Raw genomic sequence first — 57,671 nt, forward strand, 5'->3', positions numbered from 1 at the left:
CCAGTAGTGGTTCATACAACATGGACAGTTCTTCTATCATACTGCGACGGGCTTGTATGGCGGCTTCCAGCAATTGTTCCGGTATGTCTCTTTCTTCAAACAGTTTACCGTCGTCATCGTGCCAGAGCAACGCTTTCATACGAATGAGGTCTATCACACCGGTGAAGTTGTCTTCCTGGCCAATAGGTAATTGCAACGGAATGACATTAGCGTGTAGGCGTTCCCGTATTTCATTGACTACCCGTTGGAAGTCCGCGCCCTGACGGTCCATTTTATTGATCATCACAATGCGTGGCACCCCGTAGTGATCGGCCTGGCGCCATACTGTTTCCGACTGCGGCTGTACGCCGGAGCGGGCGCAGAAGACGGCTATTGCGCCATCGAGCACGCGCAGGGAGCGTTCCACTTCAGCCGTAAAATCAACGTGGCCGGGCGTGTCAATAATATTGACCTGGTATTTGTCATCTGCATAATTCCAATAGGTGGTGATAGCAGCAGAGGAGATGGTGATGCCGCGTTTTTCTTCCTGCGGATCGGTGTCCATCATGGTATTACCGTCATCTACGTTGCCCATTCTATGTGTAAGGCCGGTGTAATACAGCATTCTTTCCGTGAGCGTTGTTTTACCGGCGTCGATATGCGCCATGATACCTATATTTCTGAATCGGGACAATTGTCTCATATAAAAATCTTCTTTAAAAAAATGGAATAAAAAAGCCTCTCATGCGGTAATGAGAGGCATTGCGTTAAGGCAACAGCATGCCAGACATTACCGGTGTGGCCGGATGTATACAGTCATTGTTGTGATCAATACTTTCATAAGGCAATGATCATTTACAGCATGTAAAATGGTTGTCGGAGCAGTACGGGGAGACAAAATAAAAAGGCCTCTTCGGATGAAGAGGCCTCCAGTATGATAATGGGAGTTATTTCATTTGATGATACCTCTTATATCCGGGTTGGATCTGCCTCCCCGTCTTGAATAAAGACAATACGGGTACTTGCAATTACCGCTCTGATAACGGAATCGTTTTTCCTGTTTGCCTGATATTTAAAGGTGTGTTTCATCTGTTTAACGCAAGTAAATTTTTGCGATGCAAATATAGTGATTTTTTTTATGCCAACAAAAAGCCATTTCAGTTGTCTTCTATTTTTACAGAAAATTCGCAGAATTGTACCGATTGTATCTGACTGGGAGGGTGTACTTTTGTCTTTCATTTCAAGATAAAATATAAACGAATGAATATTACAGATCTAACAGGCACCGTGCAGCTGGCTAATGGCGTGAAGATGCCTTATTTTGGATTGGGCGTGTGGCAGACCAATGATGGACAGGAAGTGATTGATGCCGTAACTTATGCACTGGATGCAGGTTACCGGCATATTGACACCGCAGCGATTTACGAAAATGAAGAAGGTGTAGGCACGGCTGTGGCCAATAACAAAGTTGACAGAAAAGATATTTTTATCACCAGTAAAGTATGGAATGCTGACCAGGGATATGATAAAACCCTGAGAGCATTTGATGAGTCACTGGAGAAACTGAAGACCGATTACCTGGACCTCTACCTGATACACTGGCCGGTAAAAGGACAGTATAAAGAAACCTGGCGGGCACTGGAAAAACTGTATGTGGATGGTCGTGTGAAAGCCATTGGCGTGAGCAACTTCCTGCAACACCACCTGGAAGACCTGTTCCAGGGCGCTAATGTGTTGCCTATGGTAGACCAGCTTGAGTTCCATCCGTTCCTGGTACAACCAACCCTGCTCGACTTCTGTCGTCAGCATCATATTCAATACCAGGCCTGGAGCCCGCTGATGCAGGGTAAAGTGTTTAAAGTGCCCGAATTGCAGCAGCTCGCCGAAAAGTACGGGGTGTCTATAGCGCAACTGGTACTGCGTTGGGATTTGCAGAAAGGTGTGGTGACCATCCCCAAGAGCGTTCAACAGCAACGCATCATGTCGAACGCAGAGATCTTCAATTTCGAGATCACGCCGGAAGATGTAGCTGCTATTGACGCGCTGGACCGCAGCGAAAGAGTAGGTCCTGACCCGGACAATTTTAATTTCTAGGATAAAAGCATTCGGATCATGCTTGTACCTGGCCGCCTCTTCACAGCAGAGGCGGCTTTTTATTTTTTTCTTTTAAAACATCTGATGTTTATTTAAAACATCATACCTTTGTGTTGTAATCAGTTTTTATATGGACCAGACATCGAAACTTTCCAACCGTGTTATCAACGCTATCCAGAAAGACATCTCCCAGGGTATTTATAAACCAGGGCAGAAGATACCGACAGAACCGGAACTGATGGTGCAATATGCCGTGGGGCGCTCTACCATCCGGGAGGCCGTGAAAACATTGGCCATGTCAGGGATATTGCGCGTGCAGCAAGGTTCCGGGACTTTTGTGAGTGAATCGGTGCAGACAGAATCGTTGGACCAGCGGTTACGGCGTGCTGATTTTGAAGAGATCAACCAGGTACGGCGGATGCTGGACTATGAAATTGTGAAGCTGGCAGCGCAGCATCATACCAAAGCGTCGCTGACAGAAATGAAGAAGTATCTCGACCTGCGTAAAAAAGCTATTCTCGAACAGCAGTACCACGACTGTATGGAGGCGGACATCGCTTTTCACACCACTATTGCCAAAGCCAGCGGTAATCATGTACTGGCGGACCTTTATCGCAGTTTCACCGTTGTGATACGTGACTTCTTTGCCAAACGGGACACGGAGAGCATCAGTCACTTTGCGATCAGCCATCATTTGCATGAGCAGTTGTATGAAGCCATTAAAAGCGGCAATGTGAAATTATCGCGGCAGGCCATGGAAGATATACTTGACAACAATTACTAAACTTTCCGAAAGATGAACATACTTATTTTCAGCCTGATACTCCTCGCGGGCGCTTATGTAGCGGGCCTTTTAGGCTCGTTGACAGGACTGGGCGGTGGCGTGGTAGTGATTCCCTTGCTGACGCTGGTCTTCCATGTGGATATCCGTTATGCCATCGGGGCGGCGTTGCTGGCTTCCATCGCTAATTCATCCGGCGCGGCATCGGCTTACATCAAAGAAGGAATTACCAACGTACGACTGGGCATGTTCCTGGAGATCGCTACTACGCTGGGAGCGGTAGGTGGGGCGTTGATAGCTGTTTTTACGCCTACCAATACCATTGCGATACTCTTTGGCGTTGTGCTGATTTTTTCCGCACTGATGACAGTCCGCAAAAAACATGAGCATGCCTTGCAGGAAGGAAGCCGGTTGTCTTATGTATTAAAACTGAATGGTAGTTACCCTACGCCACAGGGAGAGGTGCCTTACAAGTTGCAGAACATTGGCGGCGGTTTTTCCATTATGCTGCTGGCTGGCGTTTTATCCGGGCTGCTGGGCATTGGCTCCGGCGCATTAAAAGTTCTTGCGATGGATGGCGCTATGAAAATACCGTTTAAGGTAAGCACCACCACCAGCAACTTTATGATCGGCGTTACCGCTGCGGCCAGTGCGGTGGTGTATCTCCAGCGTGGCTATATCGATCCGGGGATTGCTTTCCCGGTAGTATTGGGCGTACTGGGCGGCGCATTCACCGGCGCGCGGTTGCTGACTGTTATGAACCCGAAAACGTTGCGTTATATTTTCTGCGTGGCCATTTCTTTTGTGGCACTGGAAATGATCTACAACGGATTACATCACCAGTTTTAAACACAAGCCATGAAACTCATCAAAACATTAACGGGCGACCGGGACATTGCTTTACTGGTAGGACAAGTGTTACGTACCGGCGTGATCACTGCCAGCGCCATCGCTTTTGTGGGCGGTGTATTGTACCTGGCCAAACACGGGGCCGACAGTCTGCCAGACTATAGCACCTTTACCGGAGAAGGAAAAGAATACACCACTTTCGGCGGCATTTTCCGCGGGCTGACAACTTTCAGGCCGTCAGCCGTTATCCAGTTTGGTGCCTTGATACTGCTGGCAACACCCATACTCCGCGTATTCTTTTCCCTGATCGGTTTTGCCGTGGAGAAAGACCGGATGTATGTGGTGATCACATTGCTGGTGCTGGGCATCATCCTGTTCAGTATGTTCGGCGGCCTGAAAGTATAGCGTTATTGCAGGGCTGCAAAAAGCGCATCGATATCAGCTTTGTTGTTGTAAAAATTCAATGCTACTGTGAGCATGTTATTTTTATAGCGGGCCATAAAATGACGCTGTTCCAGCAGTTTAAATTGTTCCGGTGATATTTTCAGTCTCTGTATCGCTGAAAGGTGCTGTGGATCAAAATTGGAGAGGACTTCAACCTGATGTTTTTGCGCCTGCTCATGCAGGTAGTTGACCAGTGATTGTATGTAATCGTTAATATCAGCGACGCCGATAGCCTCAATATACCGCAGTGCTTCACCCATCAACAGGATGTTGAGGAACGCCGGTGTACCCTGCTCAAATACCCGGGCGTCCTGCTTGGGTTTAAACTGCGTATAGTCCTGTATGATATCAAAATCCGGGTTAGGATAGATAACGTTGTACCATCCCATGGTTTTAGGCGGATATTTTTCCAGCAACTGCTGAGATACGTACATGCCGCCGGCGCCGTAGCCCGCTGTGACCCATTTGTAGGCGTGAAAAATGAGAATGTCGATATGGTGTGCTGCCACATCAATTTCATTGACGCCAAAAGACTGCGTAGCGTCCACAATCAGTATGATACCATGTTTTTTACACAAAGCGCTCACTGCTGCCAGATCGTGGCGGTAGCCGGAGCGGAACATCACGTGACTGAGGATCAGGATACGGGTGTCCGGTGTGATCTGTTGTTCAATAGCGCTGACAGGTATGGCGCCGTTTGGCTCAGCCTGTACCAGGCGTACCGGGTGGCCGTGATGTATCCATGGCACGAAGCTGGTAGGGAAATCATCCTTCATGCTAAGGATTTCAAACGTAGTGGGAAACATGCCTGTCAATAACCCCATCGCCTGTGCAGTATTGGTGATGAAGGCCAGTTCCGAAGGAGAGGCTCCGATGGAGCCGGCAATTGATGCACGGATTTCCTCTATTTCCGGGACCCAGGCGGACATCACGCCACGGCCCTGTTCACTCAGATCGGTCAGTAGTTCCTGTGCCCTGGCCACAATAGGTTTACCAACAGGTGCACCACCATTGGTAAAGAGATAAGTATATTTATTGAAGACCGGATAATCGGCTCTTATTTTCTCCCATTTGTTGCTGTTGGCTGTCATCTTTCTATACTATTTTATTAATTGTTGATTCTTAATAAGCAATCCGCCGGTGCCCGTTTTGTTTACGAAATAAACATGATAACTTGCAATGTACGACGGGAATTAAACCATATACAATTTAAGACTTTTAGCATGTTGAAAAAAAGAAAACTGCTGGCATATGCGATAGCACTGCTACCGGTGGGAACATTGTGTGCACAGGAACAGCCGCTGTTCCGGAAGGCCGGTGCGCCGGTTGATCAGCGCGTCAATGATCTGCTGCATACATTAACATTACAGGAGAAAATTTCGCTGCTGGGATACAACAGTCCCGCTATTGAGCGACTGCATATGCCTGCTTATAACTGGTGGAATGAAGCTTTGCATGGTATCGCCCGTGGTGGTGAAGCCACGGTGTTTCCACAGGCTATCGGTCTGTCAGCTTCTTTTAACGCCCCGCTGGCCCAATCCGTAGCCGCTTCCATTTCCACCGAAGCCCGCGCGAAGTATAACCTGGCTGTTGCCGCCGGACGTCATGTGCAGTATATGGGGCTTAATTTCTGGACGCCGAATGTCAACATCTTCCGTGATCCGCGGTGGGGCCGGGGACAGGAGACCTATGGGGAAGACCCTTATCTGACCGGCACGATGGCGGGTGCGTTTGTACATGGCCTGCAAGGGGATGAGCCAGGAGCGCTGAAAACAGCCGCCTGCGCCAAACATTTTGCCGTACATAGCGGACCGGAAGCAGACCGTCACAGTTTCAACGCGGTGGTAGATGAAAAAGACCTGCGCGAAACTTATCTCTACGCCTTCAAAAAGATGGTGGACGGTCATGTGGAATCTATCATGTGCGCTTACAATCGGGTGAACAGCCAGCCCTGTTGCACCGGTAATACCTTGCTGCAGGATATCCTGCGGAAAGAGTGGAAATTCGGTGGGCAGGTGGTGACCGATTGCTGGGCGCTGGATGATATCTGGTTGCGCCACAAAGCTATCCCTACCCGTGAAGAGGTAGCCGCTGCCGCTATCAAAGCGGGTGTTAACCTGGATTGCGCGAATATCTTACAGGATGATGTGTTAAAAGCGATTGATAAAGGCTGGCTGAAACCTGCGGACGTAGATAGTGCGCTGAGCGCCAGTTTGCGTACACAGATGAAACTCGGGCTGTATGATGCGCCGGGAAACAGCCGTTACAGCGGTTACGGCGCTGACAGCGTGAATAATGCCTGGCATACTACGCTGGCGTTGCAGGCTGCCAGGGAGAGCATGGTGCTGCTGAAAAATAATGGGGTGTTGCCATTGCAGCAAGAGAAATATGCCTCCATGCTGGTCACCGGTTCCAACTCCGCCTCGCTGGAAGCACTGATGGGCAACTATCACGGCGTGTCCGGCAATATGGTGACTTTCACCGCAGGCCTTAGCAAAGCAGCCGGTCCGGGCATGGCCACACAATATGACCAGGGATGTGATTTTACCGATACGCTGCATTTTGGTGGCATATGGGCGTCTCAAAACTGTGATGTGACCGTGGCGGTGATAGGACTGACGCCATTGCTGGAAGGAGAAGAGGGCGATGCTTTCCTGTCTGCTTCCGGTGGAGATAAAAATTCGTTGAGCCTTCCCCGTTCCCAGGTGGTGTTTATGCAGAAATTAAGGGCTGCGCACAAAAAGCCGATCATTGCAGTGATTACGGCTGGTAGCGCAGTAGACGTGGCTGCTATTGAGCCTTATGCAGATGCGATCATCCTGGCGTGGTACCCCGGAGAACAAGGAGGTACTGCACTCGCAGATATCATCTTCGGAAAATATTCGCCCGCAGGGCGCCTCCCGGTCACCTTCTATCAATCGCTGAAAGATCTTCCGGATTACAAGGACTATAGCATGAAGAACCGTACCTACCGTTACTTTACGGGCAAGGCGGCTTATCCTTTCGGCTTCGGTCTGAGTTATACCACTTTTGCATATGACTGGCAACAGGCGCCTGCCAATGGGTACAAACTGAATGACACCATTCGTATGACCGTTAACGTACGTAATACCGGCAACATGGATGGGGATGAAGTATTACAGGCCTATATCACTTATCCGAACCAGGAAAGGATGCCGTTGAAAGAGCTGAAAGCATTTAAACGGGTGCTGGTAAAACAGGGCCAAACTACCGCCGTGACGCTGGAAATACCAATGACTGAATTACAGAAGTGGGACCTGCAACAGCAGCGCTGGAAACTGTATAAAGGAACTTATGGTGTACACATCGGATCATCTTCCACCGATTTTAAGCTAACACGTAACATCGTGATAAAATAAAAAAGAAATGCCAGGACGGAAGCCCTGGCATTCTTTTTTACAGCCGTTATGCGATCATTTTGTTGACCACCCGTTTTAGGGTCAGTCCCTGTATAATGATGGAGAACAGCACCACGAAATAGCTTCCCGAGAGAATGATTTCCTTGTAAGGCGACTCCGGGAGAGACATGGCGAGTGCCACGGAGATGCCCCCACGAAGACCGGCCCATACCAGTATTGTAATGCCTTTGTAGGTTGTTTTCAGTGAACGTTTCAGCAGTAATGACGGGATATAGATACTCATGGCCCTGGCCACCAGCACGAAGAGTACGGCGAAGAGGCCTGTCAGCCAGTAATTTTTCAGAAACGGCATGAGTACGATCTGGAGCCCGATCATCACAAAGAGAATAGTATTGAGCAGCTCATCTATCAAATGCCATACATTATGGAAATAGCGTTGCATGTCTTCTGACTGTTTGGTACCCAGGGATGTATTGCCGAGGATAAGGCCCGCAGAAACCGCCGCCAGCGGAATAGACACATGCAGCATGGCGCCCAGTGCAGATATCACCATAACCATGGATAAAGACACCATGACGATGATCTGGAAGTCATCCACCCGTTTCATGGTACGATAGGCCACCAGCCCGGAGATAACGCCCAGCAGGATGCCGCCGAACACTTCCTGCGAAAACAGGGCGACCGTATGTGAAAAAGAGACATGTGCGTCGGTGCTGGCCGCCAGCTCTTTCAGAATAACGAACAGCAGGATGCCGGTACCGTCATTCAGCAGGGATTCGCCACCGATAATAGTTTCCAGCGAAGAAGGGACTTTGGATTTTTTCAGCACAGACATCACCGCTACCGGATCGGTTGGTGAAATGAGCGCACCAAACAGCAGGCAGTAGAGCAACGGTAGTTCGATGTGCAGTAGTCCGGTGGCCCAATACAGAAGATAACCAAAGATGAAGGTAGATCCGATTACCCCAACGGTGCTAAGTATCAGCACTGGGTAACGTTGCTCTCTCAGTTTCTGAAAATCAAATTGCAGGGCGCTTGCAAACAGGAGGAAACCTAACATAATGTCCAGCAATGTCTGTGTAAAATCGATGCTGCTGGTGAGGTCTTTGATGAACGCGTAAGCGTCGGGAAAAATTTTACCGGTAAACAAAATCAGCAGGGACAACAACAGCGAAACCACGATCACGCCAATGGTTCCAGGGAGTTTGATAAACCGGTTGTTGATGTACGAAATCAGCGCACTGATAGTGATTAAAGCCGTAATAATGGTAAAAGTGTTCATAGCTTCCAGATAATGCCAGTTAAAGAATACAGATTTAAAAATGATAATGCTATCACTATAGGGGGGGCTAAAGATAGAAAAACATTTGTAAATCGCCCTACTGGCGGCCCGGAACGGCTACTTTTTTTTAGCAGCTGCTTTCTTTTTCGGGGCAGCGGCCGTTTTCTTTTTGGATGGGGATGCCAACTTGTTATAGGCCAAAGCCCTTTCCACCCAGTGTTCCAGCTGTTTTTTAGTGCGTAGTGCGCTGTTGTCCACGAACACAAACCCGGGCATTGTTTTGCCGCCGTGCACCATGGGTTTGCAACCTTCTTCCTCCAGTGCGCCTTCGGTCAGTGCCGGGTCGATGCGCAACATGATGTGGTCGGCCTTTACGCCAACACACATTTTATCATCGACCATAAAACAAAGGCCACCGAATATTTTCTTTTCTTCTACATTGGCAGACGCAGGAGCGATCAGTTCTCTGACGCGATCGGCCATTTTTTCATCAAAAGCCATATGGGAGGGGTTTTGTATGTATTAAAGATACAGGTTAATATCCATATTTTATTTCGAGCGTATGCAGGAGGGAGTCAACAACGCCTGGGGTATTTTCCTGTTGTATGTTGGTGAAAACAATATAAGCCCGGTTGACAGCAGGAATAACTTTTACCGTGGTGACGAAGGTACCTGGTGTGCCGCTGTTATACGATATCGGGTGACTGTTCGTGTTGATGTCTGTGAACCAGCCATAAGCGAAGCCGGGAAGACCAAAATGCAGTTGTTGGAATGCATCGGCCGGAAGCAGAGATGATTTTCCGGTGAGGCCGCGTAAATGTTCCTGTATAAACCGGGTATAGTCCCGGAGGCTGATGTGGATGTTACCGGCCACCTGCAACCAGTTGAGTTTGGGATTATACGCCGGTGCTTCGGGACGGCCCTGTGCGTCGTGGCCCCATGGCTGCGTACTATCGGCAACGTTAGGGCTGCCAAGGCCGAACCGGATGTGCAGTGGTTGGCCTAGTGCTTTCAGCAGTTGAGCATAGGTTTTGCCGCTGGCTTTTTCCAGCATGAGGCCGGCGAGGACATAGCCACTGTTAGTGAGGTTGAGCCCAGTATCTGTGACTGGCGGCTGTTGCAGCAGCCATTGGGCAAATTGCAGGCGTTGGTCCGCTTCGTTGCCGGTGATTTGTTGGGGGCGGGGAAGGGGATGTGTATACGTATAGTGGGTAAGGTTATTACGGAATGTTAGCAGCTGTTGCAGGGTGAGATGATGATACGCTTTACTACAGTTGGCTTTCCAGCCGGGAAAGAGCCTGAAGAAAGGCGTGTCCCAGGTGAGCATGCGCTGTTGTACCAGCATGGCCGCAATCATGCAGGTGATGGCTTTGGTGTTGGAGCCTATCCGAAACTGATGATCTATGGTGGCCGGGATGTTTGTGTTGATTTTACGGATGCCTGTCATACCGATGTCGAAAACAGTATCTGATGATACCACAGCGTAGCCGAGCGCAGGGATATGATGGGCTTGCCGGAGACTGTCAACGTAGGTATGAAGAGACTGGGCAGCAGAAGTAACAGCGAAGAGCAGCATCAGAAAGAATGCTGACAGGGATGCACGCATGAAAAAAGATTTGTGCAAAGGAAGGGGAAAACGGGGAAAAACTCCGCCTGTCGCCTGAAAAAAATCAGGCGACAGCGGATATATGAATAGGACATGGTCATTGGGCGTTCCGTATATACACCGGATCGCAATGGAAATAGTTGATAAATGCGATAGTAAATGCATGTTCGTCCGGCAGACCAATGCTGTGGGCGATTTCAGCGAGGGGAATATCTTTGTATACCAGGAGATGATAGGCTTTCAGCATTTTCTGCTGGAAGGCAAAATCTTCCAGGGGAATATAGAACATGTTTTCAAATGCGCCCGCCAGTACCGCGCTGGGCAGGTTAAACAGAAAGGCCGTGTGCATCAGGGGAGATTCCAGTTGTACATTGTCTTTCAGGTATTGAAAAACACTTGTCAGCGTGGTATCATCTACGGGGCGCTGGATATTTTCAGGTGTAGCGTCCTGGCAGAGGTAATTGCTGAAGATAGCTACACAGCAGCGGCGCAGGATGCATTCAGCCTGATCTTCAATCAGGCGGCATTCCTTGATGACATCGAGCAGCAGCTGGATCGCTATATTGGTGGTACAATCACGCAGATTGAGCGGTTCACTCTGATCAGTGACTTTTTTGCCCAGAAGGCCTCTGAGTTCCGGGAATTCCCGTACGAGCGCTCCCATACAACCGGGTATGATGTTGATATGAAAACTGCTGATTTGTATCCCGGGAATAACAGGGACGGTGTGCATTTGCTCTGGCAGGTTGAACAGGCAGATCTGGCGTCCTACCATGTTGAAGTCGCCTCTCCCGTGAATATTGGCTACCACGGCGTCAGCCTGGTTAAAATGAAGTGCCAGGATATGCCGCGGTGAATAGGGGGTGAGCAGAATATTTCTTTTGGCCAGTACTTCATGATGCCAGATGGAAAAGTCCCTTACTTTGATGTTCTGGCAGAACATGTCGCAATCTGCGTCCTGCTTGAAATACTGCCGGGCAAAGGGAATCACGGTATCATTGAAATCGTCCGGGATCAGCTCCAAAGGGGTGAAATACTGGTCATCGCGTTCTATCAGAAGTATTTTGCGTTCTGGCGTGGGTTTGATAGTATTTTGGTCATCCATAAAAAAAATACGATTAAAACTGAATGTCTCTAATACATAATCCTTACTTGACGGGAATAGGTCAGTTATAAAGTCATGGTCATTTGTGTCTGTGATATATTGTTTTTGTCATTACTTAAAACAGTCTATCACGGAGAAAAGTACTATGTCAAATTCGGGTTTTTTTCAAACAAAATAGAAGACTATTTATCCAGTCTTTAAATATGTCGATAAATTAATATCTTTCTTTCATCCGGAGAAATTTTTTTCCCGGGCGCACATTGGGCTGATGACTACAGTTTTTTTATTGGAGCAAAGATCGGGGAAAACTGTTGTATGTCCATCTCCCCACATGTGGGGAGATGGAATTTTTTTAGTTATTTTTTCTAGTGGGATAAAACGGCGCTGCCTTTATCTGCGGCAACCGTGGTTTTGATCTGCCGGCGACCGATGAACAACACCATCATCGCGAACAGAGACGTGCTGCACATGGTAAGGGCGAGAGGAACAGCGTTGTGGGTATCATAAAGGCTGACCACAGTTGCGGCCAACGCACCAATGCCCATTTGCAGCGCACCCATCAGTGCGGAGGCGGTACCCGCATTTTTGGTGAATGGCGCAAGACAGAGCGCAGCTGTATTGGGATTAATGAAACCCATGCAGCAAAGGAACAAAAATAATGAGACCAGCAGGCTGGTGAGGCTGAGCCAGTCGTTCCACGCGCTGACAGCCATCACGACAGCGATGATACCCTGCAGGGTGAGCGCTACCGGTACTATCTGCCGGCTTTCATATCGTTTCAGCAAGAGGCTGTTGATCTGGCTGCAACCGATGAAGCCGATAGACAGGCCGGCGAAAATCCAGCCATACGTTTTACCGTCGAGGTGATATACGTCCATAAAAACCTGCGGAGAACCGGACACATATGCAAAGAGTCCGGAGAAAGCGATGGCGCCGGTAAAGGCGTAAGCATAGAACTGTGGGGTGGTGGCCACGGTCCAGAAGCTTTGGATAATAGGCCCTGGTTTGAGTGACAGCGTGGTGTCCGGCTTGTAACTTTCCGGCAACCACCAGATGGTGGCCAGCAGCAACAGGAGGCCTATACCCCCCAATACAATAAATACAACATGCCAGTGAAAAGCGGCCGCCGTATAACCGCCTATTGTTGGCGCCAGCATGGGTGAGGCGCCTACCACCAGCATCAGCAGGGCAAACACTTTCGCATTTTCTTTTACGGGAAACAGGTCGCGTACCATGGCCACAGAAGCTACGGTGGCAGCGCAGCTGCCCAGCGCCTGGATAAAACGAAGTATCACCAGGCTGTTTAACGTGCCCGCATATACGCAGCCCAGCGAGGCCACGATGTATACCAGTAATCCCAGTATCAGCGGCACTTTACGCCCAAAACGGTCCAGCAACGGCCCATACAGCAGCTGTCCGGCCGAAATACCAATGAAAAAACTGGAGAGGGACAGTCCCACGCGGGACTGCTCTACGCCAAAGTCTTTGGCGATCGCCGGAAAACCCGGCAGGTACATATCGATGGAAAAAGGCGCTAAGGCCGTTAAAGAGCCGAGTATCAATATCAGGAAAAAATAGCCGGATCGGGTATGTTCTTGTGTCACAGTCTGTTGGTTTAGAATCAAGCTGTAAAAGTAGAACAACCATTTTGTTCTTATAGCTCTTTAGCGGAATGATAATATTGATGGCTCCATAGAGGAAAATGATAACTACCGGTTAACTATTGATTATAATAAATTTACATATATTTGCGCCATCCTATTATTGTCTAGATGAGCACTACCACATTGAAAAACCTGGCTGCAGCCTTATTGCTGCTGCTGGTCCCCAGTCTGATCTATGCCCAGGAAGGAATGCCGGCCACGGTACGTCCCTGCGGCACAGACGCTTTACTACAGCAATGGCGCCAAAATCCTTCGTTCCTGGCACGGGAACAGGCCATCAACCGGGCCCTGTTGCAACGTCAATATGTGACGGTGCCGGGAGCACCGTTGGCAGACCCTGCCATCATCACATTGCCGGTGGTGGTGCATATACTCAACGAAAACCTAAACCTCTATACGGACCTGGACGTGGCCAACGCTATCCAGGAATTGAATGACGCTTACGGCGCCACCGGCGCTTTTACCGGCGGCCGCACCGATACCAAAATCCGGTTCTGCCTCGCTAAAACAGCGCCTGATGGCGGTCGCACCAGCGGCATTGTCCGTACATTCACCTACCTGAATGATTTTGACGTGGACATGGAAGGAGGAGAAGTCACTGATATGGGAGCGTGGGACCGTACCCGTTATATTAATATCTGGGTGGTATCCAAGATCCGCTCCGATTATATGCAGGACTTCAGCTGCGGCAATTGGAGCCGCCTCACCATGGGCGGATATGCCAGTGCCGGCGGCGATATTGTGGTGGCCGGACTGGGAACGAGCCTGCTGGCCCACGAAATGGGACATTACCTCAGTCTGCTGCATACCTTCGCCGCCCGTGACTGTAAAAACGATGACTGTCTCACGGATGGAGATATGGTCTGCGATACGCCGCCGGAAAGGACCATCACCGGTGGTTATGCCTGCAGCGCCCCACAGAACTCCTGTAGCACGGACACACTATCCGGTTTCACCGTTGACGTACCAGACCTGCCGGACAACTTTATGGACTATGGCCAGGGTACCGGCTGCGTACTGGGCTTTACTGCCGGTCAGACTACGCGTATGCGTAACTTCATCGCCGCCGCCCTGCCGCTGATGCAGGCCAGTATCGTTTGCAACGATCCGTGTGCGGGCGCTGTCACAGCTGCTTTTGGCCGTGATATCGATTATCCGGTAGTTGGGGATGTGGTGACTTTCACCGCCACCGCCGCTGCGGGACAGTCCTATCAGTGGCTGGTAGATGGCGCCCCCGCGGGAACAGGCATTACGCTGGCGCTTCCGGTCACAGTACAGAAGACCTATCAGCTGGAGTTACGTGTAACCGACAACGTGACCGGCTGCCATGCTTCCACCACTGATGCCATGGCGGTAAGCTGCGGCGTAGTGGCCCGCTTTTATCCCGACAAACGCAAGATCGCTTCTAAACTGGGCATACAGACAGACCATGTGGTATTTACCAACCGTTCCCGAAATGCCACCTCCTGGAAATGGCTGATCAGCAACGACCAGGGAATGGCTGAAACAGTGGTGAGCACAAATGAACAGCTGGATTATGTATTTAACACGCCCGCCAATTATAAAGTACGCCTATACGCTACTGATGGGCACTGTGAAGACTATACGAACCCGGTCACCATTGTGGTGGAAGATCCTACTGCCGACGGTGTAGTGTACGTGTCTGCCGTGGAATGTTACCAGCAGAACAAGCTACGGGTAAAGCTGTACTTTGAAAACAAAGGTTATGTGACCATCCCTAAAAATACCCCTGTCTCTTTTTATGACGATGATCCGCGGCTGGGGAAAGGCAAGCGGCTGGGAACACCGTTCCCGTTGCCCGCAGACCTGCCGGGTAAATGTGTATCGGTACTTTACACGACCATTGTGGATGCCGGCCGTGATGGCATCGATACTTTGGTAACAGTGATGAACGACAACGGGACCGTTTTCCCGCTGGTATTACCCAATGCCAGCACCAGTGTAGAAGAAAGTAACTACGGCAATAATGTGAGCTTTAAGAAAGGTTTCCGGTTTCATGTGTCCCTTGCCCCGGGCGACTATACCCTGACACCACAGCAACAGCTGGTATTGAAGCCCACCTCCAAAGGAGGCACCATTACCACTGCCACCTGGGACGCATCGCCTTACCTGGATTGTACTGCCTGCATCAATTCAACGTTTACCGCACCTTATCGCAAAGATACCGTCACCACCGTGAAGGTTCGGGGCTATACGCAATATGCCTGTTATGCGGATACTGTCGCTACTATACACATTCCCCCCGTAGATGACTATACCGTAAAACTGGATAAACTGGATTGTTCCCGCGGTGATAGTTTGCATGTGGACTTCTCGTTGTGCAATGCTTATGCACCAGGTAATATACCCGCTTCTTTGCAGGTGGACTTTTATGACCGTCTTCCGGGTGACCCGGCTGCGGGGAAGCTGGGCAATACCTTCCTGACACCATTGGCCTCTGCCGGTGTTTGCAGCAGTTATGGCCAGTCTATCAGGAACACCGCTACCGGACAGGTAGTGGCTGTAGTCAATAAAGACCGTCAGGCATTTCCGCCAGCTACCGGTCTGAATGAAGCAGATTATACCAATAATACCCATACCGTGGCTTATGTGGCGCCAGTGCTGACGGTATTCCCGAAAGACACGACCGTATTCCGCAAAGCGCCGTTCCATTTTTACTATGCAGTGACCGGCTTTGATCCGATTACTATCCGTTGGGATAACAGCGACGCTTATACGATGGATTGCAGCAATTGCCCTGCTCCGTCCGTCCGGATGCTGGACAGCAGCCGGATAGGATTGCAGTTGACCAATCGCTACGGCTGTGTACTGAAAGGAGAGGAGTATGTACACCTGGTTCCGCCGGACCTCACCGTTACGTTGTTGTCGGCGCATTGTTACGATAATCAGCATATCCTGGTGAAGTTCAAAGTATGTGTAGCAAACGGCTACGATACCATCTTCAAAAAAATACCGGTATCCTTTTATAACGGTGATCCCGGCAACGGACGAACGACGTTATTGCAGCCATTGTTTTATACACCGGCAGCTAAGGAAGGCGACTGCCGTGAGTTTACCCATGTGCTCAGCGCGCCCGGTACTGCGGAAGTGGCGGCTGTGGTGAATGACAGGGGTGGATTTGTATGGGAGGAAACAGATTATACCAACAACCAGAGCGTGGTGGATTATGAAGCGTTTACCGTTAGTGCCACGCCGGCATTGATCTCATTGCCCAGGCCGGCCAGCGTGCCGCTGCGCACGAGCGTTACCGGTGGTCCTGCCACTTCCTATGCATGGGAACCACAATCGGGCTTGTCCTGCGTTACCTGTCCTTACCCGGTGGCGGCAGCCACTTCGTCCATGCGTTATGTGGTGACTGCCACCAACGATTACTGGTGTACCGACACTGCCAGTGTACGGATACAAACTTTTGTGAACGCGGGCATCAGTATGCCGAACGCTTTCTCTCCCAATGGCGATGGGCAGAATGATTATTTCTATGTGATTGGCAGCTGGGATATCCGGCAGGTCCGCAACCTGTCGGTGTTTAACCGTTCGGGCAACAAGGTATTTGAGGCGGTGAATACGCCGGCCAATGACCGGGGGTATGGCTGGAACGGCCTTGTAAACGGAAAAAAAGCGGATATAGGCACCTATGTGTATTTTGCTACGGTAGAATATATAGATGGTACCGTCAAACTGATAAAAGGAACGGTGACGCTTATACGATAACCGTTGAACAGCTTATAAAAAGGAAAACCGGCTCCCAGTGAAGAGCCGGTTTCTTTTTTTCATCCTTCACACACACTATACACGAACAGTTTTAAGCATGGTCCCGTTTTCGTTAAAGCGGCCATGCCAGCTAAGCGCCTCCTGCAGCAGGTGAGGGGTGTGCCCTCCGCGGCTGCAGGCGTTGGTAAAATAGTTGTTCAGTTCGTCTTTGTAGCTGGCATGCGCGCATTTGGATATGATCAGTCTTGCCCGTTCCCGGGGCGCGAGTCCCCGTAAATCTGCCAGACCGTTCTCTGTCACTATAATATCTACATCATGTTCAGTATTGTCTATATGGGAAGCCATTGGAACAATGTGCGAAATACCGCCGGCTTTGGAAGATGACTGTGTTACGAATATGCTCAGGTATGCGTTACGTGCGAAATCATTGGAGCCACCGATGCCGTTCATCATGGAGGTGCCGCCGATGTGGGTGGAATTGACGTTGCCGTAGATGTCGCACTCAATCGCTGTATTGATGCTGATCACGCCCAGGCGGCGGATGACTTCCGCAGCGTTGCTGATATCCTGTGGTCGCAGGATGACATGTGGTTTATACTTTTCAAAATTGCTGAAAACCCTGTTGTAGCAAGCCTGTGAGACGGTGATGGAGGATGCCGACGCTACTTCCAGTTTACCGGCATCAATCAGGTTGAACGCACTGTCCTGTATCACTTCGGAGTACATGGTGAGGTGATGGAAGTTACCATCCATAAAGCCTTCCATGACCGCGTTGGCTACTTTGCCGATACCGGACTGTAATGGCCGGAGTGACTGTGGCAGCCGGCCTTTCCTGATTTCATGTGAAAAGAATTCCAGCAGATGGCCGGCGATGGCCGTGGTTTTTTCATCCCTTTCATTGATAGATGCCGGACTGTCGGTGGTGGTGGTTAGTACTACCGCCACAATTTTCTCCGGGTCAACCAGGATGGACTGTCGTCCAACGCGGGCGCCGGCATGGGTGATGGGGATGATTTGTTTATCAGGCCATATGCCTGCGGAGAAAATATCGTGTACGCCATATATAGAAAGGGGCACAGAGAGATTGATCTCCACGATGATTTTATCTGCCGCAGCAGCAAAAGCAGCGGAATTGCCGACCGACGTTGTGGGAACGATGCTGCCCTCTTCCTCAATCAGCAATGCTTCAATGACAGCGATGTCTACACGGGGAATGATTTTCTCTTCCACGAATGAGGCGCTTTCACCGAGATGCTGATCGATAAAGAGCACTTCGCCGCTGTTGATTTTTTTGCGTAACGCAGGGTCTACCTGGAAGGGCATGCGTTTGTGCAAGATACCTGCTTCAGCCAGGGCCCCGTCTGTGTCATGACCCAGTGAGGCCCCTGTGAGCAGCGTTATTCTGAGAGGTTTAGCAGGAGCTGTTGATGCCAGTGCTTTTAATACCGCTTTGCTGTCGCCCGCTTTGGTAAAGCCGCTGGAGGCCACGACCATTTGGTCTTTAAACAACGTGGCGGCTTGTTCGGCGCTGGTGATCTTCTGTAGTAAGTCTCTTCTCTTGATGCGTTCTTCGTACATGGTGCAGGAATGTGGCAAAGGCAAATGTTACTTGCGGATTGCGGGTACAATATTAGGACGGTTTCTGGTGGCCGATTAGTGCATCTGGGACAAACTTTTATTTGTTCCGGCCAATCCGGAGCACTGTTTTTATCGTTATATTTATAGTGTATAGGCTGTCACTTTCATTTCCATTACATAAACCATCCTGCAACATGAAAAAAGTGTTCCTCTCCCTGTTATGTGTTTGCTTTTTTACTGCGGCCTCCGTGCAGGCTCAGAGTATACTGGACCAGGCGAAGAAAACGGCCGGCAGTGTACAGAATCCTTTAGCCAATTATGGCGGCGTAGCCAGTAGCATTTTGTCGAAGCTGACACCGGCGCTTGGGCTGACAGAAGTACAGAAGCCGAAAGTAACCGATCTGGTGACTGGTTTTCTGAAACAAAAAGCGGGTATTTTGCCTTTGCAGCAGAGCAATCCTGCGTCTTATGCGTCTAAATTCGCTGGCCTGCAAGGCGGTCTTTTCTCCAAACTCAAACTGTTGCTGACCGCTGCGCAGTACACCAAGTTCCTGGGCCTGAAACCCAAAACCAATGATGCGGCGAATGTTTTGTCGCAGTTATTCTTCTAACCGGATACATCTATTTTATTTATAAAAGAGGTTTGTCGTTTTACGCGGCAAACCTCTTTTTATGATACATGATAATTCTGCCGGCAGTATCACCTGCACGCCTATCTGTATATTCTCTGGCTTTGTTTTTACAACAGATCAACCTATCATCTTCTTTATTATCTTCGCGGCCTTATGCCAAAGAAGAAGACTCCTAAGAAGAAAAAATCGAATAATAGTTTAGCCGTAGCCGTTATACTGATACTTGTCACTTTTGCTGTGACTACCTGTTCCCGGAAGATAGCCGGGAGAAAGGAAAAAGAACCTCCACGGAAGACTGCCGCAAAATCGCATTCAAAAAAGAAAACCAGCAAATACCTGTTGCAGGAAGATTTCGAAAAAGGCAGTAAGACCAATTACAATTCAGAAAGTGTGGACCTGTCCAGCGGCAGCTGGGAGTTCAAAGATGCCGTGACCGGCAGTCTGGACGAAGACCATAAAGTGGGTACGCAGGCATTGCGTATCCGTGATAATGGTATGGCCACAATGGACTTTGATATCGTGGTGAATGGCACTGTGACGGTTACACTGAAATATGCGCTGTATGGAAAAGATAAAGAAGGCGCCTGGGAATTGTGGGCGTCAGTGAACCGTGGACAGCGTTTTACCAAAGTAGGCAATACCGTAGAGGCAGGGTCCAACAGTCTGCAAACAGTTAGTTTTACAGCTACTACGTCATCTACTATCCGTTTCAGGATACGGAAGACTGACAAGAGCGGGAGCCGTCTTAATATCGACGCCATCCGAGTGAGCGCAGGTGGTAAAGAAGTGCCTGTGGTGAAGCCGGAGAAAGGAGAAGGGGCCGTACGCGGAGATGATGACAACCTGTTGTTGGGCAACCCCAGCAATGCCACGCCCGCAGTAGTGATGCCCAACAATTACCTGATGGATAAAGGGTATTATACTTTGTCATATAACCGCGACAACGGAACGCCCAACTGGGTGAGCTGGCATATTACTGCCGGGGACCTGGGGCGTATGGCCCGGGGGAATGATTTCAGGCCTGATGCGGATGTGCCGGAAGGCTGGTTTCAGGTGACACAATTCAGTTACAGCGGCAGCGGATTTGACAGGGGGCATAACTGTCCGTCAGGTGACCGTACCGCTTCGCGGGATGCTAATGAGGCCACTTTCCTGATGACGAACATGATTCCGCAGGCGCCTAATCACAATCAGCATTTATGGTCCAATCTGGAGGGGTATACCCGTTCGCTCGTGAAAGATGGCAATGAGGTGTACGTGATCATGGGTAGTTATGGTAGTGGTGGTACAGGCAGCAAAGGCATGTCTAAAAAGATTGCAGGCAGCAGGGTGAATGTGCCTGCGAGGATTTGGAAAGTGATCGTGGTGTTACCGGAGGGCAATAATGATTTGAAGCGGGTGTCCAGACAAACGCGCGTGATTGCTGTTAATACGCCTAATAATAATGAAGTGAACACTAAGTGGTCTGCATACCTAACTTCCATAGAAGAGATTGAAAAGGCCACTGGTTACAGGTTGTTGTCCAATGTGCCGGCTGCAGTGCGTGAGGAGTTGGTGCGGAAGATAGATACCGGTGAATGATGAGGTTAGCATGAATGTTGCAGTAGTGAATTTCCTTCTAACGGAAAACCGGTAGGGGGCACGGCATAAAAAAAATATTGGGCGTTGTAATAATTAATTATAAATTGCATAAATTTGCCATATTTTTAACAGCATAACGTTTTATCTCTTGAAAAGAGTAAAATATAAAGGTAAAAAATACGCTAATTGTCAACTAGCCATATTAGTAACTTTTCTTTATTGAAGAATTTTAACCTTTTGTATTTATGTATGTGTAACATTTGAAGACCTTAATTCGTTAGCTAACAATAGAGAATGATTGGTGAGATAACGAGCATAGTTTGAAACTGACAAAAGACCTACAATTTTCACTGATTGCAGCACCCATTGCTTCCAATACCGCCAGGTAAGCGGGAGAGTGCAGCTGTAATAAACAGTAAAAGGCAGGCGTTATACCAGGCAAGTATCAGTCGGTGCTCGATGGAAACAGCAATTAAAAAATAACAAAAATTATATAAGTTCAGATTATATGGGTGATAGGATGACCGTGGCCTTATTAATTACAACCTACAATTGGCCAGAAGCGTTAAAGCTCGTTCTTGAAAGTGTGTTGAGGCAAACTGTTTTGCCAAATGAGATCATCATTGCAGATGATGGATCAGGCGACACTACCAGATATGTCATTGAAACGTTCAAGCGGAGCAGTACTATTCCGGTAAAACATTTCTGGCATCCGGATGACGGTTTCAGGAAGACTATCATTATCAACCAGGCTATCTCCGGAACTGAATCTGATTATATTATACAGATCGACGGGGATATTGTATTGAACGAGAACTTTGTCAGGGATCATATCAATGAGGCGGAGGAAGGGTATTATATCCGTGGCAGCCGTGTATTGTTGCCGGAAGACAAGACCCGTTATTTTCTGCGCTCCGGTGAATTCGGAAATGTGACGATATTTGGCCGTGGTATAAAGAACCGGTTTAATGGTGTACGTATTCCGTTTCTCGCTCCACTATTGATTAAGAAAAGCAAGCGCTCCAATAATTTTATCGGTGCTAATTGTGCCTACTGGAAGAAAGATTTCCTTCGTGTGAATGGATATAATAATGAATTAAAAGGGTGGGGCCATGAGGATATCGAACTGGCTGCACGTTTTATTAACTCTGGCCTGAGCCAGAAAAAGGTGAAGATGAAAGCAGTTTGTTATCATCTGCACCATCCCCTCAATGACCGGGTTCACGAGAATGTTAACTACAGAGTTTACCTTGATACTTTAAAAAGAGGGATAACCTATTGCACAAACGGTTATCACCACTAAAATTACCTGCAACAGGACTTCTACGATTTTCCGCCGGTTAGTACGGAAGGGGCTTGAGCTTTCTTTTGCAAAGCCCATGTCTATTCTTTCCGAAATCTGTCAGGACGGCCACCTAACAGGGTGTCGTACAGATAACCGGCTTCCAGCAATTTTTCGTCTGCATGAGTTGAGCGGCCACGGCCGGCGACTATGTTTTGCCTACAGAGATGGTTTTGAAATCGATGGTCGGATATTCGGCGGACGGGAGCGGTCAGCTACTGCACACGGAAAGGCCCATCTATCTTCCCCTAACAGCATCCGGATTGGTATCAAATAGCGTAGAGGAGAGCACCCCGATATCGATAATGCAGTATATTATTATGGCCGCATATATATGCGGCCATAATAATATGTGACTATTTATAATATAATTTATCTATTCTTCTGTCACAGCTTCTTCCTTGTTGGAGGCGAAGGTCTGCATGTCGATGAGTTTCTTATAGAGGCCGTTGTTGGCTGTCAGATCGAGGTGTGAGCCTTGCTCCACGATCTTTCCGTTTTCCAGCACAACGATGAGGTCGGCATTCTGGATGGTACTGAGGCGGTGAGCAATAACGAGGGAGGTGCGGTATTTCATCAGGTTATTGAGAGCGTCCTGCACCATTTTTTCAGATTCTGTATCGAGCGCGGAGGTAGCTTCGTCCAGCAGCATCACCGGCGGGTTGTTGAGTACAGCACGGGCGATACAGATACGTTGTCTTTGTCCGCCGGAGAGTTTCGAGCCTTTGTCGCCGATATTGGTCTGATAGCCTTCGGCCGTGCCCATGATAAATTCGTGGGCGTTGGCAATACGGGCTGCTGCCTCTACAGCTTCAGGCGTAGCATCGGGCGTGCCGAAAGCGATATTATTGAAGATACTGTCGTTGAAAAGGATAGACTCCTGGTTGACCAGGCCTAATTGAGAGCGTAAAGACTCCATGGTCACGCTTTGCAATGGGCGGCCATCGATGAGGATACTGCCGGACTGGGGCTCGATGAAGCGGGGAATAAGGTCCATCATCGTGGATTTACCACCGCCGGAAGGGCCTACAAGCGCCACTGTCTTACCTTTTGGTATGATCAGGTTAATATTTTTGAGGATCGTTTTTTCGCCGTAGGCAAAAGTCACATTTCTAAATTCAATTTCTTTTTCAAAGCCTGTGATGACCGCAGCATCGGGTGCATCCACGATGGCAGGTTTCTCATCGATCAGTTCGAGTACGCGTTCGCCGGCAGCCACCCCGGAGTGAATGTTGCTAAAGGAAGTAGAGATCGCTTTGGCGGGGCGCATCACCTGGGAAAACAGGGCAATATAGGCGATAAAGGCCGCTGCACTGAGATCACCCTGGTTGGACAGCACGAGGGTACCGCCATATAATACGATACCCGCCACCATGATCACGCCCAGCGTTTCAGACACTGGTGAAGCCAGCTGTTGTCTGCTGGCCATTGCGCGGCCAATTTTGGAGTAGCGGACATTTTCGTTATTGAAGCGGTCGGTGGTAAACTTAACGGCGTTGAAGGCCTTAATGATACGGATACCATGAAGGGCTTCGTCCAGATAGCTGATCATCAGCCCGTAGGTACGGTGGGCTTCCTCCGCATGTTGTTTCAGCTTTTTAACAATTTTGGAGATCAGAAAGCCTGCCACCGGTATTATCAGCATGGAGGCCAGCGTCAGTTTATAGGAGATGATGAACAGCATCACCAGGTAAAACAGCAGGGCAACCGGTTCTTTAAAGATCACCTGCAGGGTGCCGGTCACGGTGTATTGTACTGTCTGAACGTCGCTGGCGATTTTGGAGATGATGTCCCCTTTGCGTTCATTGCTGAAGTATCCCAGGTGGAGGTTCATCACGTTGTTGAAAACCGACTTTCTCAGGTTCAGGAGGGTATGGATGCGCAGGCTTTCCATGATTTTGTCGGCAAAGTACCGAAACAGGTTACCGAGTAATACAGAAACCACGATACAGCCACAGACGAAACGAAGTGTTTGTATAGCGCCATATTTGTTAAAAACGAAGGCCGTATAGTAGTTAAAAACTGCGAAGATGTCGAACCAGTTTTGGGGTTTTGCCGGGATTTCCTTCACATTGCTGAAAATGGTGGCCAGCAGTGGTGCCAGCAGCGCCAGGTTCAATGTGCTGAAGATAATCGACAGCAGCGTACAGAGTATATAGGGAATAGCAAATTTGTTAATAGGTTTGGCAAAAGCTAAGAGTCGGAAATATGTCTTCATATCACTGTATAATAACTATCTATAAAGAAGCCGCATCAAGGCAAAGCAGATGCGGCTTCTCTCACAGCGGGCAAAATTAAGGCTTTTGCCCGGAATTGACAAAGAAATTAAGGCCAAATAGGTATCTTTATGGTAGTCATCTTCCCCAAAATACCCCGTATGGAAAAAGTACCCACTACTTCTTTCGAATTCCGTCATCAGGCGTTAGATATCGCCTATCTGCAAAGACTTTACCAACATCAGCCATCGTATGCTTTTGACATGTTTGAAGGGTTTCTATCTGAAATCGGCGCCCGGATCACACAACTGGGCAATGCGATCGCGGAGAACAACCGGGAGCAGGTCAAATATTATGCACACCAGTTGAGGGCCTTTACCGGTATTGTGGGGCTCACGGGCGTTCAGTCCACCTCAGAGCGGTTGGAGTGTTGCAGCATGGCTGGCAGCCCGGACACGATACAGCAGCATTTCCTGGAGATCAGCGCCGGTATCCGGCAGGGAATGCAGCCGATACGGCTGGAGTTTGAACGGCTCAAGGCCTTCCTGCAGTCGAGGGAGCCCTAAATCCGGCTGATAACAAAAGTACTGGTGTCCACGTTGCTGCGATGCAACAGTTTATTCAGTGTGATGACCGCTTCCCTGAAAGCGGGTTCGTTCATGCCCTGTTTTACTTTGCCCGTCATGTAAAGGTAAAAGGTGGGGCGCAGCCTTACCTGGGCAAGCATGATGTGCATGCCGGGAATACTCCGGTCCATGGCATAGAGCAGGTTGGTGGTGTCTAGTAGCGATACCCTCCAGCTGACATCAAATACGGGATAATTTTCCTGGCCGGCGGTATCGTTAGGCAGCACATTTGATGGGCGTATACGTTGTTTCGGATCATATGCACGGAAGAAAAACTGCCGGGCGGAAGTATCGGGCTTCATCCTGCGGACAGCGGAATCACCACTGATAACATAGATGTCCAGTTGCGCGGAGTCCGGGTTGGCCAGGATAGCATCCATATCCTTGTTGGCCTCGATATATTGGAACAGGTCAATGTTCAGGGGATTGTCTGTATTGATATAAGGGAACAATTTGATCGTAGCTGCATGATCGTTTGTATAAAGGAAAGCACCTCCTTCTTTCTCCAATCTTTGGGCCACCAGTTCATCCACCTTTTGTTTGCTTCTGTAGAAACGCTCTTTGGAAGCAGCTTTCATGCGTTTAAAATCAGGCTTCCGTGACCGGGTGACACAGGTGGCCACGCCCAGCAGTACCACAACAATCAAGGTGGCGCCTACAACAAGGCTGGTAGTATCGTTACCGGAGCGGTTGATTTGACTGAGCTGTGCAGTCGGTGTCATGTGCGCGTTTGCGCTATCGGCATTGACTTCCGGTTTGGCCGGTTTGGGAGTTTGTTTATTCATGGCTGCCTCCAGTTGATGGAGGAAATCCTGAAAGACCATCACTTCTTCCGGTGTGTTTTGTATCAGCGCGCGACTGCTACGGACCATGCTCCAGGAAACACGCCTGTCTTTCAACCGGAGTTTGATGGCAGGGCTCATCGCTCCCCATGGCCGGGATATTTTCCGGACGTCGGTGAAATAGATGGCGCCATACAAGGCCGATTCTATATGGTCATGATACAGTGTGAGGGTTTCTTTTCTCCACATCCATCTGACGGTGAGAATGAGCAGGGTAAGTATGACGACCAGTACTATAGTGATGATGAGCCCAACGCTCAGGTTAAACGCGAGGCCGGGGACCATAATGCCAAGGAAGGCTGTTATTGTTGCTACAAAGCCCCATATGCCTCGTTTCTGGTCTGCTATATTAAACTGCCAGGTGGGGGGATTCTTCATGGGCCGAAGATAAGGTTTTTCAATGGAGGGCCCTGTCACGCAAAGTATAGGCCTTCGCGTGACAGGTGGGGTATCAATGGGACTCCAGTATTTTCAGTGCTTCCTGATCATTGTATTGCAGGATCAGTTTTTTCAGGGTGGCTTTCAGGTCGGCGGTAATTTTTTCTGTGCCTTTATTGCCGTAGATATTATTGACCTGTTGCGGGTCTTTCTTCAGATCATACAGTTCCCAGCTGTCGCCAGCTCCGTAGAAGCGTACCAGTGTGTATTGTTCGGTGCGTACACCAAAGTGAGGATATACATGGTGCGGTTCGGGAAACTCATAATAGTGATAATAAGCTGCTTTTCTCCACGCTACCTTGTTGGGGTTTTGTTCCAGCAACGGCAGGAAAGAGGTGCCCTGTATGTCTGATGGCACCGGTACGCCGGCCATTTGCAGGATAGTAGGCGCCCAGTCTATATTCAGCATGAGCTGATTAACAGTGGTACCGGGTTTGGTAACGCCGGGATATTTGATGATAAACGGTGTGCGAAGGGATTCTTCATACATAAAACGTTTATCGAACCAGCCGTGTTCGCCCATATAGAAGCCCTGATCAGATGCATAGATAACGACGGTATTCTCTGCCAGCCCGTTTTTGTCGAGGTAGTCGAGCAGGGAGCCGATATTGCGGTCGAGTGAGCGGGCGGTAGAGAGGTAGTCTTTCAGGTAACGTTGATATTTCCATTCCACGAGCGCGTCGCCGGTCAGTTTTTTCTCATCAAATTCTTTGCTGACTTTTCCTTCATAATAAGCTTTGAATGCTTCTTTTTGTGCTGGCGTAAACCGGCCATAGATCCCTTTTTCGTAGTTGGCGTGTACTTTCAGGTCCTCTTTCAGGCGCATGGTTTTATCGATGGTCATGTCCTGGTTTTGGGCGGCTATGCGATTTTTATAGTTGTCACGGAAAGTGGCCGGTAACGGAAATGTTTTATCATCATACGCGCCGAGGTCCTGGATGTCGGGTTGCCATTCGCGGTGCGTGGCTTTCTCGCCTACTACGAGGAAGAAGGGTTTGGAAGTGTCGCGGTGATTGAGCCAGTCAACGGAGATTTGAGTGATCAGGTTGGTCACATATCCTTCCGCGCGGGTAGTATCACGAGGCCCGATGAACTCCGGGTTATAATACTGTCCCTGATGATTGAGAATACGCCAAAAGTCAAATCCTTCCGGCAGATTGCCGAGGTGCCATTTGCCAATCCAGGCTGTTTGATAACCATTCTGCTGCAGCAGTTTCGGGAACAGCTGCTGGCCAACATTAAATTTCATTTCATTAAGCGTGTAGCCGTTGATGTGGCTGTACTTTCCTGTCAGCAAGGTAGCCCTGCTGGGGCCGCAGATGGAGTTCGTCACAAGTGCGTTGCGGAACAGCACGCCCTGGCGTGCAATGCGGTCGATGTTGGGCGTTTGTGCCAGTTTGCTGCCATAAGCGCTGATAGCCTGATAGGCATGGTCATCTGATAAGATAAAGATAATGTTCGGTTGCTTTTGTGGTTTTTGCTGGCTGAAGCCTGTCTGGCTAATAAGCGCCAGCAACAGCCAGGAGAGACGTTTCATTGTTTTCATATCTGTTCTGCTTATAAAGGAGTGGTGGTGGATAAAGATATCTATTATTTGTACTGCTAGGTAATATTATAATAATTTGATATTTTTAGGGCTATGGCAGGAAATGTAATGGGTGGCTGGATCGTATCATCCTGCCAGGCTACTTGCTGACGGAGTATGGGTTTAACAGCGAATTAAAGGCCTATCGAAGATTTGCGGAGGATGTTTTGAAGTAGGTAAAAATTATTTCATGAGATAATTTTTTTATCTAAAATTAATTTCTAGATTTGCCTCAATAAGAGAATAAAAATATCCTGATACCTAGTTGTTAACCAATTGCCACACAGTGGATCGTTTTGAGAAGTGTCGTATTAATATTGTTATTATCGTCCCTATTCCTTGCTTCGGAGTGTGCAGCGCAGCTTCATCTTCCCGTAGATTCTAAGGTTTCGGATACTGGCTATTTCTTCATCCATACAGGATGTAAGATGAAGATGCCGGTGCTGGTGCTTTTGTATGAGGAACCCAGAGGAGATACGAGGTTGGTTGCTATCAAACGGAAGTTACCACCTGCACAACCTGTCGTACCCGTACATAAACCTCTCCTGAGCATTCATGGAAATGTGATGTATGATTTCTATTATCAGTCGCATACAGATACGCCTTATCTGGAAAAAGATATTCATCAGCATACGGTCCAGACCACACTGGATATTTTGGTAAAAGACAGATATCCTCTTCACCTGACATTTAACACCAGCAAGGGAAATTCTTACCTGTTCAGAGATATTACCGGCGTTAATTTCCGGTACACGCAACAAGATTTCCGGCAGCTGCTTTTATCCAAAGCGAGAGACTGGGATGCCGGTAAACGCAAACAGTTACAGGAATTGGAGAAGCTGAAACTGAAGCTGGATGAGCAGTGGGATGCATTAAACAAGCTCCGGTACTGGTTTAGCTCACCGGTGCAACTGCAGCGGATGGTAGAGCAGAAAGAAAGGGCTTATCGTCGTCGGGTGACGGATTCTTTGCGGCAGTTACTGCCTGTGCAGGGTGTGGAAGGGTATAAAGCTGCCTTATCCGGTGTGTTGCAAAAAAAGGCTGACAGCCTGAAGAATGCTGTAGCAGCAGATTCCAGCGAAGCGCGTTTCCTGGTGCAATATGAAGAAAAGAAAAAGAAGCTGGACTCGCTGGAGAAATCTTTCGCTGCATTGGAGAAGTTGTATGCCAAACAACAGAAAGCTTATTCGGCGAAGAAAGGTTATCTGATGGATGTATTGCAGCGCAGTAAAAATCCACGGCAGATGATGCAGGACCTGGAAAGTATGAATCTGCCCGACAGTATTTTGCCCAAAGGATATAAGACGTTGCTGGCGGTGAAATCGGTGGGGATAGGGCGTACCATGGTGGATTATTCGGAGCTGACGGCCAAAAACATCAGCATTACCGGTGTGCAGGCTGAGTTTAACCCATCCTATTATATTGCTTTTGCTACCGGTGCGGTGGATTACCGGTTCCGTGATTTTATCGTGAATGACAACAGGGTCAGACAATACCTGAATATTGTCAGAGCCGGCGTGGGGCAACGGGATGGCAACAACGTTATTTTGTCTTTCTATACCGGAAAAAAACAGGTATATAATTTTAATACCACCACTTCAGGTATGGGGGTAGTAGAGACGCCGGACTATCGTATCATGGGGTTGTCGCTGGAAGGCAGATGGCAGATAGACCGTAACAACTACCTCATCGGGGAAATAGCCAAGTCTTCCCTGCCTTATTATGAGCGCAAGCTTAATCATGATGGTCTCGGCAGCAGTATGACCAGTTTCGGCGATCGTAGTAATGAAGCCTATGCGCTGAGTGGATTTTCGTATATCCCCTTGACCAAAACGAGGATCAATGCCATGTTCAAAAGGATGGGGGCCAATTTTCAGTCCTTCAGTTTGTATGCCACTGGCTCAGCACAGAATGCCTGGATGGTGAAAGTGGACCAGCCTTTCTTTCAGCAGCAGCTGATGATTACCGGTAGCCTGAAGCAGAATGTGTACACCAGCGTTTTTGAGCATAGCAGTTACCGTAGCAGCACTGTATTCAAAAGCATACAAGCTACTTTCCGCCGGAAAAAATGGCCGGTAGTATCGGTAGGGTATTATCCGACCTCGCAGCTGATGAAGCTGAGTGACGACAGATTTGTGGAGAACCTGTTTTATACCATGTCGGGTACTGCTAGTTACTATTATCAGTCCGGGCGGGCCACTATGAATACTATCTTCTCCGGGACACGGTTCTATAACCGGCAGGTGGACAGCAACTTTGTGTATTTCAACAGTACCAATTTGTTGCTGAACCATACGGTGTTTATCGGGAAGTTTACGCTGAACGGCGGACTTTCATCGGCTACCAATCAGGATTACGCGCTATATGGCGCTGACGGAGGTGTTCAGTACAAAGTAACCAACTGGCTGGAGATCGGGGGCGGAATCAAATATAATTATCAGACAGTATATCAATTAAAACAAACCGGCTATTCTGCCAATACCAGGATCAATATTCCGAAGGTGGGAGAGATAGCACTGATGGCCGATAAAGGATTTGTACCAGGTGTGAACAGGCAGCTGGTATCTAATGAAACCGGCCGTTTAACCTATACCAAAGTGTTCTAAAAATATCGTATGAAAAGATCCCTATTCCTGTTGTTGGCCCTTGGGCTGTCACTACGTGTAGCCGCGCAGGTTAGCATGACCATACAGCTGCCACCTGCCGGTGTAATGCTGAAAGCTCAGCTATGGAATATTGTATTGGTATCTGCATCCAATGCGTCAGTGAATATGCGTATCACCATGCGGCTTACAGATCCGCAGACCAATCAGCCGTTGCTGACAGGTATCACCCGCAACATTCTGTTGAACAAAGGCGCGCGGCAGTTACAGTTACAGGATTTTATGCCGGTGCAATACGAATATCTTTCTCCTGCTATCGACCGAAGCGCCAATGGTTTTCTGCCTTCAGGCAATTATATGGCCTGTTACAGCATGATTGTGGAAGGCGATAAATCCGGTAACCAGCCTGGAGAAGATTGTATTCCGTTTACCATTGAGCCGGTGAGTCCGCCGCTGCTGAATACGCCGGCCAATAAAAGTGAGCTGGAAACAATCTTGCCTCAGTTTACCTGGATACCACCCGCACCGCTTAATTTGTTCAGTGATCTCAACTACGATCTGACTCTTACCGAAGTATATCCTGGTCAGTCGCCCGAAGAAGCCATCCAGCAGAACATCGCGGTATACCGAGCGCCCGCGCTGCGGAACATTTTTGCCAACTACCCATCCGGAGGTGTTCAACTGGATACCGGCAGGCAATATGCCTGGTCCGTGACAGCCCGCAACGGTCGATTATTTGCCGCCCAGACAGAGGTATGGACATTCCGAATTAAGTCGCTGGCCAAACCGGGCAATACGCCAGCTGGTGCATATGTGCAACTGAAAAGGGAGCTGGATGGCGCCGTGGTAAAAGCCGGGCGTATGCTGAGTGTGAGCTATACCAACGAAACCGCCGACAGCACTTTGCACTACGAGATCATACCACTGGAAGCCGGCCAGCGAGCCGCTGCCGAAGGGACGTTGAAAGCGGAGCGGGGACATAACCGTTTTGAAGTGCCGCTGGAGCGCAAAGGATTGTCCAACGGACGTTTGTACCTGTTTCGCCTGTTGAATTCCCGCGGGGAATACTGGCAGCTGAAATTTATCTATAATAAAGAAGATTAATGGGAACCGAAGCCCTATACCTAAAAATAAAGAGAAATGATATTGGCTATTGCTGAAAAGTGGAAGAAAGCAATTGCCTGCTTTCTGCTGGCAATAATTTATGTTGAAACGGTAGTGCCGGGCTATGCGCTGGGCAGTCCACATAGCGGCCGGATTCCGGTCAAAGTAACGGAAACGCCCGTACGCGAATGGCTGTCTGTAGCTCCTCCGGCAGCGCCGGAGCCTAAAGCATCCGCACCTGCTCCCGCAGATAAGGTGGATGGTGGTCCTACGCAACCGGAGGCTACTTCTTTTACCGCCGTGGGAAGTGATAAAATGGTGGACCTGTTTACCGGGGATTTCTCCTATAGCATTCCGTTGCTGGACGTGGGCGGTTATCCGCTGGCGCTGGGTTATAACAGCGGCATCTCCATGGACCAGGAAGCCAGCTGGACAGGGCTGGGATGGAACCTGAACCCGGGCAGCATCACGCGTAACATGCGCGGTATCCCGGATGATTTTAACGGGGAAGATCAGATTACCAAAACGCTTTCTGTGAATGAGAATAAGACGACGGGAGGATCGCTGGGTATCACTACGGAGCTGTTTGGTTTTGATCTTAAAAAAGTCGGAAAATTGGTATCTGATAGTATCAGTGGTGGTTTTACAGCCACTGCAGGTATCTATAACAATACTTATCGTGGCTGGGGAGCGGAGGCCGGGTTTAATACCAGTCTGAGTGTGGGTATACAAGGCGCCGGTTCTCTGACCGCCGGGATGGGGCTTTCCAACAGCACTTCTGACGGGGTTACCATCAGTCCAAGCCTGGATGTACAGACCTCCGCTATAAAGAATGGGGATGGTGGATCATTCACGGGTAATCTGTCGATTGGTTCAGCTTATAATACCCGTTCCGGTATGAAAGCCCTGCAGTTTTCCGGGGGGGTAAGAATGTCCACCGACCAGCTGAAAAGACCCTATACCTTTTCAGCCATGGCTGACAGCAGGATTTCATTTGCTTATCCAAGCTCCACGCCGAATATCAATATGGCCTATACGAATAGTATGTTTACCGGTAAGCTGGCAGTAGGTTTTGAGGTGAATGGCGTTCACTTTAACATATTTGGTAGCGGTTATCAGTTGAAACAGACCATTGAGCGGGAAGATCAGAAGCGTACTTTACCCGCCTACGGTTATCTGCACTATGAAGACGGGGCTAGAAGACCGGAGGCATTGCTGGATTTCAACAGAGAGCGTGAGCTGCCTGTGAAAGAGGCGCTGAAAACCATTGGTATCCCTTCCTATACATATGATGTATTTTCCATTTCAGGAGAGGGTACCGGTGGGATGTTCAGGGCATATCGCAGTGATATAGGTTACATGTATGACCCTTATCTGAAGACTAAAGATAAATCGTTTACCGGTGGCGTAGACCTTGGTGTAGGATCTCTTTACCATCTGGGTGCTAACCTTGATATGACTTCTTCCAACACCACCACTACAGCATGGCAGGCGAATAATGCGCTTGCGCGGGAAGTGGCATTTACATCTTCCGAAAAAAATTATGAAGCTGCTTACTTTAGAAATCCCGGTGAGATGTCCATCAATCCCAAAGCATTTTACGAGACAGTGGGAGGTGATGATGTAGTGACCGCGCAACTCAAAGGCGACGGTAGTTCAGATATCGGTACCACGGGTAGCCTTTATCGTTATAAAAATGGTGAGCACGTGGGCCTGTTACCTATTACGGCAACGACTGCCCGTAAAACGGAACGTGATAAGAGAACACAGCTGATCACTTACCTGAATGCGAAGGAGGCAAGCGAAGCGGGGTTGACGCGGTTTATTGAAAACTACCGGGAGAATAAGTATACGTTTGATAATTGTAATACAAAGTATGCAGGCGACCCCGAAGAGAAAAGGGGCATTTATGCTGAGTACGAAACACATGGGGGGGCCTCGTTAGGTTCCTGTAATCAAAGAGGCTATACTTTTTGGGATTTGGAAACATTGATGGCCATGACCCCTGGTATAAAATTGCCTTATGACTATTTCATGATGACAAGCAGATACCGGTTAAGAGCTCCTGTAACCGGTGTTTATACTGTTCATTGTGAATTTAACGATCACTTTGCTCTCTCCGTGAATGGGAAAGAGATTAACGACTTCCAAAAGGATTGGAATGGGAGGGACGAAAACCATGATGAATATTATTCCATTAATCTGGAAAAAGGTAAGATGTATGATGTGGCTATGTGGTATATGAACACAGAAGCAGACGGGTTTCTGAGTGTTAAATGGCAATGCGGTAATGTTGCTGTTACAGAAGATGACCTTTTTCTTCCCAATCCTCCGGATAACTTTGAAGTGGTGCCGGGAAAGCTGAATAAGGAAAAGCGGATAAATAGTTTCCGCAAACCGCACCATATTTCTGAGGTCAATGTGCTGAATGCAGATGGTAAACGTTACGTATACGGATTACCTGTTTATAACCTTAAACAGGAAGAAGTAACCTTCTCAGCTGACTATGGCAGAGCTAATGCGGCAGAAGGGGTGGTGAACTATAACTCCGCCAGTGACAAGGAGCGTGATGACTCTACCTCCAATAACAGAGGTAACGAACATTATTTTAATAAGGAAGAAATTCCGGCTTATGCGCATTCCTTCCTCTTAACTGGCATTGTTTCCCCCGATTATGTTGATATCACCGGAGATGGCATCACAGATGATGATGCCGGTAATGCCGTGAAGTTTAACTATACAAGAACCGCTGGTGTCAACAATCCTTATAAATGGCGTACACCCTACACTAAATTTGCTACCTATAATGAAGGCCTGAAAACAGACCGTCGTGATGATAAAGGCAGCTATGTATATGGAGAAAAGGAGTTGTGGTACCTGAACTCAGTTGAATCGAAGAATATGATCGCGATATTCAAACTGGGAGACCGGGAAGATTTATTGCCGATTGACCGTAACGGCGCCAAAATCGTTGGCAGCAAACAGGCCAAACGACTGGAAGAGATCAATCTATATGTAAAAGCAGAATACCTGAAGGACAGTGTTAACGCCAAACCGGTAAAAACGGTCCATTTCGAGTATTCGTATGAGTTATGTCCTGGTGTAAACGCACCGGAAGGCAGTGCAGGCAAGTTGACGCTGAAAAAGCTCTGGTTCTCTTATAATGGTAACGAAAGCAAGACGAACAAGGTTCGTAACCAGCAGAATGCTTACGTATTCCATTATAATAGTAATAATCCGGGATATAACAGTAAGTCATTTGACCGGTGGGGTAATTATAAGAATCCTAAAGATAACCCCAACTATACCGACAGGGACCCCATCAGCAATGTGGAGATGCCTTATGCCTTACAAGACAGTACGTTAGCAGCTAAAAACGTGGCTGCCTGGACGCTGGACTCCATCGTGCTGCCTTCCGGTGGACGGATGAAAGTGACTTATGAAGCGGATGATTATGCGTATGTGCAGCATCGTCGTGCCAGCAAAATGACGCGGATTGCAGGCTTCGCTGGTTCACGCCCGCAGTATACGGGGGATCTTACTGATAATTTATATGAAATAGCAGGTGGTCGTCATGACAATCTCTATGTGGCATTTGATGCAGCATCACCTGTTACTTCCAACAAAGAAGTCTTTGATAACTATTTGTCGGAGCTGCATGATACCGTCTTTTTCAGGTTGTATGTGAAGATGCCTTCAGATACTTATGGCTCAGGGTATGAATATGTGCCTTGTTATGCATTTCTTGACAGAAGCGATTATGGATTCATTAATAATGGGAATACCATCTTCGTAAAATTACGTCCGCTTAAAGCCAATGGTGAAGAAGGTGGTAGTTATAGCCCGTTGGCGAAAGCGGCGGTACAATTCCTGCGACTGAACCTGCCTTCCAAAGCATTCCCGGATTCCGAGATGGCGGATATGGATCCGATAAAAGCTATCCAGACAATTGTGGAGCTGAGTACGAACCTGCCCTCCAAACTGAGGCGTTTTGACGAAACGGCCCGCAGGAATGGCTGGGCGATGAAGGTAGATCTGAAACGTTCACACGCCAGGTTAAATGATCCTTTATATAAGAAATATGGTGGTGGCCTCCGGGTGAAACGTATCGAAATTTATGATCACTGGAATGCTATGACCGGTCAGAAGGAATCTAAATATGGTACCGAATACAGTTATACGACCACCATTAAGGTGGACGGTACAGAAAGACAGATCAGTAGCGGTGTAGCCAGTTATGAACCGGTGCTGGGCGGGGAGGAGAACTCCTGGCATACGCCGGTAATGTATAAAGACCAATTAGCTGCCCTGGCGCCTACTTCTGTTAGTTATGTAGAAACGCCGTTGGGAGAATCTTTCTTCCCGGCTGCATCAGTAGGCTACAGTAAGGTACAGACCAAGTCCATTTATTCCAAAAATGTCCGTTCCGCTAAAGGCTATGAGGAGACCTGCTTCTATACTGCCTATGACTTCCCGACAATAGTGGCCAATTCTGAAATTGAGCGGCCATACAGTAAGGCTATGTTCAAGCCGAGGTTGGGGAGTATAATGAATATTGATACCCGTTATTACCTCGCATTGAGTCAGGGCTTTAAAATAGAACTGAATGATATGCATGGAAAGATGCGTTCACAGAAGTTTTATAGTGCAGGAAAGGCTCCGCAGTTGATCAAGTCGGCTGCCTATTTCTACAAGGTAGACAATGAATCAGCGGTACAGAAACATCTTAATAATGAGGTGCTGGCCATCGATAAGTCCGGCAAGATAGAGGCTTCCTTTATCGGTAAGGATGTGGAGTTGATGACCGACATGCGCCGTCAGATATTTGAGAGTGTGGCTGGTAACATAGTGGTGGATCTGGATGCCTTCACTATTGGGGTTATTCCGGTACCGATTCCTACCTCTTTCCCGATGCCGCAGAGCGAAGAGAATATTTTCAATTCTGTTGCTATTACCAAGGTGATCCATCGTCATGGTATCCTCGATAGAGTGGAAGCATTTGAAAATGGTAGTAAGGTGGTAACCCAAAATCTGTTGTACGATGCAGAGACCGGAGATGTGTTACTGACTTCTGTTCAGAATGAGTTTGGCGACTCCACTTATCAGTTTAGCTATCCGGCTCACTGGGCTTATGATGGTATGAGTGGCGCTTATAAAAATATCAATACCACTGCCAAAAACGTGTATGTAAAAGGAGGGAGGATCGTTTCCGGGCTGTCTGCAGCGGAAGCTAACCAATATTTCGCTTCCGGTGATGAGATCATTACGTACTCCCGTAACCGTGTGGCCGGAGATGAGTGTGCTCCAATTTTAGCCACTTTCCCCAGCTCCGGTAAAATATGGGCGTTGGATGCCAATGCGCTGAATGGCGGTACCCCGGACATTTATTTCCTGACAGCAGAGGGGACACCGTTTACCGGTAATGATGTTACAATGAAGATTGTACGTTCTGGTCGTAAAAATATTCAGGCGCAGATTGGCACCGTGGTGATGATGAAAAGCCCGCTGGTATGGAATAACGGTGCTTATAAACTGCAGATTGACAAGGATAAACAGATCCTCAGTGCTTCCATGACAGAATATAAGCAGAACTGGCATGTGGAGGATAAAAAGAACTCATATAAAGAATGTGCCTACAAATAATATAACAACTATGAATACACGTATAATTATCATAATGGTTGGGCTGATGTTGATGTTGGGTCGCGGATATGCCCAAATATCAGCAGAAGGACAGAAGATGCAGGGTCGTTGGGAAATAGTGAAGGTGGAGGCAACGTTGTTCAGCCAGGGAGATGAAAAGGTATTGGAGCGGAAGGTATTAACGGTGAAAGATTCTATTATGACGGCAAGCAGGGAAATTCCCTTACTGTTACAGTTTGAGGGAAATATATGTAAGATAGGAGCCATAAGCGAAATCGACAGTTGCCGGTGGGAGCCCCCTTTCCTTTTGTTATATGAAGCAACCACGAGACAGACGCCCCCTTTGTATAAATTTTGGTGGTATGATGTTTCTGTTGAAGGGCAATTGACTTTCAAGTTACCGGCAATCTATTATATGGATGCCGGACATAAACTACCGGTCAAACAGGTATTCATCTGTACTTATGACAATAAACGCAAATAGCCGGGTTTGAGTGAATACGTTTTCGTGTTTCAAATGAATTGTATGCAAAAAATTAGTATTTATTTATTTATAGCGGTTTCGGTAATATGTCTCCTGTTGGGAAATACACATGCTGACGCCCAGTGTCTCAACTGGAGTATACAGACGCAGGTAGACAGTGCTACCTGCAGTTCTAACGGCCGGGTTGCAATTACTATCACTGGCGCTGACAAGCCCAGCTTAGGAAGTTTTCTATATAGCCTTACTCCTTTAAGTGCTGGCGGGGTAAAAATTACGCAGAGTACCACTCCTGTATTGGACAATCTACCACCGGCAAAGTATGAATTAACAGTTGAGGCGGTGTGTAATGGTACTCCTGTTTCTCAATCGGTTCAGATACGTGTTCCGGGTGTTTATAAAAACGTTACATTATATACAACTCCTAAGTTGAAAACATATGGTGACTGTGCCTTTGGGGGAGCTGAATGTAAGATTTTGGAAGGAAGTAAACCATTTACAATCAGTATTGTGGATGCTCCGGTGACCTATTCCGGGGCACGTAGTTTCACTGCAACCGATAGCATATATGTAATCCGAAATCTAAATGCTGGAAAGTACAAAATTGCTGTTGAAGATGCCTGTAATACACGCCAGGTAGACAGTGCTGTTATAGCCAAAGATAATTTGCCCATAAGTCAGACGAACAATATAGTGGTCGACAAATCCAATTGCCGGTTTTATGTTATCACGGCTGTCCAATTTTATGATCGGACCGATCTTGAGTCTCATTATACCTATGCATTGTCCTATAATAAGGGACCAATCGGATCTTTTAAGCGTTTGGGTAGCCAGGTGGATACAGTCGTTCTTCCCCAGGGCACTACAATGAATGATGTTGATGGAAAATATGTTGGAGTGTATCTTAAATCGGATTGTGGTGATACGATCTTCAATCAACGAGCTATAGTAGCGCCTTTCGCGACTACCTCCAACAGCCTTAATTGTAATGGCACTTATAATGTAAACTATCAGGTTTATCAATTTAATTATGTTTGTTTTCCATTAATGGGCACACTAAAGGATAATGAAACAAATACAACTGTTTATTATGATACGCTAAATGGACCCATCAGTAACAATGCAGCAGGCTTCTTTTCCAATGTGGTGCCGGGAAATTACACTATGACACTGAGAGATAAAGGAGGCTTCACGATGACATATCCAATAACTGTCAGTAAACCGGATATTGGGTATTCGATTACACTTCTTGCATCGGACGGATTCTATGGGAAAGATGGCGCAATTAGTTTTGTGCTTCGACGTAATAGTGGTGCCTGGATGAAGAATACCGTCATTCAGTTAGTTAGTCCGTCTAATCTTAGTTTTTCGTATGACATGAAGAATAACCCTGCTATTGCGGGATTTGTTGTAAATAATACGTACGGGCCAAATCCTCAGGATTTCTCTACCGGAAGTTACCTGTTCAGGGTGACAGATTCCTGTGGTACTTATGATCTGCCGGCAGTTGTAATGGAAAAAGATGTATATCGTTATAAATGGACCTATTCAATGCAACAAACCTGTGCCGGAGGAAAAATTACACCCTCAGGGACAAAAACTTATGCAGGGCTAACTGATAATAGTGTCTACTACAAAATAACAGATGGACCGTCAGGTGTTGGAACGGTAATACGTAATGGTGAGAGTCTTATTCTATCAAAACCAGGAGAATACACGATAGCCATCGGAGCGAACAACTACATAATTGATTATAAAGTAAATAGTAAGAAAATCACGTATTATAACCCGCAGGACCTGAATCTTGATCGTAACCAGACACTTGGCTGGGTATGCCCGGGTGCTGCACCAAATACCGGAACTATTCGTACCCAAGCGATTGGGGGAAGGAGCGGCTCCCGTCAGTATACCTATAAACTGGCAGAACAAGGTAAGGGAGCCACTGGGCCATATTTGGATAGTAACAATACTGGCCGTTTTTCGTCTAATGTTCGTTATTCCCTGATGAAGAATACTAATTATTCTATCCAGGTAGTTGATGAGTGCGAGACTTCGATAGTTCAGGACATACAAATTCTGGATTTCGCCACCTACCAGATCATTACCACAGACAAACCTATGTTCTGTGTTGGTGACACTGTCTACCTGAAAGCAATCAATCTGCCTACAACCGCTAAAAACTACTATTGGGAATTCCCTAATAGCAGCACCATCAGAGAAGGGCAAAGTCAGGTAATCTACAACGTTGATTCTTCGAAGGCTGGTAAATATAAGGTGACCATTAACTCAGACCTCTGCGGTCAACCTATTAAAGGCGAAGTTGATATCAAAGTGGCACCTTATACCATCCGTTGTTATAGTGCTGTGACCGATACCAGTGTGAACCCGTACATCCATGGCTTGCTCGGTAACTGGAGGCCTTCCCGTAACTATGTGTACTATGGGGCCAGGGCACAGGCTGATCCGGCTGTGAAGACCGATATCCGGAGAGATGGTGCCTATGGTGATTTTATGTCTTTCTGGGAAAAGCAGACAGCTTCCTGGACACCCCATCAGGATACTAGCCGTTGGGTATGGAACGCGGAAAGCACTGTTTTTAGTAAAAAAGGTTTTGAACTGGAGAACAAAGATCCTTTAGGCCGATATAATGCAGGTCTCTATGGATACGATGGCGCTGTGCCTGTAGCGGTAGTGCAGAATAGCCGTTACCGTGAGTCTGGATTCGATGGTTTTGAAGACTACGATTTTGTGGCCGGCAAATGCGATGACGGATTTTGTCCCGTAGGTCGTCATTTCGATTTCTCCCGTTATAAAAATAAGCTGAGCAATGAACAGAGCCATACCGGAAGATTCAGTTTAAAGGCAGCCAAAGGCGACAGCATCATGTTGTCGGCACTGGTGACGGATAGTGACAGGTTATTGACAGCGCCGGATTTCCAACAGGCGATTAAATGTAATACGAATGTGCTGAAAGCAGTCCGCCTGAATCCGGGTGTGCTGGTACCCGATTTCTCACCAGTAGCGGGTAAGCGTTTCCTGTTCAGTGTGTGGGTGAAAGAGGAACAGGACTGTAAGTGCACTTCTTATTCCAGCAGCGAAATCACCTTACTGGTGGGTGGCCCGGTGAGGGTTACAACTACGGCGCAGCCCAAAGGAGCCATCATTGATGGTTGGCAACAGTATGAAGGGGTGATCGATGTGCCACAGGGATCAACCGCTTTTAACGTAGTGATTGTGCCTAAAAATAATGTGAATGTGTATTACGATGATCTTCGCGTACACCCTTACAATGCCAATATGAAATCGTTCGTGTATGACCCTGTGAACCTGAGACTGATGGCCGAACTGGATGAGAATAACTACGCCACCCTTTATGAGTATGACGACGATGGTACCCTGACCAGGGTAAAGAAAGAGACGGAGCGTGGTGTTAAAACAATTAAAGAAACCAGGAGTGCGCTCCTTAAAGAAACCGCACAATGATGATGAGATCCCTGAATGCCCTGTGCCTCCTGTTAATGGTTGCCGTTTATGCGGCGCCGTTACATGCCCAACAACAGCAACAGCGGGATACTGCAGGTCTGGCTGTTGAGATGGCAGTCATGTATAAGCTGTATGCTGACAAGCAGTATGCCTTGGACATCCGCTATACTTTTGCAGCTTCATCGAAACCAGATCTTGTACTGGACTCGGTGACAGGCCGGTTGGAAGTGGCAGATAAGAATTTTCGTTATGAATTGGGTAATACTGCCAGCGTGAGTAATGGCCGGTATAATATCATCCTGCAATCTGCCATGAAGAAAATGCATGTGTCGAAGCATAAAGCAGGAGATCAGCCCATGAAAATGATTCAGGCCGGTTTCCTGCCCGTAGCTGTGAAGAGTTGGTCTGTAAGTCAGAAAGGTAGTCTACGGGTATTCCATGCCGATTTTCTCACCGGTTTTCCCTTTGTTTCTCTGGATGTAACAAAAGATATGTCCACCGGTTACCTGACAACACTGCGTTATCTTATTCCCGCTGACCAGTTGAAACGTTTTGGCATTGATAAAGAGGAGACGAAGGAAGATTTTGGTGACTACGCCGTTGTATTGGTGACCTATACGCAAGACAAAAGATACAAACCTGATATGACTGTTTTTGATGAGCAAAGTTATTTCCGTAAAACAGAGACAACTTTGGTGCCTTCACCGGCATTTAGTGGATATCAGGTATTTAAAGCATCCCCGGACCTATAGAAATATATGAAACCTATTTTGCTGAAAGTAGCATGCCGCTTAAGCTGGTTGTTACTGTTACTGCTGATGATGAACACGGGCCAGGCGCAGACTGGTTCCGGTATTGTATTGAAGAAGTCCCTGGATGGTGCTAAAGGCCAACTGGTGAAGGATTCGGTCGTAGCGATACAGGACAGCATTTATTTTGATGCAGGACTTACCCCCAAACTGGATACCCCATATTCGGTGCGGAACATTGTTACTTTCCGGATCAATGAATACAGCAACCTGTACATTGGTGTACCTTTTACAGCTACGCTGAAGGCGCGTATTTTCTATACCGGTGCCAGTGGCGCAGAAAGTTACACAGATCAGGATTTTGTGATCAATTATGATACGGCTGGTACTTATACCATGCGCCGGAGTTTTGTGTTCAATAATGCGCATAAGGTAAGGGTACAGGTGCTGGACATCACGCATAATGCCGGAAAGGATATATCCGGGGTACTGGTGCTGGACAATGAGATGGAAGTGCATCCAAAATATAAGCTGGAATGTGCACTGGATGCTGTGAAGCAGATTAGTCTGATTTCCCCTGAAGGGCCCGAGCCGGATGAACTTACCGTATCGTGGCCGGTAGTGCAGGGAGCCGATGTATATGACCTCGAGTGGGCTTATGTAGATTCAAGCGCGCTGGAATCTGGTCGTTACGGTATCCCTGCGATAGCATCCAAAGTATTCGCCAACAATACTACGCGAGTAACGGTGCCGGGCAATAGTTATGCTATTCCACTTTTCTATGATAAGGTAGGGGTACTGTACTTTCGGGTGAGGGCTGTGCAGGAAAAAGACAGCGAAGTGCGACTGGAAACAGCCTGGAGCAGCAACTACAGCAATGGTTTCGGTAAATATAATTTCGGTGGTCATCAACCTAATATAAACTGGCAGTCTTCTGTTTCTTACGCAGAAGATGGCAAACGCAAAGTAGTAGTACAGTATTTTGACGGTAGTCTCCGTAACAGGCAGGTCGTAACCAAAGAGAATACCACCAATACCATTACAGCAGGAGAATCGTTTTATGACTATCAGGGTCGGCCGGTGATACAGGTATTGCCGGCACCAACGCTGGATAAGGTGATCAAATATACCCGTAACCTGAACTCCGCGATGAACCGACAGGAGTACGACAAAGACCGGTATGATTATCTGGCGAGAGAAGAAGATTTCCTGACTGCCGCTGCCGCACCAATGGATACTTCCAGCGGTGCCAACTGGTATTATTCTCCTGCTAATAAAAACAATCATCCTTTAAATAAGTATATCCCTGATGCGGAAGGTTTTGCTTTTACCGAGACCTCTTATATGCAGGACAATACCGGCCGTATCAGCCGGCAAAGTAGCGTGGGACCTACTTTCAAACTGGGCAGTGGTCATGAGACACAATATTCCTATAACACGCCTACCCAGGAAGAGCTGGATGCGATGTTCGGAACAGAAGTAGGTATTAACACGCATTATTTCAAAAACGCGGTGACCGATGCGAACGGTCAGGTATCTGTGAGCTATACTGATATGCACGGAAGAACAGTGGCCACTTTATTAGCCGGTCGTGCAGACAATCTTAATTTACAGGACCTGCCGAATAAAGTAGCGGAGATGGTAACCGACAGCTTATCCGGTGGGGGTAAAAATGTCGTCAGCGAGATGGGGCTGGAGAGTCAGTATGCGCTATTGGTACCACAAGCTGGTGATTATACCTTTAAGTATCAGCTGACACCACCGGTGTTGAAGAAGAAAGATTGTAATGGTCAGGAGCACTGTTACATTGGCTCCTATGACCTAAAGATCACGATTACGGATGATGCCTTTAACCAGCGGTTAGGCGGACAGCCGTATGTGATCACGTTAAAGAACTACAACGCTAATCAACTCTCCGGTAATTGTCAGACACCGGCACCCATCACGACTACGTTTACCAAATTGCTGCCTAAAGGATCTTACATTGTATCCAAACAGCTGTTGGTAAGTAAACAGGTGATGGATTTCTACCGTGACAGTATTTTCCTGCAGGGCAGTGAGTGTATCACGATGGACTCACTGATCCGCAAGAAGAAACTGGCGTACCAGCAGCTGGCCTGTGGGCCGGACTGTGGCAGCTGCGACAGTGCAAAGGTAGAACAGGATGATATCCGTCAGGCGATGTTGCAGGACGTATCTCCACCGTCCGGCCAGTATGCGCGGGTATCCGAGGCCGGGAATGAATACTCCATTTTCTTAGGAACCGGTCGTTATAATTCCCCAACTCTTAAATACTACAATGCAGCAGGTGATCTGGACTCTGTGACTAATCCGCTTATGGGAAAACGGGTGCCGCCGCAGTCGTTGACACCGCAGCAGTTCGCCGAAGCTTTCCAGCCCTCCTGGGCCAACACACTGCTTAATCTCCATCCTGAGATCTGTAAACTGCAGTCGATGGAGGTTATTAAAGGAGCGCAGCAGTGGATAAAGGATTTTGAGAAGGTGGAGACTTATGCAGAGGCTAAACAGAAAGGTTATCTGAATCCGCTGGGTAATATGTCCCGTTTTCCATCCGGAACGAAGGATCCGTTACCCCCCGGTGCAATGACCAGTATGCAAAACCAGCTGATCAGCTTTCAGCAAGGGTACTCCCTGTGGAGTGTAGCAACGCAGATGGTGATGTGTCAGGATATGTCCAGGGCCTGTGCTGATAAATATAAGGATCCCAATAACGCTTTTGATGAAAGCGTGATGTGTGCGGGGGATCTTGACATGGCATGGCGCAGTTTCCGTAACCTGTATATGAACTACCGCCGTCAGGCGATATTGGTATGGCTGGACGGTCAGTGTAATATTCCCGCCGGGAAGGTGATCGAATGGAGGAAAACGCCTCGTTTCAACAATAGGAATGATGCCGCTGCTCAGGCAGGTATCCCGACCGGTATCCGGCCACAGGACGAGGCCCGTGGTAAAATGGAGGCACAGTATGATAGTAACTGCCGCGCTTACGTGGCTACCTGGATGAAACAATTAGCACCCTGCAAGTATGACAGTGCTGCATTGGCGGAGCTCACCGAAAAGATGGTAGCGGTATGTAAGGCAGGTTCCGACAGTGCTCACCCGCGTGGTGCGAGCAGTGTAAGTCCTGCTGCTAAAAATCCACCTTACCGTTCTTTTGAAGAAGTACTGAATGCCTATAATAGTCGTCATAGTATCACAGACCCGCTGGTATGTAATACCGAATTGATCACGCTGCCGAAGCCATATGATAAACAGGTGTCGATGGGTAATCCCGGTAGTTATACCAGACCCTCAGACTGTCAGTGTGAAAATCTGACAAGCCTGAAAGTGGAGTACCAGCAAAGGAAAGAGGCTTCAGATACTACGCTTTCTGCTTACCTGAAGCGGGTAAGAGGCATTAAAATATCACAGTATGAGTTAGATCAGGTGATTAATGCGTGCAATGCGCCGAAGACCAGCACCTGTACGTTTTATTCAAGTCCGATCCGTATTCCCGCTTTCCTGGATTGTCATGTAGCACCTCCGTGTGTGCCTTGTAAAGTGACTGATTCGTTGCTGGCATCTTTTAAACAGGTGTATCCTACCCTTAAACCCGAAGCTGGCAGTGCAGATTCCGTGCAGGTGAGTATCAATCAGTTGTTTGCAACGTATATGAATAACCGTTTGGGTTATAACAAAGAGGCGTGGGAATATCTGGAATTCATAGACAGTTGCGGGAAAGCACCCGTTGGCAGTGGTAAAGTAGTTTGTGTGCCGGGGAACGCAGCCTCCAAACAACAGGTGCGTACGTTCCTGAATGGCAATGCCAGCATCTTCCGGGATGTTCAGGTAACAGTTGATAATGGTTTCATCATGGCTGGTTCTACTACTATCAATAATATTGTGGCGGCTTATATCGTGAAAACCAATCAGGCGGGTGATCTGGCATGGGGCAGGACCTATGGCGGAGATATGTATGATGTCTTTAACAAGATCACGCCTACCCGCGATGGTGGCTACGTTGCCATTGGTACCACCAATTCCAACTGTTATGATAATGGTGCGATGCTGGTGGTGAAAGTAGATGGCAGCGGTGATGTGTTGTGGAATAAAGTCATCGACTTCGGAGCCGGTCATGGCAGTGAAGGTAAAGATGTGCTGGAGACAACAGAAGGTCATTATGCTTTGGCTGGTCTTCGTCGTACCGGTACTACAGCTACTGACTGGGTGACAGGGGTTCTTACCAAAGAAGGGGAATTGCGTTGGATGAAACAGACCGGTTCTTCCCAGACACGTAAAAATATCAGTCTGACAGAGAAGGAAAACACGCTGATTGCAGCCAGTTCCATTATGGAAGGTGCTGATTACGACGCTGTAATATTAAAGATCAATAAAGAAGATGGTCAGCTGATTGGCTCTCAACAATATGATATTGAAGGCAAAGCCAATACCACCGGTAATATCCTGAAGACTGTTGATGGCTACAAGGTAGCCGTGACGAATGGTTCCAACAGTGTGCTGATGGACATTGCAGAAAATGGTAGTGTTACAGCCGCTAAACAGTTACCGGTACCGGCAACTGGTCAGACAGATGCTGATTCCTGGACGATCGCTGCTACCGCCGATGGCGGTGTAGTGGCCGCACATGCCAATACGGATGCTTACTGGTATAAGTTTGGTGCCGGCAATAACCTGGAATGGAACCGCCGCAGTGTAATCAACGGACAAAGTGAACAGGTACGCCGTGTGGTGCAGCATCCTGATGGCACCTATGCTGCCGCCGGCGAATCACAGGCTGCTAAAAATGATGGTCTGTTGATGCGCGCCAACAAAGACGGCCGCACCGGTTGTAATGATGCTACAGATAATATTACGATTACCGATGTAAAAGGATCTGCTGTTGTTAAAACGCCGGCTGCGCAGACAATGGTGAACATCAATACCAGCTATATCAGTACGGTAGCGCTGAGAGGTATGTTGACTACTCCGATCATTACGGCGCAAGGGTGCCCTGGCATTGATAGCTGTTTTGTTGTATATGACGGTCCAATGCTTTGTGGCAATGCTACCGGAGGATATGAAGAAGTAGAAGTGCCTGAAATCACGGCTTGCTCTGATAGTACCATTATCTCAGAGACCAAAGGCATGGAATTGTATTTTATATACCGCGATTCTATCCGCAATGACTTTGATACATCTTATATCAGCACAGTGCTGGCAGCAGATAAGCTGGAACAGTTCTCTGTGACGCACGTTTCTGCCGAATACCAACACACGCTTTACTATTATGATCAGGCGGGTAATCTGGTAAAAACCGTACCTCCGGCAGGTGTAAAAGTGAACCGTTCCCGAGGCTGGACGGACAGCGTAGCTGTTGCCAGAAGAAATGGAGAGTCACTGACGCCGAAGCATGAACTGGCAACCGAATACCGATACAATACACTGAATCAGATAGTGTCCCAGCATAGCCCTGATGGGGGAACCAGTCGTTTCTGGTACGACCGTCTGGGTAGATTGGCGGTCTCCCAGAACAAACAACAATCACTGACTAGTGCCTCCAGCTATACGTTGTATGATGGTTTAGGTCGTATTACGGAAGTAGGGGAGCTGCGTAGCAGCACACCTATGACGGACGTCATCAGCAGAAGCGCTGCCAGCCTGTCACAGTGGGTATTGAATACCGGCAGCAACCGGTCACAGATTACCCGTACCGTATATGATCTGCCTTATGCCGGTGATGGACCTATTTTACAAGCAGCTAATCTTCGAAACCGGGTTTCCTGGAGCGCGGTATACAATAGTATCAGTGACACGCTGCCGGCCGGACAGGCTTCCGCGAGTTTCTACAGCTATGATATTCACGGTAACGTACGCACGCTGGTACAGGAATACAACAGTGGAGTGGGTAATGATGGTAACCGTTTCAAACGTATGGACTATGGTTATGACCTGGTCAGTGGTAAAGTGAATACTGTCAGCTACCAGCGTGGTATGCCGGATGCGTTCTATCATCGTTACCTCTACGATGCCGAAAACAGGTTGACCGATGTGGAAACCAGCCGTGACAGCGTATACTGGGAAAAAGACGCCAGGTATCAATATTATAAACATGGTCCGCTGGCAAGGGCGGTGATCGGCCAGCAACAGGTACAGGGGCTGGATTATGCCTATACCCTGCAAGGCTGGTTAAAAGGTATCAACAGTACCACCCTGACACCTACTTTCGATATGGGGCAGGACGGGGGGGCTAATGGTATTACAGCCAGAGATGCCTTTGGATTCTCCCTGCATTATTTTGGTGATGGGGATTATAAGCCGTTGGATGCCGGGGTGAAACCATTTGCCTCCGCTGGTAATAACTTACCTGGCTTATATAACGGGAATATCGCTGGGATGAGCGTGAACCTGCCGAAAGCCGGAGTACCGTTGTTCTATACTTATACCTATGATGTGCTGAACCGTCTGAAGGAAATGAAGGCGGCACATAATCTGGATGTGGCTACCAATACATGGACACCAGTGGCGGTGGATGACTTTGGAGAGAAAATTACCTATGATCCTAATGGTAATATACTCACGTATAACCGTAACGGTAATACTACCTGGGCTGGTAAGCCGCTGGAAATGGATCAGTTGACCTATGCTTATCAACCCGGTACGAACCAGCTGCGCCATATCAAGGATGCGGTAGGCAAAGACCTGTATGATATCGATATTGACAATCAGGACGATGATAACTATACTTACGATAGCATTGGTAATCTGATCCGCGACAAACAGGCCGGTATCTCCGTTAGATGGAATGTATATGGTAAGATCAGCCAGATTACAAAAGATGACAGCTCCCGGATTTTTTATACCTATGATGTGGCAGGAAACCGTATCAGTAAAAGGGTCGGAGACCGCCTTACCCGGTATATTCGGGATGCTACCGGGAATGTAATGAGTGTGTATGAATCTGGTAACCCCGCGGTGAATAATGGCCGCCTGACACAGATAGAGACGCATCTGTATGGTAGTAGTCGTCTGGGTATCAATAGCCTTGCCACTCTGGTAGATAATCCGGAGGCGCCTGCATCTGTGCGGTTAGGAACACTAGGCTCAGGAACTTTTACTACATTTACGAGAGGTGAGAAGTTCTTTGAGTTGAGTAACCATCTGGGCAACGTATTAGCCACAGTGAGCGATGATAAAGAGGCGATGGCTGGTTCAGGGGGAATAATAGATCATTATGAGGCGAATGTCGTATCTGCGCAGGATTATTATCCGTTTGGGATGATGATGGCGGGGAGGAAGTGGAGTGCTGGAAGTGGTTATCGTTATGGGTTTAATGGGAAGGAGAATGATAATGAGGTGAAGGGGGAGGGGGAACAGCAGGATTATGGGATGAGAATCTATGATCCTAGGATAGGGAAGTTTTTGAGCGTGGATCCGTTGACACCTAAATATCCGGAACTTACACCATATCAATTTGCAAGTAATAGCCCGATAGCAGGTATTGATCTTGATGGAGAAGAAATCAAAATTGTGACAACAGTCCATGGAGAAAAAAATGATGTTCTTTTCTCGTATGCAAATTTCAATGGTATAAAAAATATTCCTGTCAGATTAATAGTGGAAGTACATAAGTGCCCGACATATGATAAAGAGGGTAAGGTGAAATCCTATGAAACATCGGATCTGACATTTAAATTGGTTGGTGATCCTAAAGATGGATACAGCTTACTAAGTAATAAAGGAAAGATGCATAGTCCAGGTTCATTTAATTTGGATGATGCAAGAGAGGGTTTGAAAACAATATTATCTAAATATGGTGCTGATATGGCAACGAGTGTTGAAATGTTATATCGTGATGAAACAGCTAATTTTACTTCTCTGCAATATGTAAAGTCTGGAAGTGCAGGTATGGAGGCCCCTGGAAACGCAGGCCCGCCGTATTACGGATGGAAAGGTAGGATTTGGAAAAGTCAACCGGAAACGGCTCCGTTGGGTACCTGGGATTCGAAAGAAAATAAAGGAGCACCTGGTGCAAATCCACAGGATACAAGGAATAAACATCGATATATTATTGTTCCTAGTGTTGAATCAGGAATGTTGTATATGGTAGAAACGATCAATGATAGGGGAGGAGATTGGGGTAAATGGCATAATATGGCAGATGATCCTGTAAATGCGGCTCGCCGCGAAGCATATAAAACAGCGATAAGCCGTTTTGGCGCTCCAATAGTTAAAGAATTAACAACTAAAAAGTCTAATTGATATATATTGTTTTATGAGATGTATTTTAATAGTAATAGGTATCGCATCTGGTTTTTGGGTTTCATGTAATCAAAAAACAGCCCATCAGGAATTAAGTCGTCAAAATTTGGATTCATTGAATGAGGTAATACAAAAACCGGCGCCTGTAAAGGAGCCAGTTGAAAGAAAAGTGGCAGAATTGCACTCAGATACTTTGATTCAGATTGGGAAAGAAGATACGGTAGATTGCGGTGCAATTATCAACACGCTATTTCATCGTAGCAAGTACGAATTTCCTGTAAAAAATGGATACAAAAGGGAAGAATTGACTGCGGTGATTGAGAACGCGGTGGACTCTATTCTGTCTATTAAAATAATGTTTATAGATCCAACAGATAATTATCGCACAACGGTTGATTGGCTGACATTGAATTGTAAAAACAAGAAACTGCAAACCATCGAGAAAGCAGAGCCCAATAGCGGGGAAATCGAAATAAAATATGATGTAAGGTTTTTAGATATATTGATGAGAAAATGTGCCCTTAACTATTAGGAGCAATAAAATTATTTTTATCGAGGACATGATGTGATTGCTTTCGTCAAGTTTGGATACAAAAATAAATTTCACATAACAGAATTTATAAGTTAGTGACTTTCAGAATTAGGGGGGTATCCATTACCAGGATTAGGATCTGGCTATTTTACTACCTTTAAGCGAGGTAATAAGTTCTTTGAATTATCCAACCAACTGGGTAACGTGTTGGCTACTGTTGGTGACGGAAAACAGCCTATTGCAGGTTCTGAAGGACTGATCGATCATTATGAGGCAAACCTGGTCTCTGCACAAGATTACTATCCGTTTGGAATGATGATGAGTGGGAGAAAATGGAGTGCAGGAGGAGGCTATCGTTATGGGTTTAATGGGAAAGAGAATGATAATGAAATCAAAGGAGAGGGGAATGAGTTAGACTTCGGTGCGAGAATATATGATCCACGAATAGGGCGATTCTTGTCTTTAGATCCTCTTAGTAGAAAGTATCCTGGTATTAATAATTACAGTTATGCGCTAAATAGCCCGATTCGTTTAATTGATGTAGATGGCGAGGAACCTGGTGATCCTATGATTGTACAGGGACGAAAAGGACAGCATCGGCTAGCAACGGAAAGAAGTTTGGGGTCATCATTAAATGTTGGCGTATTTGCGCGTGACTGGGAAGTTCAGGGGTTGAATGCTCTAAGGCAAGAGATAAAAGACAGCACAACTGCTAATAATGGAAAGATGCGTCCTGAGGATCAGCAAACACTACAGAAGATTAAAACTCAGGAAAAGGCAATTGGAGAAAGGAATAAGCAAAAAAGGAAAAAATAAAAAAATATTGTAATGAAGAAACTCGAAGAAATAAAGATACTTTTTGAAAATAGGAGTTATTCAGTTCGAAGCGATTTCATTAATGATTATGATTTTAATGATGATTACTATGAATATTATCATCAATTTCTTTTGAATGCTGAATCTATCAAAGATCGATTCTATCTTTCTGATTTAATAGATCTTACTGGATGGTTGGATATATATGATATGAAGATAATGGAAAGATATTATTCATATTTATTTAGCCAGAATCATTATTTAATTAAGCTTGCAGTTTTAGATTACTTTAAGTATTGTAATAAAGATTTGCCGTTTCCTAGTTATGAAAAGGATTTAAATGCGATACTGCAAGAAAGACTACCAAGTATATTAAGATGTCAAGTTTTAATTAATCTTTTGATTCTTGATACTAAGGATGCTCCTCAATATATTAAGAGTTTGATAAGTTTGTTAGAACATAATAATGATTGGAAAGTTATTCATCGATTACTTAATAATTTGAAAGAAGTGCAATTGCGATTGGAATACTCTTCGTGTATTTGTAAGGAATTAGTAAAGAAGTCACAAATAGTTGAGTTAGGAGCATCAACTAAATCTTTACCAATAGACGTTTGTAAAAATATTCATGAGTGATTGTAGTTCTGTCAGTAGGTATTTATTAATCTAACATATTTTTCTGGAAGAAATCTTTAAACTTAGATTTAGTAAGCATTGTATCAATAACGGAATCCGCCGATATAGCGAATAATCTATTAAGACCCTATCTATGAAATTTGTTTTATTAATATTACTGCAATTCGGAGCCTTGCTGGCACTCCGCTCTCAATCCCTTCCAGGCAACACCCTGGTGCCTGTCTGTACGGGGCAGAACAAGAAACTGATCAATGGTGTATGTGAAACCGGAACAAAGGCATTAGTAAATCAGGAGCCGGTCGTGAAGAACAATGAAGGATATTGTAGGTTGACCTATAAAATCTCCTGGAGTGATGGATCCAGTATCGAATATACGGAAGACCGGAAAGGGGCCTGCCAGCTTTAATTGTAATTTGATGACCTATACCATGAGGAAGTTATTCTTTTTTGTTGCTATTTTTTTGTTGACTGGTACTTGTTATGCGCAACAAGTATATCAAATCCGGGCTGATAGTGTTCGTATTTACAATGTTTGCGATACAGCGGAACTGATTATTGAAAAACCGTACCCGTGGTATACAAGGTTTCCTCTATAATAAAGAAGGGGGCAGAACCGAGTTTCGGCGGCTCCGGCTGGAGAATATAGGGAATTTCCGGATTGCCATTCCCGGACAGGATACAATAAATCTGCCTGCTTTATCCGGTAATTACATTAAGAACGATACTGCTCTTCAGACGGCCAGTTTCCAGATAACAGGTCAGGGGGCCATCTCCAATGATTATGTTTCGACAATCAGGCATATCATATGAGTAATCTGGAATTGAGATCGGCTAATAATCCCGGATTGGGCTTTCACCGGCACAATGGATTTGGCTGGGCGTTATATTCAGATTCTGCGTTGCGTCTCCGGGGCCGTAATAATACAGGCGAGGATGTCGTGTTCTGGCATACCGGAAATGCGCCACGTCCGCTGATACAGCATTATTACCGGCTGCACGCTGCTGAGGGTACCAGTGCCGACCGCTTTGAACAGGGAGCTACTTTCTGTTATGGGGTAGGTGCTCCTTTTAGCGGACCCTTGTTGTCGTTTGGCGGACTGAATGGCGGTTATGACTGTCAGATTAGTGCCGATTATTATTATGGCAACGCTATTTCTTTCGTTCAAACTTCATTAAGAAGCCTGAAAAAAGACATACAGCCGTTACCGTATGCTGCGCTGCCAGTACTGATGAAAGCGCAGGTGCGCTCATTTAAATTTAAGGCTGACAGCAGTGGTAAGACCAATATTGGTTTTATTGCGGATGAGGTGCCCGATGAGATGTCGATACCTGGCAGGGGTGGAGTGGACCAGGCGAGTACTGTTGGCCTGTTGGTTAAATCTGCTCAGGAGCTGAATGCAGAACAGACGGACCTGAAACAGCAGGTGAAAGATTTACAACAACAGGTGAAAAGGCTGGAAGCATTGGTGCAACAACTGATGCAGGCCAAGCCCTGATGAAAATATATTTTTATTGTTGTTACCCATTTTTTTAAAAAGGATTTTAAAGTATCCCGGACCTATTGAAATATATGAGACCTATTTTGCTGAAAGTAGCATGCCGCTTAAGTTGGTTGTTATTGTTACTGCTGATGATGAACAAGAGCCAGGCGCAGACTGGTGCCAGTATTGTATTGAAGAAGTCACTGGATGGTGCTAAAGGCCAGCTGGTGAAAGATTCTGTTGTAGCTATACAAGACAGCATTTATTTTGATGCCGGGCTTACTCCTAAACTGGATACCCCATATTCGGTACGGAATATTGTTACTTTCCGTATCAATGAATACAGTAACCTGTACATTGGTGTGCCTTTTACAGTTACGCTGAAGGCGCGTATTTTCTATACTGCCACTACCGGTGCTGAGAGTTATACTGATCAGGATTTTGTGATCAACTATGATACCGCTGGTACTTATACGATGCGCCGGAGCTTTGTATTTAATAATGCACATAAGGTAAGGGTGCAGGTGCTGGATATCACACACAATGCCGGAAAGGATATCTCCGGTGTACTGGTGCTGGATAATGAAATGGAGGTACATCCCAAATATAAACTGGAATGTGCACTGGATGCAGTGAAGCAGATTAGTATGATTTCTCCCGATGGTCCTGAACCGGATGAACTTTCCGTTTCCTGGCCGGTAGTGCAGGGAGCCGATGTATATGACCTCGAATGGGCTTATGTAGATTCAAGCGCGTTAGAATCCGGTCGTTATGGTATCCCTGCGACAGCATCCAAAGTGTTCGCCAATAATACTACGCGTGTGACGGTACCGGGTAATAGTTATGCTATTCCACTTTTCTATGATAAGGTAGGGGTACTGTATTTCCGGGTGAGGGCCGTGCAGGAAAAAGGCAACGACGTTCGGCTGGAAACAGCATGGAGCAGCAACTACAGCAATGGTTTCGGTAAATTTAATTTCGGTGGTCATCAACCTAATGTAAACTGGCAATCTTCCGTTTCTTATGCGGAAGATGGTAAACGTAAGGTATTGGTGCAATACTTTGATGGTAGTCTTCGCAACAGGCAGACAGTTACCAAGGAGAACACAACGAACACCATCACAGCAGGAGAATCTTTTTATGACTACCAGGGCCGACCGGTGATACAGGTGCTGCCGGCGCCTACGCTGGACAAAGTGATCAAATATACCCGTAACCTGAATTCTGCATTAAACCGGCAGGAGTATGATAAAGACCGGTATGATTATCTGGCAAGAGAAGAAGACTTTCTGACTGCCGCTGCACAGCCGATGGACACGTCCGGCGGCGCCAACTGGTATTATTCTCCTGCGAATAAAAATAATCACCCCTTAAATAAATATATCCCTGATGCGGAAGGTTTTGCTTTTACAGAAACCTCCTACACTCAGGACAATACTGGTCGCATTAGCCGGCAGGGCGGTTTAGGACCTACGTTTAAACTGGGTAGTGGTCATGAGACACAGTATTCCTATAACACACCTACCCAGGAAGAGCTGGATGCGATGTTCGGAACTGAAGTGGGTATTAACACGCATTATTTCAAAAATGCGGTGACTGATGCCAATGGTCAGGTTTCGGTGAGCTATACGGACATGCACGGAAGAACAGTTGCTACGTTATTAGCCGGTCGTGTAGATAATCTTAATTTACAGGACCTGCCTAACAAAGTAGCGGAGACGGTTACTGACAGCTTATCTGGCGGGGGTAAAAATACCATCAGTGAAATGGGACTGGAGAGCCAGTATGCGCTGTTGGTACCTCAGGCCGGTGACTATACCTTTAAATATCTGTTGACACCGCCGGTGTTAAAGAAAAAAGACTGTAATGGTCAGGAGCACTGTTACATTGGTTCCTACGATCTAAAGATCACCATCACCGATGACGCCTTTAACCAACGTTTAGGCGGACAACCCTATGTGATCACCTTAAAGAACTATAACGCTAATCAACTTTCTGGTGATTGTCAGACCCCGGCGCCTATCACGAGCACGTTTACCAAGCTGTTGCCCAAAGGGTCTTACATCGTGTCTAAACAACTGGTGGTGAGTAAACAGGTGATGGATTTCTATCGTGACAGCATCTTTCTGCCGGGTAGTGAGTGCATCACGATGGATTCGCTGATCCGTAAGAAGAAACTGGAGTACCAGCAGCTGGCCTGTGGACCTGATTGCGGCACCTGTGACAGTGCGAAGATAGAGCAGGACGATATCCGTCGGGCAATGTTGCAGGACGTATCTCCGCCCTCCGGTCAGTATGCCCGGGTATCCGAGGCAGGGAATGAACGTTCCATCTTCTATGGGACTGGACGTTATAATTATTCAACGATTCAATACTACAATGCAGTTGGCGTTTTGGATTCTGTGACAGACCCGCTTACCGGTAAACGTGTGCCACCACAGGCATTGACGCCACAGCAGTTTGCCGAAGCTTTCCAGCCTTCCTGGGCCAATTCACTGCTTCTTTTTCATCCTGAAAACTGTAAGCTGGAAGCGATGGAGCGTATAAAAGGAGCGCAGCAGTGGATAAGGGATTTTGAGAAAACAGAGACATATGCAGAAGCGAAACAGAAAGGTTATCTGAACCCGCTGGGTAATACATCGCGATTCCCATCCGGTACGAAGGACCCGTTACCCTACGGAGCTTTGAGTACTATACAAAACCAGCTAACCAACTTTCAGCAGGGTTACTCCATGTGGAGTGTAGCTACGCAGATGGTGATGTGCCAGGATATGTCACAGGCCTGTGCTGACAAATACAAAAATATCAATAACGCTTTTGATGAAAGCGTGATGTGTGCCGGAGATCTTGATATGGCATGGCGCAGTTTTCGTAATCTGTATATGAATTACCGCCGTCAGGCGTTACTGGTATGGCTTGACGAGCAGTGCAGTACTACTGCCGGAGATATCATTGGTTGGGGAAAGGCCCCTCGTTTCAACAGTAGGAATGACGCCGCCGGTCAGGTAAATATTCCGACTGGTATCCGGCCGCAGGACGAAACTCGCGCTAAAATGGACGCGCTGTACGAGAGTAACTGCCGCGCCTATGTAGAAACGTGGATTAAACAGTTAGCACCTTGTAAATATAACGCTGCTGCATTGGCGGAAATCACGGAAAAAATGGTGGCGGTATGTAAGGCCGGTTCTGACAGTGCCCACCCGCGTGGCGCCAGCAGTGTTAGTCCTACTGCTAAAAACCCGCCTTACCGTTCTTTCGAAGAAGTGCTGAATGCCTATAATAACCAACACAGTATCACAGATCCGCTGGTATGTAATACAGAATTGATCACCCTGCCGAAGCCTTACGACAAGCAGGTTTCGATGGGTAATCCCGGTAGTTATGTGAGGCCATCTGACTGTCAGTGTGAGAATCTGACGAACCTCAAAGTAGAATATCAGCAACGGAAACAAACTGCTGATACTACATTTGCAGCTTATCTGAAGCGGGTAAGGGGGATTAAAATTTCCCAGGCTGAATTAGACCAGGTGATTAACGCGTGTAATGTGCCGAAAACCAGTACCTGTACGTTTTATTCACTCCCCATTCGTATTCCGGCTTTCCTGGATTGTAATGTAGCGCCTCCGTGTGTACCCTGCAGGGTAACCGATTCGTTAAAGACGCTTTTCACACAGAAATACCCCGGTCTGGCGCCTATGACAGGCAGTGTGGATTCCGTCCAGGGGGGCGTCAACCAATTGTTTGCTGCGTATATGAATAACCGTTTGGGTTATAACAAAGAAGCGTGGGAATACTTAGAATTTATCGACAGCTGTGGTAAAGCGCCGACCGGTAATGGCAGGGTAGTTTGTGTGCCAGGGAGCGCTGCCTCCAAACAACAGGTACGCACTTTCCTGAATGGCAATGCCAGCATCTTCCGGGATGTACAGGTGACAGCAGACAATGGGTTCATTATGGCAGGTTCCACCACGGTAAACAACATTGTGGATGCCTACATCATGAAAACCAATCAGGCCGGAGATCTGTTGTGGGCCAGGACTTACGGTGGAGGTATGTATGATGTCTTCAACAAGATTACGCCTACCCGTGATGGTGGTTATATCGCCATCGGCACCACCAATTCCAATT

At 47.3% G+C, this 57,671-nt stretch carries 34 protein-coding genes (2 of these 34 cut by a window edge); 23 read left to right on the forward strand and 11 right to left on the reverse strand.

Translation table 11 applies throughout. The features are described 5' to 3' along the window. On the reverse strand, positions 1-682 hold the start of the coding sequence (fusA, locus tag HHL17_RS14305) for an elongation factor G (RefSeq protein WP_169225374.1). It extends 1,367 nt beyond the left edge of the window; 682 of the gene's 2,049 nt are visible here — the first part of the coding sequence; it begins with the start codon at positions 680-682; its stop codon lies beyond the left edge, outside the window. A 557-nt stretch (positions 683-1,239) separates the two neighbouring features. On the opposite strand from fusA, the gene HHL17_RS14310 reads away from it, so the two are divergent. The 4 genes from HHL17_RS14310 to HHL17_RS14325 all read left to right on the forward strand — a co-directional run bounded on the left by HHL17_RS14310 (position 1,240) and on the right by HHL17_RS14325 (position 4,108). Next, positions 1,240-2,073 (forward strand): aldo/keto reductase, encoded by an 834-nt coding sequence (locus HHL17_RS14310; RefSeq protein WP_169225375.1) that lies wholly within the window; start codon positions 1,240-1,242, stop codon positions 2,071-2,073. 130 nt (positions 2,074-2,203) lie between these two features. Beyond that, on the forward strand, positions 2,204-2,857 hold the full coding sequence (locus tag HHL17_RS14315) for a FadR/GntR family transcriptional regulator (RefSeq protein WP_169225376.1): 654 nt from the start codon (positions 2,204-2,206) through the stop codon (positions 2,855-2,857). Positions 2,858-2,869: 12 nt separating this feature from the next. Next, the gene (locus HHL17_RS14320) at positions 2,870-3,703 is read left to right on the forward strand and encodes a sulfite exporter TauE/SafE family protein (protein ID WP_169225377.1); all 834 of its coding nucleotides are present in this window, start codon (positions 2,870-2,872) and stop codon (positions 3,701-3,703) included. A gap of 9 nt (positions 3,704-3,712) precedes the next feature. Continuing rightward, a complete protein-coding gene (locus HHL17_RS14325; protein WP_169225378.1) occupies positions 3,713-4,108 on the forward strand; it encodes a DUF1634 domain-containing protein in 396 nt (131 codons plus the stop codon). Positions 4,109-4,110: 2 nt separating this feature from the next. On the opposite strand, the gene HHL17_RS14330 is transcribed toward HHL17_RS14325, so the two are convergent. Then, positions 4,111-5,238: an aminotransferase class V-fold PLP-dependent enzyme gene (locus HHL17_RS14330; RefSeq protein WP_169225379.1), complete on the reverse strand. Its 1,128-nt coding sequence runs from the start codon at positions 5,236-5,238 to the stop codon at positions 4,111-4,113. A gap of 132 nt (positions 5,239-5,370) precedes the next feature. Here HHL17_RS14330 and HHL17_RS14335 point away from each other — a divergent pair, with 132 nt between their 5' ends. Beyond that, entirely contained in the window at positions 5,371-7,527 is a 2,157-nt protein-coding gene (locus HHL17_RS14335; RefSeq protein WP_169225380.1) for a glycoside hydrolase family 3 N-terminal domain-containing protein, read from the forward strand. Positions 7,528-7,573: 46 nt separating this feature from the next. Here HHL17_RS14335 and HHL17_RS14340 read toward each other — a convergent pair whose 3' ends face one another. The 5 genes from HHL17_RS14340 to HHL17_RS14360 form a co-directional block, all read right to left on the reverse strand. Then, on the reverse strand, positions 7,574-8,809 hold the full coding sequence (locus HHL17_RS14340) for a cation:proton antiporter (RefSeq protein WP_169225381.1): 1,236 nt from the start codon (positions 8,807-8,809) through the stop codon (positions 7,574-7,576). A gap of 117 nt (positions 8,810-8,926) precedes the next feature. Further along, positions 8,927-9,310: a TfoX/Sxy family protein gene (locus HHL17_RS14345; RefSeq protein WP_169225382.1), complete on the reverse strand. Its 384-nt coding sequence runs from the start codon at positions 9,308-9,310 to the stop codon at positions 8,927-8,929. Between the two features lie 34 nt (positions 9,311-9,344). Further along, on the reverse strand, positions 9,345-10,415 hold the full coding sequence (locus HHL17_RS14350; RefSeq protein ID WP_169225383.1) for a serine hydrolase domain-containing protein: 1,071 nt from the start codon (positions 10,413-10,415) through the stop codon (positions 9,345-9,347). A 97-nt stretch (positions 10,416-10,512) separates the two neighbouring features. Beyond that, positions 10,513-11,520 (reverse strand): helix-turn-helix transcriptional regulator, encoded by a 1,008-nt coding sequence (locus tag HHL17_RS14355; RefSeq protein ID WP_169225384.1) that lies wholly within the window; start codon positions 11,518-11,520, stop codon positions 10,513-10,515. Between the two features lie 365 nt (positions 11,521-11,885). Continuing rightward, entirely contained in the window at positions 11,886-13,124 is a 1,239-nt protein-coding gene (locus HHL17_RS14360; protein ID WP_169225385.1) for a multidrug effflux MFS transporter, read from the reverse strand. 168 nt (positions 13,125-13,292) lie between these two features. Between HHL17_RS14360 and HHL17_RS14365 the strand changes: the two genes are divergently transcribed. Beyond that, entirely contained in the window at positions 13,293-16,916 is a 3,624-nt protein-coding gene (locus HHL17_RS14365) for a T9SS type B sorting domain-containing protein (protein WP_169225386.1), read from the forward strand. Between the two features lie 75 nt (positions 16,917-16,991). Here HHL17_RS14365 and HHL17_RS14370 read toward each other — a convergent pair whose 3' ends face one another. Next, positions 16,992-18,494: a succinate CoA transferase gene (locus HHL17_RS14370; RefSeq protein WP_169225387.1), complete on the reverse strand. Its 1,503-nt coding sequence runs from the start codon at positions 18,492-18,494 to the stop codon at positions 16,992-16,994. A 194-nt stretch (positions 18,495-18,688) separates the two neighbouring features. Between HHL17_RS14370 and HHL17_RS14375 the strand changes: the two genes are divergently transcribed. The 3 genes from HHL17_RS14375 to HHL17_RS14385 all read left to right on the forward strand — a co-directional run bounded on the left by HHL17_RS14375 (position 18,689) and on the right by HHL17_RS14385 (position 22,010). Beyond that, the gene (locus HHL17_RS14375) at positions 18,689-19,105 is read left to right on the forward strand and encodes a hypothetical protein (RefSeq protein ID WP_169225388.1); all 417 of its coding nucleotides are present in this window, start codon (positions 18,689-18,691) and stop codon (positions 19,103-19,105) included. Between the two features lie 174 nt (positions 19,106-19,279). Then, positions 19,280-20,707 carry a DNA/RNA non-specific endonuclease gene (locus HHL17_RS14380; protein WP_169225389.1) on the forward strand — a complete coding sequence of 476 codons (1,428 nt, stop codon included), beginning with the start codon at positions 19,280-19,282 and terminating at the stop codon, positions 20,705-20,707. A gap of 520 nt (positions 20,708-21,227) precedes the next feature. Continuing rightward, positions 21,228-22,010: a glycosyltransferase family 2 protein gene (locus HHL17_RS14385; protein ID WP_169225990.1), complete on the forward strand. Its 783-nt coding sequence runs from the start codon at positions 21,228-21,230 to the stop codon at positions 22,008-22,010. A 415-nt stretch (positions 22,011-22,425) separates the two neighbouring features. Here HHL17_RS14385 and HHL17_RS14390 read toward each other — a convergent pair whose 3' ends face one another. Further along, on the reverse strand, positions 22,426-24,267 hold the full coding sequence (locus HHL17_RS14390; protein WP_169225390.1) for an ABC transporter ATP-binding protein: 1,842 nt from the start codon (positions 24,265-24,267) through the stop codon (positions 22,426-22,428). 159 nt (positions 24,268-24,426) lie between these two features. Here HHL17_RS14390 and HHL17_RS14395 point away from each other — a divergent pair, with 159 nt between their 5' ends. After that, positions 24,427-24,831, forward strand: coding sequence for an Hpt domain-containing protein (locus HHL17_RS14395; protein ID WP_169225391.1), 405 nt, complete (start codon positions 24,427-24,429; stop codon positions 24,829-24,831). Here the strand turns inward: HHL17_RS14395 and HHL17_RS14400 are convergent. Both HHL17_RS14400 and HHL17_RS14405 read right to left on the reverse strand, forming a co-directional pair. Then, on the reverse strand, positions 24,828-26,111 hold the full coding sequence (locus HHL17_RS14400) for a hypothetical protein (protein ID WP_169225392.1): 1,284 nt from the start codon (positions 26,109-26,111) through the stop codon (positions 24,828-24,830). The genes HHL17_RS14395 and HHL17_RS14400 overlap by 4 nt on opposite strands. Positions 26,112-26,184: 73 nt before the next feature. After that, positions 26,185-27,717 carry a sulfatase family protein gene (locus HHL17_RS14405; protein WP_169225393.1) on the reverse strand — a complete coding sequence of 511 codons (1,533 nt, stop codon included), beginning with the start codon at positions 27,715-27,717 and terminating at the stop codon, positions 26,185-26,187. Between the two features lie 467 nt (positions 27,718-28,184). Here HHL17_RS14405 and HHL17_RS14410 point away from each other — a divergent pair, with 467 nt between their 5' ends. The 13 genes from HHL17_RS14410 to HHL17_RS14470 all read left to right on the forward strand — a co-directional run. Then, positions 28,185-30,362, forward strand: coding sequence for a hypothetical protein (locus HHL17_RS14410; protein ID WP_169225394.1), 2,178 nt, complete (start codon positions 28,185-28,187; stop codon positions 30,360-30,362). A gap of 9 nt (positions 30,363-30,371) precedes the next feature. Then, complete coding sequence (locus HHL17_RS14415) at positions 30,372-31,463, forward strand: hypothetical protein (protein ID WP_169225395.1); 1,092 nt, start codon at positions 30,372-30,374, stop codon at positions 31,461-31,463. Between the two features lie 36 nt (positions 31,464-31,499). Further along, complete coding sequence (locus tag HHL17_RS14420; protein ID WP_169225396.1) at positions 31,500-37,106, forward strand: PA14 domain-containing protein; 5,607 nt, start codon at positions 31,500-31,502, stop codon at positions 37,104-37,106. A 10-nt stretch (positions 37,107-37,116) separates the two neighbouring features. Continuing rightward, the gene (locus HHL17_RS14425) at positions 37,117-37,590 is read left to right on the forward strand and encodes a hypothetical protein (RefSeq protein ID WP_169225397.1); all 474 of its coding nucleotides are present in this window, start codon (positions 37,117-37,119) and stop codon (positions 37,588-37,590) included. Between the two features lie 1,374 nt (positions 37,591-38,964). After that, positions 38,965-41,070, forward strand: a complete 2,106-nt coding sequence (locus HHL17_RS14430; RefSeq protein ID WP_169225398.1) for a hypothetical protein — start codon at positions 38,965-38,967, stop codon at positions 41,068-41,070. Next, positions 41,067-41,822: a hypothetical protein gene (locus HHL17_RS14435; RefSeq protein WP_169225399.1), complete on the forward strand. Its 756-nt coding sequence runs from the start codon at positions 41,067-41,069 to the stop codon at positions 41,820-41,822. Before HHL17_RS14430 ends, HHL17_RS14435 begins: the two co-directional genes overlap by 4 nt. Positions 41,823-41,828: 6 nt before the next feature. Then, positions 41,829-50,078, forward strand: a complete 8,250-nt coding sequence (locus HHL17_RS14440) for an RHS repeat domain-containing protein (RefSeq protein WP_169225400.1) — start codon at positions 41,829-41,831, stop codon at positions 50,076-50,078. Positions 50,079-50,091: 13 nt separating this feature from the next. Continuing rightward, complete coding sequence (locus HHL17_RS14445) at positions 50,092-50,610, forward strand: hypothetical protein (protein ID WP_169225401.1); 519 nt, start codon at positions 50,092-50,094, stop codon at positions 50,608-50,610. A gap of 204 nt (positions 50,611-50,814) precedes the next feature. Next, the gene (locus HHL17_RS14450; RefSeq protein WP_169225402.1) at positions 50,815-51,426 is read left to right on the forward strand and encodes an RHS repeat domain-containing protein; all 612 of its coding nucleotides are present in this window, start codon (positions 50,815-50,817) and stop codon (positions 51,424-51,426) included. 12 nt (positions 51,427-51,438) lie between these two features. After that, positions 51,439-52,062: a hypothetical protein gene (locus HHL17_RS14455; RefSeq protein WP_169225403.1), complete on the forward strand. Its 624-nt coding sequence runs from the start codon at positions 51,439-51,441 to the stop codon at positions 52,060-52,062. A 133-nt stretch (positions 52,063-52,195) separates the two neighbouring features. Next, positions 52,196-52,468: a hypothetical protein gene (locus HHL17_RS14460; RefSeq protein ID WP_169225404.1), complete on the forward strand. Its 273-nt coding sequence runs from the start codon at positions 52,196-52,198 to the stop codon at positions 52,466-52,468. A 400-nt stretch (positions 52,469-52,868) separates the two neighbouring features. Then, positions 52,869-53,558 carry a tail fiber domain-containing protein gene (locus HHL17_RS14465; protein WP_169225405.1) on the forward strand — a complete coding sequence of 230 codons (690 nt, stop codon included), beginning with the start codon at positions 52,869-52,871 and terminating at the stop codon, positions 53,556-53,558. 74 nt (positions 53,559-53,632) lie between these two features. After that, positions 53,633-57,671: the start of an RHS repeat domain-containing protein gene (locus HHL17_RS14470; RefSeq protein WP_169225406.1), read on the forward strand. Its footprint extends 4,316 nt past the window's final position; the window shows 4,039 of its 8,355 coding nt (coding positions 1-4,039); its start codon is at positions 53,633-53,635; its stop codon lies beyond the right edge, outside the window.

The sequence above is a fragment of the Chitinophaga fulva genome (genome assembly GCF_012927205.1).
Classification (GTDB): domain Bacteria; phylum Bacteroidota; class Bacteroidia; order Chitinophagales; family Chitinophagaceae; genus Chitinophaga; species Chitinophaga fulva.

What these genes read in the sequence shown, in the direction of transcription:
- HHL17_RS14430 (WP_169225398.1), top strand. Translation starts at nt 38,965, where the DNA reads ATGAAGAATAACCCTGCTATTGCGGGATTTGTTGTAAATAATACGTAC.
- HHL17_RS14330 (WP_169225379.1), bottom strand. Translation starts at nt 5,238, where the DNA reads ATGACAGCCAACAGCAACAAATGGGAGAAAATAAGAGCCGATTATCCG.
- HHL17_RS14455 (WP_169225403.1), top strand. Translation starts at nt 51,439, where the DNA reads ATGAAGAAACTCGAAGAAATAAAGATACTTTTTGAAAATAGGAGTTAT.
- HHL17_RS14435 (WP_169225399.1), top strand. Translation starts at nt 41,067, where the DNA reads ATGATGATGAGATCCCTGAATGCCCTGTGCCTCCTGTTAATGGTTGCC.
- HHL17_RS14345 (WP_169225382.1), bottom strand. Translation starts at nt 9,310, where the DNA reads ATGGCTTTTGATGAAAAAATGGCCGATCGCGTCAGAGAACTGATCGCT.
- HHL17_RS14415 (WP_169225395.1), top strand. Translation starts at nt 30,372, where the DNA reads ATGAAAAGATCCCTATTCCTGTTGTTGGCCCTTGGGCTGTCACTACGT.
- HHL17_RS14420 (WP_169225396.1), top strand. Translation starts at nt 31,500, where the DNA reads ATGATATTGGCTATTGCTGAAAAGTGGAAGAAAGCAATTGCCTGCTTT.
- HHL17_RS14325 (WP_169225378.1), top strand. Translation starts at nt 3,713, where the DNA reads ATGAAACTCATCAAAACATTAACGGGCGACCGGGACATTGCTTTACTG.
- HHL17_RS14465 (WP_169225405.1), top strand. Translation starts at nt 52,869, where the DNA reads ATGAGTAATCTGGAATTGAGATCGGCTAATAATCCCGGATTGGGCTTT.
- HHL17_RS14340 (WP_169225381.1), bottom strand. Translation starts at nt 8,809, where the DNA reads ATGAACACTTTTACCATTATTACGGCTTTAATCACTATCAGTGCGCTG.
- HHL17_RS14400 (WP_169225392.1), bottom strand. Translation starts at nt 26,111, where the DNA reads ATGAAGAATCCCCCCACCTGGCAGTTTAATATAGCAGACCAGAAACGA.
- HHL17_RS14425 (WP_169225397.1), top strand. Translation starts at nt 37,117, where the DNA reads ATGAATACACGTATAATTATCATAATGGTTGGGCTGATGTTGATGTTG.
- HHL17_RS14410 (WP_169225394.1), top strand. Translation starts at nt 28,185, where the DNA reads ATGAAGATGCCGGTGCTGGTGCTTTTGTATGAGGAACCCAGAGGAGAT.
- HHL17_RS14440 (WP_169225400.1), top strand. Translation starts at nt 41,829, where the DNA reads ATGAAACCTATTTTGCTGAAAGTAGCATGCCGCTTAAGCTGGTTGTTA.
- HHL17_RS14320 (WP_169225377.1), top strand. Translation starts at nt 2,870, where the DNA reads ATGAACATACTTATTTTCAGCCTGATACTCCTCGCGGGCGCTTATGTA.
- HHL17_RS14390 (WP_169225390.1), bottom strand. Translation starts at nt 24,267, where the DNA reads ATGAAGACATATTTCCGACTCTTAGCTTTTGCCAAACCTATTAACAAA.
- HHL17_RS14395 (WP_169225391.1), top strand. Translation starts at nt 24,427, where the DNA reads ATGGAAAAAGTACCCACTACTTCTTTCGAATTCCGTCATCAGGCGTTA.
- HHL17_RS14355 (WP_169225384.1), bottom strand. Translation starts at nt 11,520, where the DNA reads ATGGATGACCAAAATACTATCAAACCCACGCCAGAACGCAAAATACTT.
- HHL17_RS14335 (WP_169225380.1), top strand. Translation starts at nt 5,371, where the DNA reads ATGTTGAAAAAAAGAAAACTGCTGGCATATGCGATAGCACTGCTACCG.
- HHL17_RS14315 (WP_169225376.1), top strand. Translation starts at nt 2,204, where the DNA reads ATGGACCAGACATCGAAACTTTCCAACCGTGTTATCAACGCTATCCAG.
- HHL17_RS14445 (WP_169225401.1), top strand. Translation starts at nt 50,092, where the DNA reads ATGAGATGTATTTTAATAGTAATAGGTATCGCATCTGGTTTTTGGGTT.
- HHL17_RS14385 (WP_169225990.1), top strand. Translation starts at nt 21,228, where the DNA reads ATGACCGTGGCCTTATTAATTACAACCTACAATTGGCCAGAAGCGTTA.
- HHL17_RS14310 (WP_169225375.1), top strand. Translation starts at nt 1,240, where the DNA reads ATGAATATTACAGATCTAACAGGCACCGTGCAGCTGGCTAATGGCGTG.
- HHL17_RS14380 (WP_169225389.1), top strand. Translation starts at nt 19,280, where the DNA reads ATGCCAAAGAAGAAGACTCCTAAGAAGAAAAAATCGAATAATAGTTTA.
- HHL17_RS14370 (WP_169225387.1), bottom strand. Translation starts at nt 18,494, where the DNA reads ATGTACGAAGAACGCATCAAGAGAAGAGACTTACTACAGAAGATCACC.
- HHL17_RS14350 (WP_169225383.1), bottom strand. Translation starts at nt 10,415, where the DNA reads ATGCGTGCATCCCTGTCAGCATTCTTTCTGATGCTGCTCTTCGCTGTT.
- HHL17_RS14375 (WP_169225388.1), top strand. Translation starts at nt 18,689, where the DNA reads ATGAAAAAAGTGTTCCTCTCCCTGTTATGTGTTTGCTTTTTTACTGCG.
- HHL17_RS14365 (WP_169225386.1), top strand. Translation starts at nt 13,293, where the DNA reads ATGAGCACTACCACATTGAAAAACCTGGCTGCAGCCTTATTGCTGCTG.
- HHL17_RS14405 (WP_169225393.1), bottom strand. Translation starts at nt 27,717, where the DNA reads ATGAAAACAATGAAACGTCTCTCCTGGCTGTTGCTGGCGCTTATTAGC.
- HHL17_RS14460 (WP_169225404.1), top strand. Translation starts at nt 52,196, where the DNA reads ATGAAATTTGTTTTATTAATATTACTGCAATTCGGAGCCTTGCTGGCA.